This is a genomic window from Micromonospora rosaria (assembly GCF_001567585.1).
GTDB lineage: Bacteria > Actinomycetota > Actinomycetes > Mycobacteriales > Micromonosporaceae > Micromonospora > Micromonospora rosaria.
The window spans coordinates 1-45,640 of sequence record NZ_LRQV01000049.1; the positions used below are offsets into that span (position 1 = coordinate 1).

Consider the following 45,640-nt stretch of genomic DNA (forward strand, 5'->3'; position numbering starts at 1 on the left):
CGCCGGCTGGGCTGGGTGGACACCTTCCGGCGGAGCCGGGAACTGCTCCCCCTGCTCGCCGAGCTGCGGGCCGAACTGGCCGACCTGGACCACGTGGTGCTCGCCGGGACGGGCGGCGCGACGCTGGCCGCCGAGGTGATCACCCGGACCCTGGGCCGGCCGCTGACCGTGCTGGACAGCACCGACCCCGGTCGGGTACGCGCCGCGCTGGCGGACCGGCTGGAGCGGACCGTCGTCGTGGCGGTCGGCACGTCCGGCGGCACGGTCGAGACCGACAGCCTCCTGCGGGCGTACCGGGAGGCGTTCCTGGCCGCCGGGCTGACCGAGGAGGAGGCCGGGCGGCACGTCGTCGTGGTCACCGACCCGGACTCCCCGCTGGGGCGGACCGCCGTCGACCTCGGCGCGGTGGTCGTGCCCGCCGACCTGCGGGTGGCCGGCCGGTACGCCGCGCTGAGCGCGTTCGGGCTGGTCCCGGCCGCGCTGGCCGGGGTCGAGGTGGTGGAGCTGCTCGACCAGGCCGAGGCGCTGGCCGACGCGCTGGGCCGGGACCGGGACAACCCCGGCCTGGCCCTGGGCGCGGCGCTCGGCGCGGCGGCCATCGGAGGCCGGGACACCGTCGTCCTGGTCTCCGACGGCACCGGCCTCGACGGCCTGGGCGACTGGATCGAGCAGTTGCTCGCCGAGTCGACGGGCAAGGCCGGGCGGGGTCTGCTGCCGGTGGTCCTGGCGGCCCCGGACGACCCCGGCCCGACCGGCCCGGACGTGCTGACCGTGAGCTACGGCGGCGCGCTCGCCGCCGGGGCCGTGCCGGGCGGCGGCGTCGCCCCGGACCTCGCGGTCACCGGCCCGCTCGGCGCCCAGTTCCTGGCCTGGGAGTACGCCACCGCGCTCGCCGGGGTGGCGCTCGGCGTCGACCCGTTCGACGAGCCCGACGGGGCCGGGAGCACGGAGCACACCAGCCGGATCCTCGCCTGCGGTCCGCCGGCCGAACGGCCGTCGTTCACCGTGGGCGCGGTCGAGGCGTACGCCCCGGCGGGGGCCCCGGCCGACCTGGTCGGGGCGCTGCGCTGGCTGGTGGAGGGGCTCGGGTCGGACGGCTACCTGGCGGTGCTGGCGTACCTCGACCGGTACGCCGACGCCGACGCGGCCCGGCTGCGGGCCCGGCTGGCCGGGGCCACCGCACGCCCGGTCACCTTCGGGTGGGGACCCCGGTACCTGCACTCGACCGGGCAGTACCACCAGGGCGGCCCGCAGGTGGGCAGCTACCTGCAGGTGACCGGCACGATCGACGCTGATCTGCCGGTGCCCGACCGACCGTACTCCTTCGGAGAACTACAGGCGGCCCAGGCCGCCGGTGACCGGCAGGCCCTGGCCGGCCGGGGCCGCCCGGTGCTGCGGTTGCACCTGACCGACCGGGCGGAGGGCGTCGCCCAGCTTCTCGATGCGGCTGGGCGGCTGACGACGTGACGATGGACGACGTGGACGGACCGGAGCGAGGAGGCGGCGTGAACCCCCTGCGCGACGCACAGGACCGGCGGCTGCCCAGGATCCCGGAGCCGTGCGCTCTGGTGATCTTCGGTGTCACCGGCGACCTGGCTCGCAAGAAGTTGTTACCCGCGGTGTACGACCTGGCCAACCGGGGGCTGCTGCCCCCGGGCTTCGTGGTGCTGGGCTTCGCCCGGCGCGACTGGGCCGACGGCGACTTCGAGTCGCTGGCCCACGAGGCGGCCAAGGAACACTGCCGTACCCCGTGGCGGGAGGAGGTGTGGGCCCGGCTCGCCGGCAACATCAAGTTCGTCGGCGGCTCGTTCGACGACGACGCGGCCTTCGACCGGCTCGCCCAGACCCTGAACGACCTGCGTGACAGCCATGGCATCCATGGCAACGCCGCGTTCTACTTCTCCATCCCCCCGGCGGCGTTCCCGGTCGTGCTCAAGCAGCTCGCCCGGACCGGCATGGCCGACAACGAGAAGTGCGGCGGCTGGCGACGGGTCGTGGTGGAGAAGCCGTTCGGGCACGACCTGCCCTCGGCCAAGGAGCTCAACGACCTGGTCGACGACGTCTTCACCTCGCAGGACGTCTTCCGGATCGACCACTACCTGGGCAAGGAGACGGTCCAGAACATCCTCGCCCTGCGCTTCGCCAACAACCTGTTCGAGCCGCTGTGGAACTCCCACTACGTGGACTCGGTGCAGATCACCATGGCCGAGGACGTCGGGATCGGCAGCCGGGCCGGGTTCTACGACTCGGTCGGCACCGCCCGGGACGTGTTGCAGAACCACCTGCTGCAACTGCTCGCCCTGGTGGCGATGGAGGAGCCGACGAGCTTCGACGCCGACGAGATCCGCGCCGAGAAGCTCAAGGTGCTGCGGGCCATCACCGTCCCCACCGACGTGGCCGCCGACACCGTTCGGGGCCAGTACCTGCCCGGCTGGGTGGGCGGCCAGCGGGCGGCCGGCTACCTGGAGGAGGACGGCGTCCCGCCGGACTCGACCACCGAGACGTACGTGGCGGTCAAGCTCGGCATCCAGAACCGCCGCTGGGCGGAGGTGCCGTTCTACATCCGGGCCGCCAAGCGGCTGCCGCGCCGGGTGACCGAGGTCGCCATCATGTTCAAGAAGGCGCCGCACCTGCCGTTCAACCCCGCCGACATGGAGATGCTCGGCAACAACCAGCTCGTCATCCGGGTCCAGCCGGACGAGGGCGTGGTGCTCAAGTTCGGCTCCAAGGTGCCGGGCACCACGATGGAGGTCCGCGACATCGCGATGGACTTCCAGTACGGCGAGGCGTTCACCGAGTCCAGCCCCGAGGCGTACGAGCGGCTGGTGCTGGACGTGCTGATCGGCGACCGGACCCTCTTCCCGGACGCCGCCGAGGTCGAGCAGAGCTGGGCCGTGGTGGACCCGTTGGTGAAGGCCTGGGAGGGCACCCGGCCGGAGCCGTACCGGGCCGGCGAGTGGGGCCCCCGGGCGGCCGACGAGATGCTGGCCCGCGAGGGCCGTGCCTGGCGGCGGGCGTGATGCGGCACAGCGAGCGAAGCGGGAGGCTCCAGTGATCGGGCTGTGGGACACCACCGGCAACGAGGTGGTCAAGGCGCTCGCCGCCGAACGGCGCAGCGCCGGCGGCGTGGCCAGCGGCATGGCGCTGACGCTGATCGTGGTGGTGGACGAGAAGCGGGTCCGCGAGGCGGAGGCGGCGGCCACGGTGGCCGCCGCCGCCCACCCGTGCCGGCTGCTGGTGGTGGTCCGCTCCGACGTGGAGCGCGACCGCGACCGGCTGGACGCGGAGATCGTGGTCGGCGGCCGGCTCGGCCCCTGCGAGGCGGTGGTCACCCGGATGTACGGGCGGCTGGCCCTGCACGCCGAGTCGGTGGTGATGCCGCTGCTGGTGCCGGACGTGCCGGTGGTGACCTGGTGGCACGGCGAGCCGCCGGAGGAGATCGCCACCGACTTCCTCGGGGTGGTCGCCGACCGGCGGATCACCGACTGCGCGCAGTCCCCCGACCCGATCGAGGCGCTGCGCCAGCGGGCCCGCGACTACGCCCCGGGCGACACCGACCTGGCGTGGACCCGGATCACCCCGTGGCGCACCCTGGTCGCCGGGGCGTTCGACACCACCCAGGCCCGGGTCACCGAGGCGACCGTGGTCGCCCCGCCGAAGGACCCGACCGCCGCGCTGATGTGCGGCTGGCTGGGCAGCCGGCTGGGGATCAGCCCTCGGTGGGAGCCGACCGACGAGTCCCCCCGGATGCGCCAGGTGCAGTTGCGCTGCGCCAACGGCGACGAGCTGACCCTGACCCGGGACGACAGCCAGGCCACCTTCCGCCGGACCGGGCAGGAGGACCGGACGCTGCCGCTGGTCCGCCGGCCGCTCGGCGACGAGCTGGCCGAGGAGCTACGCCGGCTCGACGCCGACCAGGTGTACGCGGAGGCGCTGGGCGCCGCGGCGGGGGTGGCCCTGGACCGGCGGCCCGGCCAGCGGGTGCACGTCTGGAAGGACCCGGCCACCGCCCAGCGGGCCGAGGCCGGGATCACCGCGCACGCCGGCCCGGCGCTGGACCACTGAGCGGCGACGATGAGCCCGACACGACCGCAGGGCGGTCCGGAGACGAAGGCGGAACATGAGTGAGGCGAGTGTGGCCGTCCACGCCGACGCCGAGGTGCTGGCGCAGGCGGTGGCGGCCCGGTTCGTGGTGAAGCTGCTCGACGCGCAGGCCGACCGGGGCACGGCGTCGGTGGTGCTGACCGGCGGGCGGATCGCCGCCGCGGTGTACCGGGCGGTGGCCACGCTGCCGGCCCGGGAGGCGGTCGACTGGTCCCGGGTGGACGTGTGGTGGGGCGACGAGCGGTTCCTGCCGGCCGGCGACCCGGAGCGCAACGAGACCCAGGCGCGGGCGGCGCTGCTGGACGCGGTGCCGCTGGACCCGGCGCGGGTACACCCGATGCCGGCCGCCGACGGCCCGGACGGGGACGACCCGGAGGCCGCCGCCGCCCGGTACGCGACGGAGCTGGCGGCGGCGGCCGGACCCGGCGTGGGCGGCGCGCTGCCCCACTTCGACGTGCTGATGCTGGGCGTCGGGGAGGACGGGCACGTCGCGTCGGTCTTCCCGGAGCACCCGGTGGTGCACGAGGAGCGGTCGGTCAGCGCGGTCCGGGACAGCCCGAAGCCGCCCCCGGTGCGGACCACGCTGACCCTGCCCACCATCAACACGGCGCAGGAGGTGTGGCTGGTGGCCGGCGGGTCGGACAAGGCGAAGGCGGTCGCCGCCGCGCTGGCCGGCTCCGGTCCGGTACCGCTGCCGGCCGGTCAGGTACGCGGCCTCGCCCGTACCCTCTGGCTGCTCGACCGCGCCGCCGCCGCCGAACTCTGAGCAGTAAGGAAGGGCCCCCTGTTAACGCATTGCGTATAGCAGGGGGCCCTTCTTCACGCCCGGCCACCGGGAGCACGCCGCCGGTGCGCCCCGACGGGTCCACCCGGACATGCGACCGCGCGCGGCCCGTCGGGGGACGGACCGCGCGCGGTCGGACAGGTACGCCGCTCAGGTGTTCATCGCGAGGCGGAGCCAGAGGCCCAGCCCGACGATGCAGGCGAACCAGACGATGCCCACCAGAACGGTGTAACGGTCGAGGTTCTTCTCCGCGACCGAGGAGCCGGCCAGGCTGGAGCTGACGCCGCCGCCGAACATGCTGGACAACCCACCGCCCTTACCTCGGTGCAGCAGGATCAGCATGGTGAGCAGCACACTGGTGATGACCAGCAACACGATCAACGTGTATGCGAACCAGATCGGCATGGCGGGGGTCAGTCCTCTCGTTGCGATCCTCGCCCGGACAGATCGGGCACGGGGGCACCGGCCGGCGGACGGGCGGGATCAAGGATAGCGAGCCTTCAGCGGGCGATGTGCTCCGGGAACCGACAGATCTTGGAGAACTCGTCCGCGTCCAGGCTCGCCCCACCGACGAGCGCCCCGTCCACGTCCGGCTGGGCCATGATCGCGGCGACGTTCGACGACTTGACCGACCCGCCGTAGAGGACCCGGACCTGGTCCGCGGTGCCCTGGTCGTACGTCTCGGCCAGCCGCAGCCGGACCGCCCCGCACACCTCCTGGGCGTCCTCCGGGGTCGCGGTCTTGCCGGTGCCGATCGCCCAGACCGGCTCGTACGCGACGACGACCTTGGTGACCTGCTCGGCGGTGAGCCCCTTCAGGGCGCCGTCGAGCTGGTCGCAGCAGTGCGGCACGTGCCGCAGCTGCTCGCGGACGTCCAGCCCCTCCCCCACGCAGAGGATCGGCGTCAGCCCGTTCTCCAGCGCCGCGACGACCTTGGCGTTGACCAGCGCGTCGTCCTCGTGGTGGTACGCCCGCCGCTCGGAGTGCCCGACCACCACGTACTGGCAGCCCAGCTTGGCCAGCATCGCCCCGGAGATCTCCCCGGTGTACGCGCCGGCCGGGTGCGGCGACAGGTCCTGCGCGCCGTAGCCGATGAGCAGCTTGTCCCCGTCGACCAGCGTCTGCACGCTGCGCAGGTCGACGTAGGGCGGCAGCACCACCGTCTCCACGGCGGTGAGCTGGTCGGCGTTCAGGCTGAACGCCAGCTTCTGCACCAGCGCGATGGCTTCCAGGTGGTTGAGGTTCATCTTCCAGTTGCCGGCCATCAACGGCCGGCGGGTGGTGGCCGCCATCAGTCCTCCAGCGCCGCGATGCCGGGGAGGGTCTTGCCCTCCAGGTACTCCAGCGAGGCGCCCCCGCCGGTGGAGATGTGCCCGAACGACGACTCGTCCAGCCCGAGGGCCCGGACGGCGGCGGCAGAGTCGCCACCACCGACCACGGTGAACGCGTCGGCCTTGGTGATGGCCTCGGCCACCCCCCGGGTACCGGCGGCGAACGCCGGCATCTCGAACACGCCCATCGGGCCGTTCCAGAAGACCGTCCGCGCGGTGCCGATCACCTCGGCGAACGCGGCCACCGTCGCCGGCCCGACGTCCAGGCCGAGCCGCTTGCTCGGGATGGCGTCGGCACGCACGGTGTCGTGCGCGGCGTCCGGGGCGAACGCGTCGGCGGCCACCACGTCGACCGGGAGCAGGATCTTGCCGTCGGCCCGCGCGAGCAGGTCGCGGCAGGTCCCGACCATCTCCTCCTCCAGCAGCGAGGTGCCCACCTCGTGGCCCTGGGCCTTGAGGAAGGTGAAGCACATCCCGCCGCCGATGAGCAGCTTGTCGACCTTCGGCAGCAGCGCCTCGATCACGGCGAGCTTGTCGGAGACCTTCGAGCCGCCGAGGACGACCACGTACGGCCGCTCCGGCTCACCGGTCAGCCGGGACAGCACCTCGACCTCGCGCAGGACCAGCCGGCCGGCCACGTGCGGCAGCCGCGCCGGCACGTCGTGGACGCTGGCGTGCTTGCGGTGCACGGCGCCGAACGCGTCGTCCACGTACGCCTCGCCGAGGGCGGCGAGCTGGTCGGCGAACGCGCCCCGCTCGGCGTCGTCCTTGCTGGTCTCGCCCTTGTTGAAGCGCAGGTTCTCCAGCAGGGCCACCTGGCCGTCGGCGAGCGCGTCCACGGTGGACCGGGCCGACTCGCCCACGGTGTCCTCCGCGAAGGACACCGGCACCCCGAGCAGCTCACCGAGCCGCCCGGCGACCGGGCGGAGGCTGTACTGCGGGTCCGGGGCGCCCTTCGGGCGACCCAGGTGCGAGAAGACCACGACCTTCGCGCCGGCCTCGGTGAGGGCGCTCAGCGTCGGCAGGACCGCCCGGATCCGCCCGTCGTCGGTGATCGCGCCGGTCTGCTTGTCGAGCGGGACGTTCAGGTCGGCGCGCACCAGCACGCGCCGACCCGACACCCCCTCGGCGAGCAGGTCGTCGAGGGTACGGATACTCACCGAGCTAGCCCTCCGTTCGTGACTGCGGGGCTCGCAGGCTCACTCCTCGCACTCACAGCGAGCTACCGACCAGCTTGACCAGGTCGACCAGGCGGTTCGAGTAGCCCCACTCGTTGTCGTACCAGCCGACGACCTTGACCTGGTTGCCGATGACCTTGGTCAGCGGCGCGTCGTAGATGCACGACGCCGGGTCGGTGACGATGTCGGCCGACACGATCGGGTCCTCGTTGTAGGTCAGGATGCCCTGGAGCGGGCCCTCGGCGGCGGCCTTCAGCGCGGCGTTGACCTCGTCGACCGTGGTCTCCCGGCCGACGGTCACGGTCAGGTCGGTGGCGGAGCCGGTGGGGATCGGCACCCGCAGCGCGTACCCGTCGAGCTTGCCCTTCAGCTCCGGCAGGACCAGGCCGATCGCCTTGGCCGCACCGGTCGAGGTCGGCACGATGTTCAGCGCGGCGGCGCGGGCCCGGCGCAGGTCGCTGTGCGGCGCGTCCTGCAGGTTCTGGTCCTGCGTGTACGCGTGGATCGTGGTCATCAGACCCTTCTCGATGCCGAAGGTGTCGTGCAGCACCTTCGCCATCGGGGCCAGGCAGTTGGTGGTGCAGGAGGCGTTCGAGATGATGGTGTGCTTCGCCGGGTCGTACTGGCCGTCGTTGACGCCCATGACGACCGTGACGTCCTCGTTCTTCGCCGGGGCGGAGATGATGACCTTCTTGGCCCCGCCGTCGACGTGCGCCTTGGCCTTGGTGGCGTCGGTGAAGAACCCGGTCGACTCGATGACCACGTCCACGCCGGCCTCGCCCCACGGCAGCTTCGACGGGTCCCGCTCGGCGAACGCCTTGATGGTCTTGCCGCCCACGGTGATCTCGTCGGCGGTGGCCTTCACCTCGTGCGGGAGGCGGCCCAGGATGCTGTCGTACTTGAGCAGGTGGGCGAGCGTCGCGTTGTCGGTCAGGTCGTTGACCGCGACGACCTCGATGTCGGCGCCGGACGCCAGCACGGCCCGGAAGAAGTTACGGCCGATGCGGCCGAAGCCGTTGATGCCAACCCGGATGGTCACAGGTCCCATCTCCTCGCGTTGTGTTCCGCCGGCATCGGTTGTGGACCGGCGGGATGATGTGCGCCGGCCATGAAGCCGGCCGCTGACGGTTCATCTCGGCCGCCCCGCCGCGGTCTCGGAGAAGACCTGACCGCCCAGGGCGGTGGGTACGGCGGAACGGGCCGGTTGCCGGCCCCCTTGCCGTACGCTGCGACCCTATCCGAGCGCGCGGCGCGGCGCTGCGCCGGGGCGCAAACCCGACCTCGCGCCGCGACCGGCGTTCACCGGCCCAGCCCCACCGTCCCATCAGACCACGAGCATGTCCGGTGTGACGGCCGCTTCGGTATCGGGGATGCCCAGGTCACGGGCGCGCTTGTCGGCCAGCGCGAGCAGTCGCCTTATCCGCCCGGCGATCGCGTCCTTGGTCAACGGCGGGTTCGCCAGCGCCCCCAACTCCTCCAGGGAGGCCTGCCGGTGCTCCAGGCGCAGCCGGCCGGCGTCGGTGAGGTGGTTCGGCGCGTCGTCGGCGAGGATCTCCAGCGCCCGGGTGACCCGGGCGGCGGCGGCCACCGCCGCCCGCGCCGAGCGGCGCAGGTTCGCGTCGTCGAAGTTGGCCAGCCGGTTCGCGGTGGCCCGGACCTCCCGGCGGACCCGGCGCTCCTCCCAGGCCAGCACGCTGGAATGGGCGCCGATGCGGGTGAGCAGCGCGGCGATCGCGTCGCCGTCCTTGACCACCACCCGGTCGACCCCGCGCACCTCCCGGTTCTTGGCGGTGATGCCGATCCGGCGGGCCGCGCCGACCAGCGCCAGCGCCGACTCCGGCCCGGGGCAGGTGATCTCCAGCGCACTGGAGCGCCCCGGCTCGGTGAGCGAGCCGTGCGCCATGAACGCGCCCCGCCACGCCGACACCGCGCAGCAGACGTTCGCCGCCACCACGTGCGGCGGCAGCCCGCGTACCGGCCGGCCGCGCACGTCCAGCAGGCCGGTCTGCCGGGCCAGCATCTCGCCGTCCTTGACCACCCGGACGATGAAGTGGCTGCCCTTGCGCAGCCCGCCGGAGGCCAGGACGTGGATCTCGCTGGGGTAGCCGTACACCTCGGCGATCTCCCGCCGCAGCCGGCGGGCCACCGCGCCGGTGTCCAGTTCCGCCTCGACCACCACCCGGCCGGAGACGATGTGCAACCCGCCGGCGAACCGCAGCAGGGCGGCCATCTCCGCCCGCCGGCAGCAGGGCTTGGGCACGTCGACCCGACTCAGCTCGTCCTTGACCGCAGCCGTCATCGCCATTGTGCGTCCCCTCACGGACCGGTTCCGGCGTGTCGCCGGTGATTACGTACGTGTCTAACGATCGGCGCCCAGGACCGGCACCAGGGCGGCACCCAGGGCGTCCGGATCGTGGCGAGGTGTGCCGTCCGCGACGGCGACCGGGGCGAGCACCAGCCGGGCCCCCAGGGATTCTGCCGCACGCGCGACCGGCTCCGGATCGCCGACCGCCTTGGCGTCGGCCAGCACCTGGTCCACCACCAGAGCCGGCAGGTACCAGCGCAGGGCGGCGAGGTGGTCGGCCACGGAGAGCCCCAGCGTCTCCTTCTCCGCCGCCAGGTTGAGCGTCACCAGCCGCCGCGCCGGGCTGGCCACGATCGCCTCGGCCAGCCCCGGCACGAGCAGGTGCGGCAGCACGCTGGTGTACCAGCTTCCCGGCCCGAAGATCAGCCAGTCCGCCGCGCCGATCGCCGTCACCGCCTCGGCGCAGGCCACCGGGGCCTGCGGGGTGAGCCGCAGCGCCTCCACCCGGCCGCTGGTCACCGCGACCTGGTGCTGGCCCCGGACCGTGCGGACCTCGCCCGGACGGGCCGGGTCGGCACCCCGTACCCGGGCCTCGATGTCGACCGGCTGGCAGGACATCGGCAGCACCCGGCCGACCGCGCCGAGCATCGAGCCGGCGTGCTCCAGCGCGGCGACCGGATCGCCGAGCAACTCGATCAGGCCGCTGATGACCAGGTTGCCCACCGCGTGGCCGGCCAGCCCGGTCCGCGAGTCGCCGAGGAAGCGGTGCTGGAACAGCCCGGCGCTGCGCCGGGTGGCCGGCTCGTCGGCGGCCAACGCCACCAGGGCCTGCCGCAGGTCGCCCGGGGGCAGGCCACCCCGTTCGGCGCGCAGCCGGCCACTGGAGCCGCCGTCGTCACCGACGGTGACCACGGCCGTGATGTCCAGCCGCAGGTCGGGGGCGCAGCGGCGCAGGGCCCGCAGCGAGGCCGCCAGGCCGTGCCCGCCGCCGAAGGCGACGACCCGGACCGGACCGCCCCGCCCGGTGGCCGGCGGCCCCTGCGGCGCCGTCATTCTCGCCCCAGGTCCCGGTGCTGGGCGTTGGCGGCCAGCCCCGAGCGGCGCAGCCGGGCGGCCAGTTCCTCGGCGATGGCCACGCTGCGGTGTTTGCCCCCGGTGCAGCCCACCGCCACGGTCAGGTACCGCTTGCCCTCCCGCTCGAAGCCGGCGGTGGTGGCGCCGACCAGGTCCGCGTACGCCGAGACGAAGGCGTCCGCCCCCTCCTGGCCCAGCACGTACGCGCTGACCGCCTCCTCCCGCCCGGTGTGCTCCCGCAGTTCGGGCACCCAGTACGGGTTGGGCAGGAACCGGGCGTCGAGCACGAAGTCGGCGTCCGGCGGCAGGCCGTACTTGAAGCCGAAGGAGATCACGGTGACCCGCAGCCGCCGGGTCTCCTCGCCGCCGAACAGCTCCTCGATGCGCCGCCGGAGCTGGTTGACGTTGAGGTGGCTGGTGTCGATGATCACGTCGGCCTGGTCGCGGGCCTCCTCCAGCAGTCCCCGCTCGACGGCGATCCCGTCGGCGAGCCGCCCGTCGCCCTGCAACGGGTGCGAGCGCCGGACGCTCTCGAAGCGCCGGATCAGCACCTCGTCGTCGGCGTCGACGAAGACCACCCGGGGCGAGAAACCCCGCTCCTTCAGCTCCCGGATCGCGCCGACCAGGTCGGTGGAGAAGGCACGCGAGCGCACGTCCAGCACCATCGCCGTGCGCCGGGCCGCACCGCCGGCCTTGACGGCCAGCTCGGCCATGTCCAGCAGCAGCGCCTGGGGCAGGTTGTCGACCACGTAGAAGCCGACGTTCTCCAGGGCCCGGGCGACCGTGCTGCGGCCCCCGCCGGAGAGACCGGTCACCACCACCAGCGTGGTGTCCGCCTCGGCCGGATGCCCGGTGCCCTCCCCTGTGCCGGCTGTCCGCGCCTCGCTCAACCCACTACCCCCGCCCTGGTGCCGCGTCGCGGCCCGAACCGCCGACGACAAACTGCGACTCTAACCCGCCGGACGACGTCGATCCGTGCACGGCCACGGGGCGGCGCGGGCCTGTCGGCGCAGCGCGACGGGCCTGCGGGACGGCGCGACCGGACGACCCTCCTGCGGGCCGCCCGGTCGTGCCGTCCCGTCCGGATGCCGGCGGTCGAGGCGTCAGGAGTCGGCGTACCGGCGGGCGGCGGCCAGGGCGGCGCGCAGCGTCGCCGCGTCGACCCGGGTCGGGCCGGACTCGAAGAAGTTCGCCGGGTCGGCGGCGTAGAGACCCGCGTACGCGGCGGTGTCCCGCTGGAACCGCCAGCCCTCCGCCAGCGGCCCGGCGTCCACGGTGTCGTACCCGATGCTGTCGAAGAAGGCGGTGACGGCGGCCTTCGCCGCCGGGTCGTCGCCGGCGATCGACAGGGCGCTCCGGTCGGCCGCGCCGGCCGGCCGGGCCAGGGCGAGCAGGTGCGTGAAGAAGATGTTGTTGAAGCCCTTGACCACGCGGGACTCCGGCAGGTGCGCCTGGAGCAGCTCACTGGTGGTCGTGGACTCGTCGTCCAGCTCCGCGATGTGCCCGTCGCGCTCCGGGTAGTAGTTGTTCGTGTCGATCACGGTCTTGCCGGCCAGTTCCTTCACCGGCACCTGCCGGTAGGCGTGCAGCGGAACGGTGACCACGACCAGGTCGCCGGCCTGCGCGGCCTCGGCCGGGGTGCCCGCCCGCGCCAGCGGCCCCAGCTCCGCCACCAGGTCCTGGAGGGTCTCCGGCCCCCGCGAGTTGCTCAGCACCACCTGGTGACCGGCGGCGACCGCCAGCCGTGCCACCGTGCCGCCGATGTTGCCACTACCGATGAGTCCCACAGTCGTCATGCCCCTGCCAACCCGACCCGGCCCGACCGAATTCCCCACCGCCCCACCCGCCATCGCCCCACCACCCCGCCGCCCCATGGCGCGGGGCGGGGCAGGGCGGCGCGGCGCGGCGCGGGGTGACCGGTGGCGGAATTCCGACGCGACACGCCGACAGGCGCGTCGTTTCCCGCGCGACGCTCCGTCGATCCGCGCTCCGCCGCGAAGACGGCGCTTGCAGGCCGGGAACGCCGGCACGGCATCGTGGGAGTCGTCGGCTCCGGCGACGGCGGGCGGGGTGGGTGTCGGGCGGCGCTCGTAGAATCCCCGGGTGGTTTCTCCCCGTGACGTGAGCGTCCCCGGCCCGAGCGACCCGACGGCGGCGTTGGAGACCCTGCGTCGGGTGTTCGGGTACGACGCGTTCCGGGGGTTCCAGGCCGAGGTCATCGAGCACGTGGTGGCCGGCGGCGACGCCCTGGTGCTGATGCCGACCGGGGGCGGCAAGTCGCTGTGCTACCAGATCCCGGCGCTGGTCCGCGACGGCGTCGCGGTGGTGATCTCCCCGCTGATCGCGCTCATGCAGGACCAGGTGGACGCGCTGCGGGCGGTCGGCGTGCGGGCCGGCTTCCTCAACTCGACCCTCGACCCGGACACCCGCCGGCTGGTCGAGGCGGAGTTCGTCGCCGGGGAGATCGACCTGCTCTACCTCGCGCCGGAGGCGCTGGCCAGCCGGGGCACCCTGAGCCTGCTCGACCGGGGTCGGATCGCGCTGTTCGCCATCGACGAGGCGCACTGCGTGTCGCAGTGGGGGCACGACTTCCGCCCCGACTACCTGACCCTGTCGATGCTGCCGGAGCGCTGGCCGGACGTGCCCCGGATCGCGTTGACCGCCACCGCGACCAGCGCCACCCGCACCGAGATCGCCACCCGGCTCCAGCTCACCGGGGCCCGGCACTTCGTGGCCAGCTTCGACCGGCCCAACATCCAGTACCGGATCGTGCCGAAACGGGAGCCGCGCAAGCAGTTGCTGAGCCTGCTGCGCGACGAGCACCCCGGCGACGCCGGGATCGTGTACTGCCTGTCCCGGGCCTCGGTGGACAAGACCGCCGAGTTCCTGGTCGCCAACGGCATCGCCGCGCTGCCGTACCACGCGGGGTTGGACGCGGCGACCAGGGCGCGCAACCAGCAGCGTTTCCTGCGCGAGGACGGCCTGGTGATGGTGGCGACGATCGCCTTCGGGATGGGCATCGACAAGCCGGACGTCCGCTTCGTCGCCCACCTCGACCTGCCCAAGTCGGTCGAGGGCTACTACCAGGAGACCGGCCGGGCCGGCCGGGACGGCCTGCCGTCGACCGCCTGGCTCGCCTACGGCCTCCAGGACGTCGTCCAGCAGCGCAAGATGATCGACTCCTCCGAGGGCGACCTCGCCCACCGGCGGAACCTGGCCGCGCACCTCGACGCGATGCTCGCCCTCTGCGAGACGGTCCGCTGCCGCCGGGCGCAACTGCTGGAGTACTTCGGCGAGCCGGCCACCGGCGGCTGCGGCAACTGCGACACCTGCCTGGAGCCGCCGGAGTCGTGGGACGGCACCGTCCCCGCGCAGAAGCTGCTCTCCACGGTGTACCGGCTCGACCGCGAGCGCAACCAGCGGTTCGGCGCCGGGCACTGCATCGACATCCTGCTCGGCAAGCAGAACGACAAGGTCTCCCAGTTCCGGCACGACCAGCTCACCGTCTTCGGCATCGGCACCGACCTGCGCGAGGCCGAGTGGCGCGGGGTGGTCCGGCAACTGCTCGCCGAGGGGCTGCTCACGGTCGAGGGCGACTACGGCACCCTGGCGCTCACCGACGCCAGCGCCGAGGTGCTGGGCCGCCGCCGTACCGTCATGCTGCGCCGGGAGCCGGAGCGCCCGGCGCGGTCGGCGGCGAAGCCCCGGGGGGCGGCCACCGTGGTCGCGGAGTTGCCGGCCGAGGCCGCGCCGCTGTTCGAGCGGCTGCGGGCCTGGCGGGCCGCGACCGCCAAGGAGCAGGGGGTACCGGCGTACGTGATCTTCCACGACGCGACCCTGCGGCAGATCGCCGCGGACGCCCCGGCCTCACTCGCCGAGCTGTCCCGGATCAGCGGGGTCGGCGAGAACAAGCTGGCCAAGTACGGCGAGCCGATCCTCGCCGTGCTGGCCAACCCCGACACCCCCGCCTGACCACCGCCCCGCCCGGCCTGACCAGCGTGCCGGCTGGCCGAGTCGCCGTGCCGGCGGGCCCGCCCACCACGCCACCCGGCCGGGCCGCCGTGCCGGCTGGCCGGGGCGCAGCGCCGACCCGCCGGGGGCGGCGACGCTGGCCGGGTGCGACGCGGTTGGCCGGGGTGCGACGGCGGCCGGCGGGACTTGTCAGGTGCCGGCGCGCAGGGCGTCCGGGCGGGCCCAGAGCAGGGCCGCGACGGTGAGCACCACGGTCGCGGCGACGACGAACGCCGCGCCGGGGCCGGCCCACTCGATGGTGAACCCGGCCAGCGTCCCGCCGAGGCCGAAGCCGGCGGTGTTCGCGGCGCCGAGCCAGGTGAACGACTCCGCCGCGCGCCCGGCGGTGGCGATCGCGTCGCAGGCGAGGAAGGTGACGGCGAAGGCGGGCGCCATCCCGAGGCCGGCGACGAGCGCGAGCCCGGTCATGAGCGCCATGCCGTCGGCCACGGCCAGCACCGCGACCCCGGCGGCCACCACCAGCAGCAGCACCCGCAGTTGGTGCACCGCGCTCGCCCGCCACTGTCCCGCGCCGTAGGCGCTGCCGCCGAGCAGGCTGCCCACCGCGAACGCCGACAGCAGCAGGCCGGCCAGGTGGGTGGCGTCGCGGTCACCGGCGAACGCCGGCAGGGCGACCTGGAGCACGCCGAGGATGACGCTGATGCTCGCCACGGCCAGCATCAGCGTCCACATCGCCGGGGCGCGCAGGGCGCTGCGGCGGGGGCCGACGAATCCGGTGCCCCGCCAGGCGCGGGCGGCCGGTGCGGTCACGTACCACACGGTGCCGGCGAAGCCGACCACCGCCAGGACGGCCAACGCGCCGCCGGGTGGCAGCAGGGCCACCAGGACGCCGACGATCAGGGGGCCGGAGATCGCGGTCAACTCCTGGGCGTTGGCCTCCACGGCGTAGGCCGCCGGGCGGAGCCGCTCGCCGGCCAGGTCGGGCAGCAGCGCCCGCAGGGCCGCCGCCTGGGCCGGCAGCAGCAGACCGATCAGCACCGCCACCGCCACCACCGCCGGGGGCGGCGCCCCGAGGCGGACGGCGGCCACGAAGGCGAGCATCGCCGCGCTGTTGGCGGCGGCCGTGGCGAGCAGCACCCGCTGGCCCAGCCGGTCGAGCAGCCGGCCGTGCAGGGGGCGGGACAGGGCGGCGGCGAGGCCGAAGGCCCCGGTGGCGGACCCGGCCACGGCGAACGACCCCGTGCCGTGTTGCACCAGCAGCACCATCGCCAGCGGGGTGCCGCCGTCGCGCAGCCGGGCGACGAAGGCCGCCGCGATGGGCCGGGCGATGTCCGGCCGGGCGAACATCTGTCGGTAGTTCTCCAGGAATTCGATGCCCGTCATTCTGGCACGCATCGCGCATCCGCGTCGACCCGCGCCCCGGACAGAAGACGTCGACCACCGCACCGATTCGCGCCGGGAATTGCGCCAAACCTCTTTGTGACGTAGTTCACATAGGCATTCATCTATTGAAACAATTCGTTAACCATGCTTCCCTCGATTGAGTCGACACCACTCGACCCGGCACCCGGAAAACCTGTCTTCCGGTTCCACCGGAACACGTGTCACCGGATCACCGGGCCACCGGGCCACCGGGTCGCAGGGGTCACGTACACGACATCGAGCGAGGGCGCGCGGGGGCGCCATCCGCACCCGGACCGGCCGTCCGGACGACACCCGGACCACCAGGCAGAACGGCCGGCGAGCGGCACCGGACAGGCCGGCCGGACCGGCCGACGGCGAGCACGGCCGGCGTCACCCCGCGCGCCGTCGCACCGTTCGCGCACATCGGGGGAGGGTGACAGTGACCGACGAAACGGTGGACGTCTGCGTGATCGGAAGCGGGGCCAGTGGTGCCGTCGCGGCACACTTCCTCTGCCGACAGGGCCACTCCGTCCTGATCCTCGAAGAAGGCGGCCGGGTGACGCCGGGCGACTCGTTACGGGGCCTGGAAAAGACCTGGCAACCCGCGCTCACGCCGGCCCCGGACGGCGGGTTCGCGGATTCCGGACGACCCTGGACCGCGCAGGCGCTCGGCGGCGGAATGACGCTCTTCGGCGGGATCATGTTCCGATATCGCACAGTCGACTTTGACGCTGGGAAATATATGAGTACCGACGCGCTGGACCCCCGGTGGCCCCTGTCGTACCACGACCTGCGCCCGTACTACGAGGAGGTCGAACGCCTCGTCGGGGTGGCCCGGGCCGACCACGCCGACCCGCTGGACCCGGGCTCCGGGCCGGCCCCGATGCCCCCGCACCCGTACAGCCGTGCGGGCGCCCTGCTGGCCCGGGCCGGCCGCGCCCGGGGGCTGCGCCCCTTCCCCACTCCCCTCGCCATCACCTCCGTCCCCTACCGGGGTCGGCCGAGGTGTCACCGCTGCGGCCCCTGCAACGAGCACGTCTGCCCCACCGGGGCCCGGGCGGACCTCGCCACCCTGCTGCTCGACCCGCTCGTCGCCGAGGGCTCCCTGTCGGTCCGGCTGGCCGCCCGGGCGCTGCGGATCAACCTCGACCGCTGCGGCGTGGCCGGCTCGGTGGAGTGGCTCGACCTGCGTCACCGCACCCGCCGCACCACCCGGGCCCGCGCCGTGGTCGTCGCCGCCAACGCCGTGCAGTCGGCCGCCCTGCTGCTGCGCTCCACCGGGCCCGGCGCGGCCCACGGGCTCGGCAACGGACACGACATGGTGGGACGCGGCCTGTCGTTCAAGGTCAGCGGCTACCGGTGGGGGCGGGTGCCGGCCCCCGACACCGGCCGCCCCGAGAACGGGCCGTTCTCCAGCGTGGCCTTCTCCGACTACTACCTCGACCCGGAGATCCCCAGCGGGCTCGGCGGCATGCTCTACGAGGCCGACCCGGTCCGGGACCGCTACCGCGACGGACACCTGACGCTGCGCCTGCACTTCCTGGCCGGCGACCAGCCACGGGCCCGCAACCGGGTCCGGCTCGCCACCCGGCGCGACGCGTTCGGCGTGCCGCGCCTGGTCATGGACTACCGCACCCACCCGGTCGACGAGTCCCGCCGCGACCACCTGGCCGGCCACGCGGTCGACCTGCTGCGCGCCGCCGGGGTGCACGAGGTGCACGCCGAGTCGTCGAACCACCACCTGGGCAGCCGCCACCTGCACGGCGGGTGCCGGGCCGGGCACGACCCCCGCAGTTCGGTGGTCGACGGCGACGGGCGGGTGCACGAGGCGGAGAACGTCTACGTGGTGGACGGCGGCTTCTTCCCCTTCGCCGGCGGGGTCAACCCCACCCTCACCATCCAGGCCAACGCGCTGCGCATCGCCCACCGGGTCGCGGCGCAGCTCGGCACCGACGCGCCACCCCCGATCCGACCCGACGAGGAGGCCCACCAGTGACCGGACGTACGGCTCAGGCGACGCACCCGCGCACCACCCACGACGACGCCCTCGCCCGGGCGAGGGCGGTCACCGCCTCCGACACCTGGGACCTCGACCGGCGCTTCCCGATCGTCCTGGACCGGGGCTCCGGGGCGTACGTCTGGGACGTGCAGGGTCGGCGGTACCTCGACCTGACCTCGTGCAGCGGGGCCGCCCCGCTCGGCGCCGGGCATCCCGGCGTCGTCGAGGCCGCGACCCGGGCCATGGTCCGCACCGGCGGGATCCTGCCCGGGCCGTTGTCCCTGCTCCGCGTCGAACTCGCCGAACGGCTGGTCGACCTCTTCCCCTGCGCCCAGCGGGCGGTCTTCTTCCGCACCGGCTCCTGCGCGACCACCGCCGCCGTCCGGCTCGCCCGGGTGCACACCGGCGCCCGCCCGGTGCTGACCAGCGGGTACCACGGGTGGCACGATTGGCACCTGCAGTACCGGCCGCACCTCGCCCTGGCCGACCGCGACCCGGACACCACCGACTTCGGCTACGACCTCGACCGGCTCGCCGACCTGGCGTCCCGGCACGGGCGGATCGCGGCGGTCATCGTGACGCCCGAGGTCAACTTCTTCCCCAGGGAGCACCTGCGGCAGGTCGCCGAGATCGCCCGCCGGCACGGTGGCCTCGTCGTCGTCGACGAGGTGATGACCGGGTTCCGGTACGCCCCGGGCGGCTACCACGCCGCCGCCGGTGTCGACGCCGACCTGATCGCGGTCAGCAAGGGCCTGGCCAACGGGTTCGCCCTCTCCGCCGTGCTGGGCCGCGCCGAGGTGATGAAGGCCGACGAGGCGACCTACCTCGGCAACACCTACCAGCGGGAGGTGACCCCGTTCGCCGCGGCCCTGGCGACCCTCGACGCCTACGCCGACGGCACGGTGCCGGAGCGGATCCGGACGGTCGGCACCCGGTTGATGGCGGGCTTGAACGAGGTCTTCGCCGCCCACGACGTGCCGGCGGTCGCCCGGTCCTGGCCGACCATGTTCGACGTCGTCTTCGCCGACCCCGACCTCGGTACCCGGTTCTTCCAGGAGATGTGGCGGCGGGGTTTCCTGATGCAGTACGGCGGGCGGTTCATGCCCTCGGCGGCGACCAGCGACGAGGACGTCCGGGCCATGACCGAGGCCGCCCACGCCGCCCTGCGGGCCACGCTCGCCGACGCCGGCCCGGCCCCGACCGGGGACCACCGCGCCGAGGACCCGCTGCGCGCCGCGGCGGTGGAGTTCGCCGGGCAGAACTTCGCGGCGACCCCGCAGACGGTGCGGACCTGGTTCGGCCGGCCGGACTGACCGCACCACCACTCCCCTTCCCCTCGTGAGAAAGGAGCGCCGTGCCCACCCCACCCCCCTTCGCCTCGGACCCCATCCTGTTGGGCGGCGAGAACCGGTCGGGGACCACCCTGCTCAGCGTGGTCCTCGACGCCCACCCCGACCTGGTGGTCGGTCCCGAGCTGGACTTCCCCAACCCGCCCAACCTCGGCGAGCACATCCTGGCGGCGGCGGACCTGCTGACCCGCCGGGACCCCCGGGTGCTCGGGCCGGGCACCGACACCGCCGACCCGTACTGGTACGACGGGGCGCACTTCGTCAAGCAGTGCGAACGGTTCGGCGTCGGCATTGACGACCTCACCACGCTGGTCACGGCGGCGCGGGACGCGCTGGGCACCGAACTGTCCTCCTTCGAGGACCGGTGCCGGCTCATCGACGACATCGGCGAGTTCCGGCGGCGGGCGGTCGGCGCACGGCGGTGGGGGATCAAGCTCCAGCGCAAGATCCAGCGGGTGGACGACTACGCCCGGCTGTGGCCCCGGGCCCACTTCGTACACATCGTCCGCGACGGGCGGGACCTGGCGGCCAGCCACCTCAAGACGGTACCGACCTGGGGTTACCGCTCGGCGACGGAGGCGGCGCGCGGCTGGCTGGAGGTGGTCGCCCGGCCGCACACCGTCGCGCCGCAGGGCCGCTACCTGGAGATCCGGTACGAGGATCTCGTCGCGGCCCCGAAGGAGACCCTGGAACAGGTCATGCAGTTCCTCGGCCTGCGGTGGGACGACGCGCTGCTGCGGCACTCCGAGTTCGAACACTCGCTGCTGCACCGGTCGTGGGGGCACCCGGCGGCCGAGGCCGTCGCCCGGCCGCTGTACACCGGCCGCGCCGGGCGGTACCGGACCGACCTGACCGCCGAACAGGTGGCCGACTTCGAGCGGCTCGCCGGGCCCGAACTGCGCCGGCTGGGCTACGTCAGCTGAGCCCGCGACCACGCCGTCCACTCGACGGCCCGGCAGCCCCGACGGCCCAGCCGGCACGGCCGCCACCCCACGGCCCGAGCGGCACGGCGGCCCATCCGCCGGTGCTGCCGCCCCGCCGGGCGCCCCGGGGCCGGGTTCCCACCGGCCCCGGGGCGACGGGGCGGGGCACCGGGTCAGACCGCGCGGGCCACGCAGAGCCGGGCGCTGAGCCGGGCGCCGGCCTCGTAGACCATGTACGACACGCCGCCGTCGGTCCCGAAGGTGGGCGCGGCGGTCCGGCCGTTGTCGGAGGCCACCGGGGCGTGGAAGACCCCGAGGTGGACCTCCCGGTCGAAGGCGTTGCCGACCTCGGTCAGCCGCATCCGGCCGTCGTTGCCGTGGTACACGACGTAGGTGGTGTTGTTGCGGCGCAGCAGGTGCGGGCCGGAGAGGTCGGTGAGCCCGTCCCCGGCCGGGGAGACCAGCGGCTGGGGGGCGAACCGCCACTGGTCCCAGCCGTTCGGCGACCAGCCCCAGAAGATCTTCCGGGTACCGGGGCGGACGGTGTGCGCGCCCATGAAGAGCATCACGTACCGGTTGCCCAGCCCCGGCACGGCGTGCTCGAACACCCGGGCGTACGACGTCTCGGTGGTGTTCGGGACCAGCCGGGTGCTCAGGATCGGGGTCGGTGAGGTGAAGGTGATTCCGTCGCGGGAGCGGGCCACCCGGGTGGTGGTGTTCTCCCCGTGGAAGTAGAGGAAGAACTCCCGGGTCGGGGCGTTCCACACCACGTGCGGCGAGGAGACGTGGCTGACCGTGACCCCGGGCAGGTGCCGGCTGATGATCGGGTTGCCGGGGTGCTCGGTGTAGGGCCCCTCCATCCGGTCGGCGTAGGCCAGGCAGATCCCGCCCGGCGCGTCGTGCGGGGCGTAGTACAGGTAGTACCGGCCCCGGGCGCCGGAGATCTTGTCGTACACGCCCCGGACACAGGGGAAGATCGTCTCGCCGGTCGGGTTGTAGACCAGGGGCCGGTCGAACGCGTCGCGGACGTACCGGTAGGTGGGGAAGCCGGCCGGGGCGGCGAGGGCGGGGGCGTCGGCGGCCAGGACACCGAGGCCGCCGGTGGACGCGGCGGCGCCGAGCAGCGCGGTACCGCGCAGCAGGCCGCGCCGGCTGAGCGGGGACGCGGGGACGGGAAGCTGGGGCACGGGGTGTCTCCGTTCGTGGGGGACGTCCCCTGACCGCGCGGTCGCGACGCCTGGCCGGCCAGGCGATTCGTCGTCGCCGGGGACGAGTCTGGGCAGTGGTGGACCGGGCCCGGTGATCGATGAGTTTGCGCCCGCCGATGCGACGGGTCAACCCCGTAATACGGATTAACTGCGGTTGTCGGCCCGGCCCGGGTCGGGCGGCTCCGGCCCGCCGAGGGCCCGGATGATCGCCTCGGCGGTCCGCCGCCCCACCCCCGGAACCTCGGTGATCTGCTCCACCGAGGCCGAGCCGAGCCGCTTGAGCGAACCGAAGTGGCGCAGCAGGGCGGTGCGCCGGACCTCGCCCAGGCCGGGCACCTCGTCCAGCGCGGAGGCGGTCATCCGCTTGGAGCGGCGCTGCCGGTGGAAGGTGATGGCGAACCGGTGCGCCTCGTCGCGGACCCGTTGCAGCAGGTAGAGCGCCTCCGAGGTGCGGGGCAGGATCACCGGGAACTCGTCGTCGGGCAGCCAGACCTCCTCCAGCCGCTTCGCCAGCCCGCAGAGCGCGACGTCGTCGACGCCCAGCTCGGCGAGGGCCTGCGCGGCGGCGGCGACCTGCGGCGGGCCGCCGTCGACCACCACCAGCTGCGGCGGGTACGCGAACCGGCGCGGCCGGCCGGTGGTCGGGTCGATGCCGGGGCGGTCCGGGTCGGCGGCGGTCTCCTCGCCCAGCTCGCCGGTCTCGGCGCGGGTTTCCAGGTACCGGGCGAAGCGGCGGCGCAGCACCTCGGACATCGCCGACAGGTCGTCGGTGGCGCCCCGGACGATGAACCGGCGGTACTCGCCCTTGCGGGGCAACCCGTCCTCGAAGACGACCATGCTGGCCACCACGTCGGTGCCCTGGATCTGGGAGACGTCGTAGCACTCGATGCGCAGCGGGGAGGTGCGCATGCCCAGCGCCTCGCCGATCTCGTCGAGGGCCTGGCTGCGGGTGGTCAGGTCGCCGGCCCGGCGCAGCTTGTGCCGGGCCAGCGCGTCCTTCGCGTTGCGGCCGACCGTCTCCAGCAGGTCCTTCTTGTCGCCGCGCTGCGGCACCCGCAGGGTCACCCGGCTGCCCCGGCGGGCCGACAGCCAGTCGGCGAGGGCGTCGGCGTCGGCCGGCAGGGCGGGAACCAGCAGCTCGCGGGGGACGTCGGCCTCGCCCCGCTCGCCGCCGTAGACCTGGGTGCAGAAGTGGTGCACCAGGTCGCCGGGGGTCAACTCCTCGGTCTTCTCCACCACCCAGCCGCGCTGCCCCCGGACCCGCCCGTCGCGGACGTGGAAGACCTGCACGGCCGCTTCGAGGGGGTCGTCGGCGAAGGCCACCACGTCGGCGTCGGTGCCGTCGCCGAGCACCACGGTCTGCTTCTCCATCGCCCGGCGCAGCGCGGCCACGTCGTCGCGCAGCCGGGCCGCCCGCTCGAACTCCAGCGCCTCGCTGGCCTCGGTCATCTCCCGTTCGAGCCGGCGGACCATGCTGTCGGTGCGCCCGGCCATGAAGTCGCAGAACCCGTCGACGATGCGCCGGTGCTCCTCGGCGTCGACGCTGCCCACGCAGGGCGCCGAGCACTTGCCGATGTACCCGAGCAGGCAGGGGCGCCCGACCTGGCCGGCCCGCTTGAACACCCCCGCCGAGCAGGTCCGCGCCGGGAAGACCCGCAGCAGCAGGTCAAGCGTCTCCCGGATGGCCCAGGCGTGCGAGTACGGCCCGAAGTAGCGCACGCCCTTGCGCTTGGCGCCCCGCATCACCTGTAGGCGCGGGTACTCCTCGTCGAGGGTGACGGCGAGGTACGGGTACGACTTGTCGTCGCGGTAGCGGACGTTGAACCTCGGGTCGTACTGCTTGATCCAGGTGAACTCCTGCTGGAGCGCCTCGACCTCGGTGGCGACGGTGATCCAGTCGACCGACTCGGCGGTGGTGACCATCTGCCGGGTGCGCTCGTGCAGCCCGAGCAGGTCGCCGAAGTAGGAGTTGAGGCGGCTGCGCAGGTTCTTCGCCTTGCCGACGTAGATCACCCGGCCGGTGCCGTCGCGGAACCGGTAGACCCCCGGGGACTCGGGGATGGTGCCGGGGGCGGGACGGTAGGTCGACGGATCAGCCACACTCCGAGACTAGTCGCCGCCCCCGACAGTCCCCGACGGCGAGTCGCCCGCCGGGCGGGGGTGTCAGCCCAGCGTCCAGAGCACGCCGAGCTGGTCGATCTCGTCCCCGCTGCGGCCGAAGAAGCCGGCGAGCCGGCCGCCGGGCGGGGCGGTGAAGGTCACCGCCGCCGGGGTCGGGGTGCCGGCGGCGAGGGTACGGCCGTGGTTGGTGGTGAGGCGGGCGGAGAAGATCCGGGTCCGTCCGGCGCGCTGCCCCTGGGTCAGGGTGACCTCGGTGACGTGCTCGTCGGCGGCGAGGGTGAGGGCGGTGGCCGTGCCGCCGGTGCCGCCGTGGGTCAGCGTGCGGCCGTCGGCGAGGGTGACGCCGACCTGGTCGAGCCGGGAGCCGCCGCGCAGCGTCAGCCCGGTGACCCGGGGACCGACGGCGGGCAGGTCGGTGAAGGGGATGCCGTGCGGGCCGCCCCAGGTGTCGCTGGCCCGCAGCCCCGCATCGAGGGTCCAGCCGAACCAGGCGGCGTGCGGGTAGTGGTCGGACAGCGGCTCGCCGGCCGGGTCGAGGAACCGGGCGTGCTCGGTGTGGTAGCGGGTCAAATCGAGCCGGACCAGCCGGTTGCTCCGGTAGAGGATCTTGTCGACCACCTCGCAGGCGTTGGTGACGTTCGCCGGGTCGCAGGTCAGCGCCGGGCTTCCGGCGGCCGGTGGCACCCCGCCCCGCTCCTGCTGCACCCAGGCGTCGGTCAGCCCGTTGGCGGCGACCAGGTCCCGGATGGTGTCGCCGGTGCGGGTGTAGCGGACGTTGAGATCCCCCATCACCACCACCGCGTTGCCCGCCGAGTGGGTTCCGACGTACGCGGAGAGCTGGCTGAGGTTGGCCCGCCGGGCGGCCAGGTCGGCCTCGCTGCTGCCGGCGTTGGCATGCACGTTGTAGAAGTCGACGAAGACCCCCTCGGCCAGCCGGATCCGGGAGGCGGTGAAGCCCTTCGGGGTGAGGCAGTCGGTGCCGTTGCACCGGTCCCAGGTCACCCGGGCGAAGTCGGCGTACGGGTGGTTCGACATGGTGTTCAGGCCGCTGCCGAAGGGCACGCCGCCGCTGGTCGGGGTGCGGTACGGGTGCCGGTCGGTGGCGTACAGGTCGGCGTGGTAGTTGAAGTCCTCCTGGACGTGCACGATGTCGTACGCGTTGACCCGCTCGCCGATCGGCCGGGTGTTGACGGCCGGCTTGCTGCCGGAGAGCGGTTCGGGCAGGCCGGCGACGTTGTAGGTGAGCACCGAGAAGGTGCCCGAGGTGGCGGTCGGCCCGGCGGCGACCGTCGGCGCGGGGGCCGGCGCGGCGGTGGCGGGGGTCGGCAGCGCCACGGCGGCCAGCAGCGCCGCGGACGCGAGCAGGCGTACGGGGATCATCCGGGTGTCCCTTCTCGACAGCGCGACCACGCGCGGCCGGCGACCGGCGCGGGGATCGAAGGTTATCGAGCGAACGGGATGCACTCAATACTCACGGGTAACCGAACGGCGACACCTCGATTGACTTCTTCCGATATCGACCGCCGTTCGCTTACCATCCGGTAACTGAATGTTCTTCATGTAATGCTCCGCTGCCCCGCCCCGCACACCCCCGCCTGATCCCCACCCCCCGGAGGATCGCCATGACCGGCCCCACCGTCAGCGGCCGTCGCCGCCGACCCACCGCACCGCGCCGCACCACCGCACCGCGCCGCCTGCTGGCCGCCGCCACCGCCGCCGTCGGTGTCGCCGCCCTGCTCGTCGCCGTCCCCACCCCGGCCCCCGCCGCCGCGCCCACCACCGCCGCGCTGGCCGCCGCCAGCGCCTTCGCCGCCACCGACTACTGCCTCGGCGAGTGCGCGGAGATCCTGCCGCCCGGCCAGAACGGCAACGCCACCCTGGTCGAGATCCTCGGCAACCAGGCCCTCGGCACCCTGCCCCGGCACTCCGCCGACCAGCTCGGCCGGTACGCCGACCTCGTCTACGGCTACGCCGGGCTGCGCACCGACCAGATCGGCAGCTTCTTCAACGACGCCTCCTTCGGCGTCGACCCCACCCAGGTCGAACGCGAGTACTCGCCCCGCTCCGACGTGCGGATCGTGCGCGACAAGGTCGCCGGCGTCCCGCACATCACCGGCACCACCCGGGGCGGGACCATGTACGGCGCCGGGTACGCCGGAGCCGAGGACCGGCTGTTCACCATGGACCTGCTGCGTCACGTCGGACGGGGCACGCTCACCCCGTTCGCCGGCGGCGCCCCCGGCAACCGGGCCCTGGAACAGAGCGTCTGGCGCACCTCGCCGTACACCGAGGCGGACCTGCAGGCCCAGGTCACCGCGCTGCGCGCGAAGGGCCCCCGGGGCGAACAGCTCTACGCCGACGTGCAGGAGTACATCGCCGGCATCAACGCCTACATCCGCACCTGCATGGCCAACCGCAACTGCCCCGGCGAGTACGTGCTCACCGGCCACCTCGACGCGATCACCAACGCGGGCGGCCCGAAGCCGTTCGTGATGACGGACCTGATCGCCATCGCCGGGGTGGTCGGCGGCCTGTTCGGCGGCGGGGGCGGCACCGAGATGCAGTCCGCGCTGGTCCGCCTCGCCGCGCGGGCCAAGTTCGGCCCGGTCGAGGGCGACCGGGTGTGGGACGGCTTCCGGGGCCGCAACGACCCGGAGACCGTGCTGACCCTGCACGACGGGCAGAGCTTCCCCTCCGGCGACGCCGACCCGAACGCGCCCAGCGTGGTGCTCCCCGACGCCGGCTCCGCCCGGGTCGAGCCGATCTACACCGACCCCACCGGCTCGGCCACCACCACCACCGCCGCGCCCACCCGCGGCACCGACCTGGCCGCCGCCCTGTCCGGCCTGACCATCAACCCGGCGCACCGGGGCATGTCCAACGCGGCGGTGGTCTCCGCCGCGCACTCGGCCACCGGCCACCCGGTCGCCGTCTTCGGCCCGCAGACCGGCTACTTCTCCCCGCAACTGCTGATGGTGCAGGAGTTGCAGGGCCCGGGGATCAGCGCCCGGGGCGCCGCCTTCGCCGGCCTCAACCTGTACGTGCTGCTCGGCCGAGGCCAGGACTACGCCTGGAGCGCCACCTCCTCCGTGCACGACATCACCGACACCTACGCGGTGCCGCTGTGCGCCCCCGACGGCAGCGCCCCCACCCTGGCCAGCAACCACTACCGGTACCGGGGCCAGTGCCTGCCGATGGAGGAGCTGTCGCACGTCAACCGGTGGAGCCCCACGGTCGCCGACGGTACCCCGGCCGGCTCGTACAAGCTGGTCGTCCGGCGTACCACGCTCGGCCTGGTCGGCTGGCGGGCGACGGTGGCCGGCGTCCCGCACGCCTTCACCCAGCTCCGCTCCACCTACCGGCACGAGGCCGACTCCGCGATCGGCTTCCAGATGTTCAACGACCCCACCCAGATGGCCACCGCCGACGCCTTCCGCACCTCGGCGAACAACGTGGAGTACGCCTTCAACTGGTTCTACGTCAACTCCCGCGACGCGGCGTACCTCAACTCCGGGCTCAACCCGCTGCGCGCGGCCGGGTCCAACCCGAACCTGCCGATGAAGGCCGAGCCGGCGTACGAGTGGCAGGGCTTCGACCCGGCCACCAACACCGCCCGGTACGCCCCGGCGTCGGCCCACCCCCAGTCGACCAACCAGGACTACTACATCAGTTGGAACAACAAGCAGGCCAAGGACTTCGGCGCCGCCGACGGCAACTTCAGCTTCGGCGCGGTGCACCGGGGCGACCTGCTCGACAAGCCACTCAAGGCGGGCCTCGCCGCCGGCCGCAGGTACGACCGGGCCTCCCTCACCGAGCTGGTGCAGAAGGCCGGTCTGACCGACCTGCGCGGCGCGGAGGTGCTCGACGAGCTGATCCGGGTGCTGGAGCGCCAACCGGTCACCGACCCCGCCCTGGCCACCGAGGTCAGCCGGCTCAAGGCGTGGCGGGCCGACGGCGCGCTGCGGGTGGAGACCGCCAAGGGCTCGAAGGTGTACCGGCACGCCGAGGCGATCCGGACCTTCGACGCCTGGTGGCCGCTGCTGGTCCGGGGGATCTTCCGGGCCCCGCTCGGCGCGGACCTCTACCAGGCGCTGGTCAACACCCTCCAGGTCAACGAGTCCCCGTCCGGTCACCAGCAGGGTGACGTCTCCACCCTGCCGACGTCGGCCAACACCGCCCAGACGCACAAGGGCTCGGCGTTCCAGTACGGCTGGTGGGGGTACGTCGACAAGGACCTGCGCGCGGTCCTCGGCGACCCGGTCTCCGGCGGCCCCGGCCGGGCCTTCTGCGGCGACGGCGCCCTCACCGGCTGCCGGCAGATCCTGCTCGACACCCTCCGCACCGCCGCCACGACCCCGGCCACCACGACGTACCCGGGCGACGCGACCTGCGCGGCCGGCGACCAGTGGTGCGCCGACGCGATCGTCCAGTCCCCGCTGGGCGGGATCAAGCACGCCCCCATCGCCTGGCAGAACCGCCCCACCTACCAGCAGGTCGTCTCCTTCCCGGCGAAGCAGGGCGACGACCTGACCAACCTCGCCGCCGGCCGCCCGGTGACCGCCTCCAGCAGCCAGTTCGGCAACCCCGCCGCGCGGGCCGTCGACCGGAACCTGGCCACCCGGTGGGCCAGCGACTGGGCCGACGACCAGTGGCTCACCGTCGACCTGGGCGCGGCCCGACCGGTCGGGCGGGTGGTGCTGGCCTGGGAGGCGGCCTACGGCCGGTCGTACCGGATCGAGCTGTCCGGCGACGGCGCCACCTGGCGGACCGCCTGGTCGACCACGGTCGGCGACGGCGGCACCGACCTGGCCGTCTTCCCCACCGAGACGGCCCGGTACGTGCGGATGCGGGCGCTGACCCGGGGCACGTCGCACGGTGTCTCACTCTGGGAGATGTCGGTCTACTCCCACTGACCTGCCGTCCCCGGTGGGCCGGCGCGGGGCCACCCGCGTCGGCCCACCGCCCCGGTCGGCCGCCGGTCGGATATTCGGCTGCTCCGATGCGCCCGGCTCGGTAGATTCCCTCGCGGCCAGCGACGGCGGGAGGGTGACGATGTCCGGACGCGGACTCAGCCGGGGCGGTGCCGTCCTGGTCGCGGCGCTGACCGTCGACTCGATCGGCAACGGCCTGTTCCTGCCCCTGTCGCTGGTCTACTTCCGCGAGCTGACCGAGGTGCCGCTGGCCCTGCTCGGGGTGCTGCTCAGCGTGGCGAACGTGGTCACCCTGCCGGTGCCGCTGTGGGCGGGCACCCTCGCCGACCGGTTCGGCGCGCTGCCGGTGGTGGTCGGCTCGCAACTGCTCCAGGCGGTCGGCTTCCTCGCCTACGCCTGGGTGCAGGGCCCGGTGGGGGTGCTCGCCTCGGCCACCCTGGTCGCCGTCGGCGTCCGGTTCTTCTGGTCGGCGGTCTTCACCGCCGTGGCCGACTACGCCGACGGCAGCGCCGGGTCCTGGACCCGGGACACCTGGTACGCGGTGAGCAACGGCGCCCGCACCGCCGGCCTGGCGGTGGGCGGCCTGGTCACCGGGTTCGTGGTCGCCGACGGCCGGGAGGCCACCTACCGGGGCGTGGCGTACGCGGCGGCGGCCTGTTTCGCCCTGGCGGCGGCGCTGCTCGCCGGTTTCGTCCGGACCCCGGCCACCCGGCCCGCGCCCGGGGCCGACCGCCGCGCCGACGGGTACGGCGGGCTGCTCCGGGACCGCCCGTTCCTCGCGCTGATCGCCCTGAACACCACGTACGCCATGAGCAACATCATGCTCGGCCTGGCCCTGCCGACCGTGGTGCTCGACGACGTCCGGGGACCGGCCTGGCTCACCTCGGCGATCCTGGCCGGGAACGCGCTGACCGTCGCGGTGCTCTCCGCGCCGGTGGGCATCCGGGCGCAACGGCACCGCCGCACCCGCACGATCGTGCTGGCCGCCGTCCTCTACACCACCTGGGGGCTGGTCTTCGCCACCGTCGGTCCGGGCCGGCCGGTGCTGGCCGCCGCGCTCCTGGTCGCCGGCGCCCTGCTCTTCTCCGCCGCCGAGCTGCTCCACGCCCCGGCGTCGGCGGGCCTGGCCGCCGCAGCGGCCCCACCGGCGTCCCGGGGCCGCTACCTCGCGGCGTTCCAGTACTCCTTCACCATCGCCTCGATGATCGCGCCGGCCTTCTTCGCCACCCTGTACGAGGTCGGCACCGCCGTACCCTGGCTGGCCCTGGCCGGGGTGAACGCGGCCAGCATCCTCGGCATCCTGGCGCTGGAGCGGGCCCTGCCGGCCACCGCGCTGCGCGCCGGGGCCGACCCGGTCGCACCCCGGCCGACCACCACCGTCACCAGCGACGCGCACTGACCCGTCGAAGACAAGGCAGGGGTGGCCGGGCGCGGCCCGCCGGGGGCGGGCCGCGCATGCCGTCCGTTCCGGGGCCGGGGCCGGTCAGGCCAGGGAGATGTTCTCCCCGGAGATCCGCAGTTGCTTCTCGGCCAGCGGCCGGGTCGCCGGACCGGACTGGACCGAGCCGTCGGTGATCGAGAAGCTGCTGTTGTGGCAGGTGCAGTTGATCGTGCCGCCGTCGACGTTCGACACCGGGCAGCCCTGGTGGGTGCAGATCGGGTCGAAGCCCTTGAACTCCCCCGCCGTGGGCTGGGTGATCACCACGCCCTGCTGGGCGAGGATCTTCCCGCCGCCGACCGGGATCTCGCCGGTCGTCGCCAGCGCCGGAGCGCCGTTCTCACCACCGCTGGTCGGGCCGCCGTCGCCGGACCCGCCGGTCTCGGGGGCGTTGGCCACCGGCCGCTCCCGGCCACAGGCGGTCAGCACCACCGCCGCCCCGACCGCACCGGCCCCCGCGAGGAGCGTCCGGCGGGTCTGGGTACCCGGCCCGGCGGTCACCTGGTCGTCGCTCATGTGTTGCCCCTCTCTGGTCGCCGACATCCGTGGGCGGCTCCTGTCCCCGTACACGCACCACCATCCCCGCCAGTTCACCCCGAAACCCTGTGAACCCCCTGAGTCCCCCCGCCCTCCCCCACCCTCCCCGCGTCGCCCCGCGTCGCCGTCGCGTCGCCGTCGCGTCGCCCCGCGTTGATCATGGAGTTGGCGGCGGTTCCGGGCGTTGCCGGTGCCGCCAACTCCATGATCGACGCTTGGGAGAGGGGGTGGGGGTGGGGGTGGAGGGAGGGGGTGGGGGTTAGCGGCGGGGGCGGGGGGTGCGGTTGGCCTTGGCGGCGCGGGTGGTGGCGGAGGGTGCGCCGGTGGGCTCGCCGTCGAGCTTGAGCACCTGGCGCAGGAAGCGGCCGGTGTGGCTCTCGGCGACCTCGGCGACCTCCTCCGGGGTGCCGGCGGCCAGCACCGTGCCGCCCCGGTGGCCGCCCTCCGGACCCATGTCGACGATCCAGTCCGCGCTCTTGATCACGTCCAGGTTGTGCTCGATCGTGATCACCGTGTTGCCCTTGTCGACCAGCCCCTCCAGGACCATCAGCAGCTTGCGGATGTCCTCGAAGTGCAGGCCGGTGGTCGGCTCGTCGAGCACGTAGACCGTCCGGCCGGTGGAGCGCTTCTGCAACTCGGAGGCGAGCTTGACCCGCTGGGCCTCACCGCCGGAGAGGGTCGGCGCGGGCTGGCCCAGCCGGACGTACCCCAGGCCCACGTCGACCAGCGTCTTCAGGTGCCGGTGGATGGCCGGGATGGCGGAGAAGAACTCGGCCGCCTCCTCGATCGGCATGTCCAGCACGTCGGCCACGGTCCGGCCCTTGTAGTGCACCTCCAGGGTCTCCCGGTTGTACCGGGCGCCCTTGCACACCTCGCAGGGGACGTACACGTCGGGCAGGAAGTTCATCTCGATCTTCAGGGTGCCGTCGCCGGAGCACGCCTCGCAGCGTCCGCCCTTGACGTTGAACGAGAACCGGCCCGGCCCGTACCCCCGGACCTTGGCCTCGGTGGTCTCGGCGAAGAGCTTGCGGACGTGGTCCCAGACCCCGGTGTACGTGGCCGGGTTGGAGCGCGGGGTGCGCCCGATCGGGGACTGGTCCACGCCGACGACCTTGTCCACGTGCTCCAGGCCGGTGATCCGGGTGTGCCGCCCCGGCACCAGCCGGGCGCCGTTGATCTGGTTGGCGAGCACCGCGTACAGGATGTCGTTGACCAGGGTCGACTTGCCCGAGCCGCTGACCCCGGTGACCGCGACGAGCTGGCCGAGCGGGAACGGCACGGTGAGGTTGCGCAGGTTGTGCTCCCGCGCCCCGTGCACCACCAGGTCCCGCCCCGGGGTCTGCGGCCGGCGGCCGGCCGGGATCGGGATCTCCTTGCGCCCGGACAGGTACGCCCCGGTCAGCGACTCGGGGTTGTCCAGCAGCGCGGGCACCGAGCCGGAGTGCACGATCCGGCCGCCGTGCTCCCCCGCGCCCGGCCCGATGTCGACGATCCAGTCGGCGGTGCGGATGGTGTCCTCGTCGTGCTCCACCACGATCAGGGTGTTGCCCAGCCCGCGCAGCCGCACGAGGGTCTCGATCAGCCGGTGGTTGTCCCGCTGGTGCAGCCCGATGGACGGCTCGTCGAGCACGTAGAGCACGCCGACCAGGCCGGAGCCGATCTGGGTGGCCAGCCGGATGCGCTGTGCCTCACCGCCGGAGAGGGTGCCGGCCGGCCGGTCCAGGGAGAGGTAGTCCAGGCCCACGTCGAGCAGGAAGCGCAGCCGGGCGTTGATCTCCTTGAGCACCCGCTCGGCGATCAGCTTCTGCCGGTCGGTCAGCTCGATGCCGGCGAGCAGCTCGGCGCACTCCCCCACGGAGAGGTTGCAGACCTCGGCGATGCTCCGGCCGGCCAGGGTGACCGCGAGCACCTCCGGCTTGAGCCGGGCCCCGCCGCAGGCCGCGCAGGGCACGTCGCGCATGTACCCCTCGTACTTCTCCCGGGACCACTCCGACTCGGTGTCGGTGTGCCGGCGCTCGATCCACTGCACCACACCCTCGAACCCGGTGTGGTACGAGCGCTCCCGGCCGTACTTGTTGCGGTACCGCACGTGCACCTGGTCGCCGGAGCCGTGCAGGATCGTCTTCTGCACCCGCGACGGCAGCGCCCGCCACGGCGTGTCCAGGTCGAAGTGCTCACTCTCGCCGAGCGCCTCCAGCAGGCGCAGGAAGTACTCCAGGGTCTGCCCGCCGGACCAGGGCTGGATCGCCCCCTCGCGCAGGGTGCGCTCCGGGTCCGGGATGATCAGCTCCGGGTCGACCTCCTTCTTGGTGCCCAGGCCGGTGCACTCCGGGCAGGCGCCGTACGGGGCGTTGAAGGAGAAGACCCGGGGCTCCAGGTCCTCGATCGCCAACGGGTGGTCGTTGGGGCAGGCCAGGTGCTCGGAGTAGCGCCGCTCCCGCTCCGGGTCGTCCTCGGCCAGGTCGACGAAGTCGAGCAGGACCAACCCGCCGGAGAGGCCGAGCGCCGCCTCCACCGAGTCGGTGAGCCGCTGCTTGGCGCTGGGCTTGACGGTGAGCCGGTCGATCACCACCTCGATGGTGTGCTTCTCCTGCTTCTTGAGCTTCGGCGGCTCGGTCAGCGGGTGCACCACGCCGTCGACCCGGGCCCGCGCGTACCCCTTGGCCTGGAGTTCGGCGAACAGGTCGACGTACTCGCCCTTGCGGCCCCGGATCACCGGGGCGAGGACCATGAACCGGGTGCCCTCGGTCATCGCCAGCACCCGGTCGACGATCTGCTGCGGGCTCTGCCGGGAGATCCGCTCACCGCAGATCGGGCAGTGCGGCACGCCGACCCGGGCGAAGAGCAGCCGCAGGTAGTCGTAGACCTCGGTGATGGTGCCGACGGTCGAGCGCGGGTTGCGCGAGGTCGACTTCTGGTCGATCGACACCGCCGGGCTGAGCCCCTCGATGAAGTCGACGTCCGGCTTGTCCATCTGACCGAGGAACTGCCGGGCGTACGACGACAGCGACTCGACGTAGCGCCGCTGCCCCTCGGCGAAGATCGTGTCGAAGGCCAGGCTCGACTTGCCCGAGCCGGAGAGCCCGGTGAACACGATGAGGGCGTCCCGGGGCAGGTCGAGGCTGACGTCACGCAGGTTGTGCTCACGTGCGCCACGGATTGTCAAACGGTCGGCCACGGTCCGTGTACTCCCGGGTGAAGAAGGCGAGGGATCTGTCCCGCTCCGAACACCCCCGGGTCGAATCCACCTCGCCCGGGCGGGACGGCCCGGGGCGGGCGCTCGACGGAACCTGAGGCACGTTCTGAGCGGTTTGTGTGGGCGCAGGAAGACGCCTCGGCAACTCTAGCCCCGGGGTACGACACTTTCCCGCACCCACACATTCCCCCAGCTCAACCGGGTTGTCCCCGGCCGCCCCGACCGCCCGCCCGGACCGAGCCGACGGCCGGACGGGCGAGCGGGACAGGCGGGCGGGCGAGCCAGCGGACGGGCGGAGGCGGACAGGCGGGCGGGCGGACACGCGGTCGGCCGCACGGGCGGACAGGCGGCCCGGCGGGCGGATCAGAAGCCGCCGGGCGACACCGGCGGCTCGGGCCGGGTCGGGCGGCGTCGGCCGTCGCGCCGGCCGCCCCGGCGCTCGGCAGCCAGCCGCGCCTGCCGCCGCCGCGACTCGACGGTCACCTCCCGCTGCAACCGGCACCAGCTCTCCCACCGCCGGGCGGTCAGCTCCCCGCTGCGCAGCGCCGACCGCACCGCGCAGCCGGGCTCGACCGTGTGCGCGCAGTCGGCGTACCGGCACGCCGCCGCCAGCGCGGCGATGTCGGCGAACGCCCGGTCCAGGCCGCCGGCCCCGTCGAGCAGGCCCACCGCGCGGACCCCGGGGGTGTCCACCAGCGCGCCCCCACCGGGCACCGGAACCAGCGACCGCCAGGTGGTGGTGTGCCGGCCCTTGCCGTCGGACCCACGGATCGCCTGGGTGGGCATCACCACGGCCCCGGCCAGCGCGTTGACCAGGCTCGACTTGCCCGCCCCGGAGCGGCCCAACAGGCCGAGGGTGCGCCCCGGCGCCACCTCGGGGCGCAGGTCGTCGAGGCCGGTGCCGTGCTCGGCGCTGACCGCCAGCACCGGCACCCCCGGGGCGACCGCGCCCAGGTGCCGCGCCACCGCCCCGGGGTCCGGCGCCAGGTCGATCTTGGTCAGCACGACCAGCGGCCGGGCACCGGACTCGTACGCCACGGCGAGCAGCCGCTCGATCCGCGCCAGGTCGGGCGTCGGGTGCACCGGCTCGACCACCGCCACCGCGTCGAGGTTGGCGGCGAGCACCTGCCCACTGGCCTGCCGGCCCGCCGTGCGGCGGACCAGGGCGGTCCGCCGGGGCAGCACCGCCTCGACGGTGACCCGGCGGTCCGGCCAGGTGCCCAGCAGCACCCAGTCCCCCGCGCAGGGCAGCCGGGTCAGGTCCCCGGCGGCGGCGGCCAGCACCCCGCCGCCGAGGCTGGCCCGGACCGGTCCGTCCGCGGCGAGCACGGTGCAGATCCCCCGGTCGACCCGGGCCACCCGGCCCGGTCGGTGGTCGGGGCGGCGGCCCAGCGCCGCCGCCCGCCCGGCGTCCCAGCCGAGCGCGGTCAGGTCGATGGTCATCGGTCACCTCGTCGCGGGAACAGTGGGGTCGTGGCGGAACACGGGTACGACGACCGGCATGAACACCACCTCCTCGGCGCTACGGTGTCCGTTCGACGCCGACGGTAGGGCGCGCGGCGACGCACCGAAAGCGATTTCCACCGCGACGCGGCGACGTTCCACAGCGACGGGACGGCCGCCGACCGTTAGGGTCGGACCGTGACCACGGATCCCCTCCTGCTGACCGGTGAGGTGGACGAGGCCACCACCCGCCTGCTCCGCGTCGCGGAGTCCTTCACCGCCGCCGACGTCGCCGCCCCGTCGCTGCTGCCCGGCTGGACCCGGGGCCACGTCCTGGCCCACCTCGCCCGCAACGCCGACGGGTTCGTGAACCTGCTCACCGCCGCCCGCACCGGCGAGCCGATCCCGATGTACGCCAGCGTCGCCGCGCGCAACGCCGACATCGAGGCCGGCGCCGCCCGGCCACCCGCCGAGCACCTGGCCGACCTGCGCCGCTGCACCCAGCGGTTCGCCGAGGCGGTCGACGCGATGCCGGCGCAGGCGTGGGGGGCCATGGTGCAGACCCGCCGGGGTCCGTGGCCCGCCGCCCTGGTGGTCTGGGGCCGGCTCCGGGAGCTGGAGGTGCACCACGTCGACCTGGCCGCCGGCTACCGGCCGGCCGACTGGCCGGTGGCCTTCGCGCAACGGCTGCTGCACGAGGTGACGACCGGCCTCACCGACAATCCGGACGCGCCGGCCATGGTGCTGCGCTTCGACGGCAGCGCGCACGAGGTGGTGGTCGGCGACCGGGCCGACGCGCCGACGATCTGCGGCCCGGCCCACGAACTCGCCGCCTGGCTGATCGGCCGGACCGGCGGCGACCTGCTCACCGTCACTCCCGACGGGCGACTCCCGACCCCACCGGAATGGATCTGATCACGACATGACCTACCACGGCGACGTCACCCCCGGCGGGCCCCCGGCGGTCCGCGACCTCGACCGGCTCACCATCACCAAGGTGTCGGTGGGGCCGATGGACAACAACGCCTACCTGCTGCGCTGCCGGGCCACCGGCGAGCAGGCGCTGGTCGACGCGGCGAACGAGGCGCCGCGCCTGCTCGAGCTGGTCGGCGACACCGGGTTGGCCACCGTGGTCACCACGCACCGGCACATGGACCACTGGGTGGCGCTGGAGGAGGTGGTGGCCAAGACCGGGGCCCGCCCGCTGGTGCACCACGACGACGCCGAGGGCCTGCCGATCCCGGCCCAGCCGCTGGCCGACGGCGACACGGTCCGGGTCGGCGAGTGCGAGCTGGAGGTGATCCACCTGGTCGGGCACACCCCCGGGTCGATCGCCCTGCTCTACCGGGACCCGGCCGGCGGGCCGCACCTGTTCACCGGCGACTCGCTCTTTCCCGGTGGTGTCGGCAACACCGACCGGGACCCGGAACGCTTCGCGGCGTTGATCGACGACGTGGAGCACAAGCTGTTCGACCGGCTGCCGGACGAGACCTGGTTCTACCCGGGCCACGGCAAGGACAGCACGCTCGGCGTGGAGCGCCCGGCCCTGCCGCAGTGGCGGGCCCGCGGCTGGTGACCTCCGGCCGCGCCGGTCCGGACGACCCCCGGGCCGGCGCGGCAGGGCGGTCCCGGGCCGGCGCTGCGGGAGCGGCCCCGGGCCGGCCGGCGCGGCAGGTGGGGCCGGGCGCGGCGGGTCCGCGACGCCGGGATGGTTTCATGGGCAGCATGGCGAACCCGGTGATCCTCTCCCTCGACGACGACCCGGCGGTCTCGCGCGCGGTCGCCCGGGACATCCGGCGGCGCTACGGCGACCGGTTCCGGGTGGTCCGGGCCGGGTCCGGGCCCGAGGCCCTGGCGGCGCTGCGGGAGATCAAGCTGCGGGGCGAGCAGGTGGCGGTGCTGCTGGCCGACTACCGGATGCCGGAGATGACCGGCATCGAGTTCCTCGAGGAGGCGATGGACCTCTTCCCCGCCGCCCGACGGGTGCTGCTGACCGCGTACGCCGACACCGGCGCGGCGATCGACGCGATCAACCTGGTCGACCTCGACCACTACCTGCTCAAGCCCTGGCACCCGCCGGAGGAGAAGCTCTACCCGGTGGTCGACGCGCTGCTGGAGGCGTGGTCGAGCAGCCCGGAGTCGACCGCCACCGAGCTGCGCGTGGTCGGGCACCGCTGGTCCGCCCCGTCCTTCGCGGTCCGGGACTTCCTGGCCCGCAACCTGGTGCCGTACCGGTGGCTGCTGGCCGACGACCCCGAGGCCGGCCGGCTGCTCGCGGCGGCCGGGGCGAGCGCCGACGACCTCCCGCTGGTCGTCGCCGCCGACGGCACGACCCTGGTCGCGCCCTCCGAGGCGGAGCTGGCCGGGCTGGTCGGGATGACCGTCGCCCCGGCGGCGGACTTCTACGACCTGGTGGTCGTCGGCGGCGGCCCGGCCGGGCTGGGCGCCGCCGTGTACGGGGCCTCGGAGGGGCTGCGGACGGTCCTGGTGGAGCGGCTGGCCACCGGCGGGCAGGCCGGGCAGAGCAGCCGGATCGAGAACTACCTCGGGTTCCCCGACGGGGTCTCCGGGGCGCAGCTCACCGACCGGGCCCGCCGGCAGGCGCTGAAGTTCGGCGCGGAGCTGCTCAGCACCCGGGAGGTCGTCGGCCTCTCCGAGGCCGGCTCGGCGCGGCTGGTGCACTTCGGCGACGGCGGCACCATCGCCGCCCACGCGGTGGTGCTGGCGACCGGGGTGTCGTACCGGATGCTCGACGCGCCGGGCCTGACCGAGTTCACCGGTCGGGGGGTCTTCTACGGCTCGGCCGCCACCGAGGCGCCGAGCTGTGTCGGCGAGGACGTCTACATCGTCGGCGGGGCGAACTCGGCGGGTCAGGCGGCGGTCCACTTCTCCCGGTACGCGGCCCGGGTGCACCTGCTGATCCGGGGCGCGGACCTCACCGCGTCGATGTCCCGGTACCTCATCGACCAGCTCGACGGCATCGACCAGGTGACCGTGCACCCGCACACCGAGGTGGTGGCCGCTGCCGGCGACGAGCACCTGCAACGGTTGACGCTGCGGGACACCCGTACCGGCGAGCGGCGGGAGGTGGACGCCTCCTGGCTGTTCGTCTTCATCGGCGCGGAGCCGCGTACCGGCTGGCTGGACGGGGTGCTGGTCCGCGACGAGCGGGGCTTCGTGACGACCGGGCCGGACCTGGTGGCCGGCGGCCAACGACCCCCCGGCTGGTCGCTGCCCCGTGACCCGTACCACCTGGAGTCCAGCATGCCGGGGGTGTTCGCGGCCGGTGACGTCCGGACGGCGTCGGTGAAGCGGGTCGCCTCCGCCGTCGGCGAGGGCGCGATGGCGGTGTCGCTGGTGCACCGCTACCTGGAGAACCAGTGACCCCGCCCCCGGACCGGTCCACCCCGGCGGAGCCGGACCGGTCCACGCCGGCGGAGCCGGAGCGGCTGACGCCCGAGCAGCTCCGGACGCTGTTCCTGTTCGAGGCGCTCGACGCCGACCAACTGGCCTGGCTGGCCGCGCACGGCCGGGTCGAGCGGGTGGCCGCCGGCGCCGAGGTGTACGCCGAGGGCGGCCCGGCCACCTGCTTCTACGTGCTGCTCAGCGGGGCGGTACGGCTGTGCCGCACGGTGCACGGCGACGAGGTGGAGATCAACCGCACCGACCAGCGCGGCGTGTACGGCGGGGCCACCCAGGCGTACCTGGACGACCAGGAGGTGTACCGCAACAGCATGTGGGCGATCGCCGACGCCGAGTTCTTCGTGCTGCCCGCGGAGTCCTTCGCGCACGCCGTCCGCTCCTGGTTCCCGATGGCGATGCACCTGTTGGAGGGGCTGTTCATCGGCATGCGCAACACGCAGACCGTGGTCGGTGAGCGGGAACGGCTGCTCGCCCTGGGCGCGCTGTCGGCGGGGCTGACCCACGAGCTGAACAATCCGGCGAGCGCGGCGGTGCGGGCCACCGAGGCGGTCCGGGAGCGGTTCGCCGCGATGCGGCACAAGCTGGCGATGATCGCCGACGGCCGGCTCGACGGGCGGCGGCTGCACGCCCTGGTGGCGTTGCAGGAGGAGGCGGTCGAGCGGGTGGGGCGGGCCCGGCCGTTGTCGCCCCTGGCGGCCAGCGACGCCGAGGACGAGCTGACCGACTGGCTGGACGAGCGGGGCGTGGCCGGTGGCTGGGAGCTGGCCCCCACGCTGGTCTCCGGCGGGCTGGACGCCGCCTGGCTGGAGCGGGTCGGCGCGGCGGTGGGCGCGGACGACCTGGAGCCGGCGGTGCGCTGGCTGGTGTACACGGTCGACACCGAGCTGCTGCTGCGGGAGATCACCGACGCGGCGACCCGGATCTCCGGGCTGGTCGGCGCGGCCAAGCAGTACTCGCAGCTGGACCGGGCGCCGTACCAGGTGGTGGACGTGCACGAGTTGCTCGACGCCACGCTGGTCATGTTCCGGGCGAAGGTGCCCACCGGGGTGCGCGTGGTCCGGGAGTACGACCGGAGCCTGCCGCCGATCCCGGCGTACGCCGCCGAGCTGAACCAGGTGTGGACCAACCTGATCGACAACGCGCTCGGCGCGATGGGCGACGAGGGCACCCTGACCGTGCGCACCGGCCGGATCGACGACCTGCTGACCGTCGAGGTCGCCGACACCGGCGCGGGTATCCCGGCGCAGGTCCGGCCGCGCATCTTCGAGCCGTTCTTCACCACCAAGCCGGTCGGCGCGGGGACCGGGCTGGGGCTGGACATCTCGTACCGGATCGTGGTCAACAAGCACCACGGCGACATCCGGGTGACGAGCGCGCCGGGGAACACGGTGTTCCGGGTCCTGCTGCCGACCACGCCGGTCCCCGGTCCCCCACCGACCCCGGCCACCTGACCCCGCCCCGGCCAGCCCGCCCCGGTGTCGGCGGGCCGGGCGGTGTCGGTCAGTCCGGTGGGGTGACGGCGGCCAGCAGCCGCCGCCGGGTGCCGGCCAGCAGCACCCCGGCCAGGAGCAGGCCCACGGCCATGGTGACCAGCAGCGGGGCGTTCTCCCCCGGCAGCAGCCCGGCCAACGACCGGGCCACCCCGCCGAGCAGGACGTAGAGGCCGGCCCAGAGCGCGGCGCCGGTGGCCGCGCAGACCACGAACCGCCGGTACGACATCCGCAGGCCCCCGGCGGCCAGCGGAAGCAGGGTGTTGAACACCGGCAGGAACGGCCCGACCAGCACCATCCGCCCGCCGCCCCGGCGCACGAGCCGCTCGGCCGCCGCCCAGCGGGACTCGCCGACCCAGCCGCCGACCCGGCTGTGCCGCAGGCGCGTGCCGAACCGCCGGCCGGCGGCGAAGGTCAGCGACCAGCCGCTGAGGCTCCCGGCGACCACCGAGACGACGGTGGCCGGCGCGGAGTACGGCCGGCCCACCCCCACCGCCACCAGGATCGCGGCGTCCCCGGGCACCAGCACCCCCAGCAGCGGTACCGCGTCGAGCACCATGACCAGCCCGAGCGCCACCATCAGCACCAGGGTGGGCAAGTCGCCGAGCTGGGCCAGCCATTCCGTCATCCCCGTACCGTATTGCGGCCGGACCACCATGGTCATCCGGCGGTACCCCGATCCTCCCCTGATTTCGGGCCGGATCGACGGCTCACCGGCGCGGCCTGTGGCACTTCGGGCGGCAAATCGGGGTCCGGGCGGCTAGTGTCGGGGTGGAACAGGGCGATCACCGGCCGGTGGCCGGTGGTCAGCCGCAGGGAAACAGGGAGAGATGCATGGCAACCGGCACGGTCAAGTGGTTCAACTCGGAAAAGGGCTTCGGTTTCATCGAGCAGGACGGCGGGGGCCCGGACGTCTTCGTGCACTACTCGGCGATCGCGAGCAGCGGTTACCGTGAGCTGCAGGAGGCACAGAAGGTCGAGTTCGACGTGACCCAGGGGCAGAAGGGGCCGCAGGCGGACAACGTCCGTCCGCTGTAGCCCGTGTGCCGGTGGCGGCGGCGGCACTCCCGTCCGCCGCCACGGCTCGCACCACCCGCCCACCCTCCACGGTCACACTCCACCCACCGGCCGCCTCCCGTCCGCTCAGCCGGACGCGGCCGGCAGGTCACGCCCGTCCCCGCAGCGGCCCGGTCAGCAGGATCAGCGGGGTCAGGGCCCGCGCGCCGGTCGTCGCCCAGATCGCCCGGCCCGGCGACCGCCCCCACCCTTTCCGGCCAGCAGCGCCGCCAGCGGGATGATCCCGTAGTCGAGCAGGCGCACGGTCGCCGTCACCCGGCCCAGCAGCGGGTGCGGGGTGCAGGTCTGCCGGAAGCCGCCGTTGCGCACGGTGCCGACGGCCACGCCGAGGCTCACCAGCACCCCGCCGCCGAGCAGCAGGGCCACCCGGCCCCCGTTGGTCGGTGCGTTCAGGGGGTCGCGCGTCGGTTGATCTCGTCGGCGACCCGGGCGGCCAGGGTCGCGGGCAGTTCGGTGGCCAACTGCTCCACCTGCGAGCTCAGCGCGTCCAGCCGCAGCATGGTGTAGTCCAGCTTCGCCACCAGGCTGTTGCCCGCCTGGGCCGGGCCGGTGCCGTCCGGGTCGACCTTGCGACCCATGCTCGTCCCGCCGTAGAACATCCCGAGGTAGACGTTGTGGATCTCGCTCTCGGCCTGCTCGCTCATGTCATCCTCCGGGGTCAGGAGTCCGATGGTGGTCAGGTAGCGGCGGAACAGGGGGGTCTGGTCCCGGCCCGCCTTGGTGCAGTCGCGGAAGAAACTGATGTGGGTGTGCCAGAGGTGGGAGCTGTCTCCGCTGGTGCGCTTGCCGAGCCGGTCCCAGCGCTTCACCACCCTGCCGTCCGGCGAGTAGATGATCTCGCGGATGTCCCGGCTGTCGGCGGTGCCGGCGATGCACTGGGCGACGCACCAGATCGAGAAGCTCCGCAGGTCGTGGGTGCCCCCGCCGGAGCGCACCGAGAACCATCCGACGTCCAGGGCGGAGGCGTAGAGGGTGAGGCCGGCGCGGTCGCGCGGTGACTCCACCACGGAGTAGTCGTTGGGCACCACCCGGTCTTCACCACAGTGGTACCCGCCCCGGTGGGCGGGGTCGCCGACGATGCCGACCTCCGCCGGTTCCAGGTCGTTGTCGCGGACCCTGTCCGGGTCGGTGTTGAGGTGCTGCAACAGCAAGGTGCGAACAGCCAGCAGGTTTGCCGGTGCCCGGGTCATCGGGAACCCCCTCGGGTTTCGGGGCCGAGCGCGACGGTCGTACCGCCTGACGCGGACGGGGCGATCCCCGGTTCTCCGCCCGGCCGATGGGACGCACAGCGTCGGGCGATGCCCCATGCTTACCCAGGGTCACCGGGGGTCAACAAAGCTGAATGCCCGAATTGCCGGCAGGGGCATCCCGCGAGCCCGGCTCACGAGACGCACTCACGAAACCCACCTGAGCAGGTGAAACACGGCCGTACGCCGGCCCGGACGGGTCAGCCCGGCGGGCGGCGGGGCGTCTCGGGGCGGGCGGTCCGGACGTCGTCGCGGTGCTCCCGCATCGAGCCGACCATCACGGTCAGGAACCGGTGCACCACCTCCAACTCCTCGTCGGAGAAGTTGGCCATCACCGCGTCGGTGCGCTGGCCGAGCGGCCGGAAGAACTCCCTCGCCAGGGCGGCGCCCCGGTCGGCGTACCGGAGGAAGACCTTGCGCCGGTCGGCGGTGTCCCGGCCGCGGCGGACGTGGCCGCCGCGCTCCAGCCGGTCGACCAGGGCGGTGACCGACCCGGAGGAGAGGTTGAGGTGCTCGCCGAGGCGGCCCGGGGTGATCGGATCGCCGGCCAACTCGGCGTCCATCACCGCGATCAGCGCCTGCAGGTCGGTGGCGTTGAGCCCGTGCAGGTTGGCGAACGCGTGCCCGATGTGCTGCGCGTCGACGCTGTAGCGCCGCAGGTCGGCCACGATCTCGGCGACGAGGTGGCCCCGTCGGGTGTCCCGGGGCCGGTACATGCCCTGCGCTGCCACGATCCGTCGGTCCTCCCTCGCGTGTTCGGGTTGCAGCATAACTCAACTCTCGATAATCTCGGTCATCGAGATAATCGGTTATCGGGATATCTCTCGATCACCCACCTCCTACGACCACCCGTGAGGCACTCGGATGTCTGTGTTCCGCCGCGCCGGTCGCGGCCAGCTCGCTGCCTGGCTCACCGTGGCCGCCGCGATCGTCGTCGGCGCGATCTTCTTCGGGCTTCCGCAACCCGACAACCCGGCCCCGGTCTCCTCGACCGGCCTCTCCGTGCAGTGGCAGTCGACCCAGGTCGAACGCCTCCAGGAGGAACTGCCGTCCACCGACGTCCAACCCGCGCTGGTCGTCGTCAGCCGCACCGACCGCGCCGCCCTCGACGAGGCCGACCGGGCCGCCGTCACCGAGGACACCGCCGCGCTCAGCCGCTTCGCCGTCGCCGGCCGGGTGAGCCCACCCCAGATCTCCCCGGACGGCACCGTCGCCCTGGTCGCCGTGCCGCTGGCCACGACCGGCGGTCAGACGCAGGTGGCCGACACGGTCACCGAGCTCCGGGCCGCGCTCGACCTGCCCGACGGGCTCACCGTCGAGGTGACCGGGCCCCCCGCCTTCACCGCCGACCTGGCCGACGTCTTCGAGGGCGCGGACACCACCCTGCTCATCTTCACCGCCATCGTGGTCGCCGTCCTGCTGCTGATCACCTACCGCAGCCCGGTGCTGTGGATCGTGCCGCTGGCCGTGGTCGCCGCCACCGAGCAGCTCACCCTGCGCGCCATCGACGTCATCGTCCCCGCCGTCGGCATCCACCTCAACGGCGGCGCGGTCACCGGCATCGCCAGCGTCCTCGTCTTCGGCGCCGCCACCAACTACGCCCTGCTGCTCATCGCCCGCTACCGCGAGGAACTGCGCCGCGAGCCGGACCGCTTCGTCGCCATGCGCGCGGCCCGCCGCCGCACCGCCGAGCCGATCATCGCCAGCGGCTCCACCGTCGTCCTCGGCGTCCTGACCCTGCTCCTGTCCGAGCAGGAGACCAACCGGGCCCTCGCCGTGGCCTGCGCCACCGGCGTCATCCTCGCCATGCTCGCCGCGCTGCTCGTCCTGCCCGCCGCGCTGGTGATCTTCGGTCGGGGCCTGTTCTGGCCCTTCGTGCCCCACGTCGGCACCACCGGCTCGGAGGGACGGCTCTGGGGCCGGCTCGGCGCCGCCGTGGTCCGCCGCCCGGTGCCGGTGGCGCTGCTCGCCACCGTGCTGCTGGCCGCCCTCGCCCTCGGCGGGCTCGGCATCCGCACCGGGCTCTCCGAGACCGAGCAGTTCCGGGTCAAGCCGGAAGCCGTCGCGGGCGCGGAGACGCTGGCCCGCTCGTTCCCCGCCGGCACGACCCAGCCCGTCGCCGTCCTCACCACCCCCGGCGCGGCGCAGGCCGTCACCGACGCCGCCGCGGCCGTACCCGGCGTCGCCTCGGTACGCCCCGGCGGGGCGGGCGACACCGTCACCCAGATCGACGTGGTCCTCGAGGCCGAACCGGGCACCCCCGCCTCGGAACGTACCGTCGACGCGCTGCGCGACGCCGTCGCCGCCGTACCCGACTCCGCCCCACCGGCGGTCGAGGGCGCGGACCGCGCCGACGGGGCCATCGTCGGCGGCACCGTCGCCGCCACCCACGACTCCGAGGCCGCCGACCGCAAGGACCTGTGGCTGATCATGCCGATCATCCTGCTGCTGGTCGCCACCGTGCTCGTGCTGCTGCTCCGCGGGCTGCTCGCCCCGCTGCTGCTGGTGCTCACCGTAATCGCGTCGTTCTTCGCCAGCATCGGCGCCGGGTGGCTGCTCTTCGACCACCTGCTCGGCTTCCCCGGGCTGGACAGCGGGGTGCTCCTGCTCGCCTTCGTCTTCCTCGTCGCGCTCGGCGTCGACTACAACATCTTCCTCGTCACCCGGGCACGGGAGGACGCCCGCACCCTCGGCACCCGCGACGGGATGCTCTCCGCGCTCCGGGTCACCGGCGGCGTCATCACCAGCGCCGGCATCCTGCTCGCCGCTGTCTTCGCCCTGCTCGGCGTGCTGCCGCTGCTCACCCTCACCCAGATCGGGATCATCGTCTGCATCGGCGTCCTGCTCGACACCCTGCTGGTCCGCACGGTGCTGGTGCCGGCGCTGACCTTCCTGCTCGGGGACCGGTTCTGGTGGCCGGGCCGGATCGCCCGCTTATCCGGCCCCGTCACCCCGGTGGAGCCCCTGGAGCCGGTGGGCGCCCGGGACTGACCCCCCAGGGCCGGTGGGACCCGGGTCCGCGAAGGACCCGACCCACCGGCACCGCCGTGTCACCCCGGCAGGTCACCCGGCGTCGGCCGGCCGGTGGGACCGCGGCGTGCCGGGC

General features: G+C 73.9%; 34 protein-coding genes and 1 pseudogene. 16 read left to right on the forward strand and 19 right to left on the reverse strand.

Features of this window, described 5'->3' with window-relative positions; all coding sequences use genetic code 11:
• The 4 genes from AWW66_RS15130 to pgl all read left to right on the forward strand — a co-directional run.
• Window positions 1-1,467: glucose-6-phosphate isomerase (locus tag AWW66_RS15130; protein WP_067366006.1), on the forward strand; the 1,467-nt coding region annotated here is incomplete at its 5' end.
• Between the two features lie 2 nt (window positions 1,468-1,469).
• The gene (zwf, locus tag AWW66_RS15135) at window positions 1,470-3,020 is read left to right on the forward strand and encodes a glucose-6-phosphate dehydrogenase (protein WP_067366010.1); all 1,551 of its coding nucleotides are present in this window, start codon (window positions 1,470-1,472) and stop codon (window positions 3,018-3,020) included.
• Between the two features lie 31 nt (window positions 3,021-3,051).
• On the forward strand, window positions 3,052-4,065 hold the full coding sequence (locus AWW66_RS15140; protein ID WP_067366013.1) for a glucose-6-phosphate dehydrogenase assembly protein OpcA: 1,014 nt from the start codon (window positions 3,052-3,054) through the stop codon (window positions 4,063-4,065).
• Between the two features lie 55 nt (window positions 4,066-4,120).
• On the forward strand, window positions 4,121-4,870 hold the full coding sequence (gene pgl / locus AWW66_RS15145; protein WP_067366015.1) for a 6-phosphogluconolactonase: 750 nt from the start codon (window positions 4,121-4,123) through the stop codon (window positions 4,868-4,870).
• A gap of 168 nt (window positions 4,871-5,038) precedes the next feature.
• Here the strand turns inward: pgl and secG are convergent, their stop codons facing one another.
• The 8 genes from secG to AWW66_RS15185 all read right to left on the reverse strand — a co-directional run bounded on the left by secG (window position 5,039) and on the right by AWW66_RS15185 (window position 12,572).
• Entirely contained in the window at window positions 5,039-5,293 is a 255-nt protein-coding gene (gene secG, locus AWW66_RS15150; RefSeq protein ID WP_067366018.1) for a preprotein translocase subunit SecG, read from the reverse strand.
• 95 nt (window positions 5,294-5,388) lie between these two features.
• Complete coding sequence (gene tpiA, locus AWW66_RS15155) at window positions 5,389-6,180, reverse strand: triose-phosphate isomerase (protein WP_067366021.1); 792 nt, start codon at window positions 6,178-6,180, stop codon at window positions 5,389-5,391.
• Entirely contained in the window at window positions 6,180-7,379 is a 1,200-nt protein-coding gene (locus AWW66_RS15160; protein WP_067366023.1) for a phosphoglycerate kinase, read from the reverse strand. Before AWW66_RS15160 ends, tpiA begins: the two co-directional genes overlap by 1 nt.
• A gap of 52 nt (window positions 7,380-7,431) precedes the next feature.
• Window positions 7,432-8,436, reverse strand: coding sequence for a type I glyceraldehyde-3-phosphate dehydrogenase (gap, locus tag AWW66_RS15165; protein WP_067366027.1), 1,005 nt, complete (start codon window positions 8,434-8,436; stop codon window positions 7,432-7,434).
• Window positions 8,437-8,721: 285 nt separating this feature from the next.
• Complete coding sequence (gene whiA, locus AWW66_RS15170) at window positions 8,722-9,702, reverse strand: DNA-binding protein WhiA (protein ID WP_067366030.1); 981 nt, start codon at window positions 9,700-9,702, stop codon at window positions 8,722-8,724.
• 54 nt (window positions 9,703-9,756) lie between these two features.
• Window positions 9,757-10,755, reverse strand: a complete 999-nt coding sequence (locus AWW66_RS15175) for a gluconeogenesis factor YvcK family protein (protein ID WP_067366033.1) — start codon at window positions 10,753-10,755, stop codon at window positions 9,757-9,759.
• Window positions 10,752-11,666, reverse strand: coding sequence for an RNase adapter RapZ (gene rapZ / locus AWW66_RS15180; protein WP_067366036.1), 915 nt, complete (start codon window positions 11,664-11,666; stop codon window positions 10,752-10,754). Before rapZ ends, AWW66_RS15175 begins: the two co-directional genes overlap by 4 nt.
• Window positions 11,667-11,879: 213 nt before the next feature.
• Window positions 11,880-12,572, reverse strand: coding sequence for an NADPH-dependent F420 reductase (locus tag AWW66_RS15185; RefSeq protein WP_067366039.1), 693 nt, complete (start codon window positions 12,570-12,572; stop codon window positions 11,880-11,882).
• Window positions 12,573-12,897: 325 nt separating this feature from the next.
• On the opposite strand from AWW66_RS15185, the gene recQ reads away from it, so the two are divergent.
• Window positions 12,898-14,748 carry a DNA helicase RecQ gene (recQ, locus tag AWW66_RS15190; protein WP_067366041.1) on the forward strand — a complete coding sequence of 617 codons (1,851 nt, stop codon included), beginning with the start codon at window positions 12,898-12,900 and terminating at the stop codon, window positions 14,746-14,748.
• Between the two features lie 189 nt (window positions 14,749-14,937).
• Here recQ and AWW66_RS15195 read toward each other — a convergent pair whose 3' ends face one another.
• Window positions 14,938-16,131, reverse strand: coding sequence for an MFS transporter (locus tag AWW66_RS15195; RefSeq protein ID WP_067366044.1), 1,194 nt, complete (start codon window positions 16,129-16,131; stop codon window positions 14,938-14,940).
• Window positions 16,132-16,591: 460 nt separating this feature from the next.
• Between AWW66_RS15195 and AWW66_RS15200 the strand changes: the two genes are divergently transcribed.
• From AWW66_RS15200 to AWW66_RS15210, 3 genes are read left to right on the forward strand one after another with little or no spacing between them, the layout of a single operon-like run.
• Complete coding sequence (locus AWW66_RS15200; RefSeq protein ID WP_169807116.1) at window positions 16,592-18,148, forward strand: GMC oxidoreductase; 1,557 nt, start codon at window positions 16,592-16,594, stop codon at window positions 18,146-18,148.
• Window positions 18,145-19,464 (forward strand): aminotransferase class III-fold pyridoxal phosphate-dependent enzyme, encoded by a 1,320-nt coding sequence (locus tag AWW66_RS15205; protein ID WP_067366047.1) that lies wholly within the window; start codon window positions 18,145-18,147, stop codon window positions 19,462-19,464. The genes AWW66_RS15200 and AWW66_RS15205 overlap by 4 nt, the downstream gene beginning before the upstream one ends.
• Window positions 19,465-19,505: 41 nt before the next feature.
• Complete coding sequence (locus AWW66_RS15210; protein WP_067366050.1) at window positions 19,506-20,423, forward strand: sulfotransferase family protein; 918 nt, start codon at window positions 19,506-19,508, stop codon at window positions 20,421-20,423.
• A 173-nt stretch (window positions 20,424-20,596) separates the two neighbouring features.
• On the opposite strand, the gene AWW66_RS15215 is transcribed toward AWW66_RS15210, so the two are convergent.
• The 3 genes from AWW66_RS15215 to AWW66_RS15225 all read right to left on the reverse strand — a co-directional run bounded on the left by AWW66_RS15215 (window position 20,597) and on the right by AWW66_RS15225 (window position 25,132).
• Window positions 20,597-21,610 carry a glycoside hydrolase family protein gene (locus AWW66_RS15215; RefSeq protein WP_067366053.1) on the reverse strand — a complete coding sequence of 338 codons (1,014 nt, stop codon included), beginning with the start codon at window positions 21,608-21,610 and terminating at the stop codon, window positions 20,597-20,599.
• 165 nt (window positions 21,611-21,775) lie between these two features.
• Entirely contained in the window at window positions 21,776-23,731 is a 1,956-nt protein-coding gene (gene uvrC / locus AWW66_RS15220) for an excinuclease ABC subunit UvrC (protein WP_067366056.1), read from the reverse strand.
• A 63-nt stretch (window positions 23,732-23,794) separates the two neighbouring features.
• Window positions 23,795-25,132, reverse strand: a complete 1,338-nt coding sequence (locus AWW66_RS15225) for a jacalin-like lectin (protein WP_067366059.1) — start codon at window positions 25,130-25,132, stop codon at window positions 23,795-23,797.
• Window positions 25,133-25,374: 242 nt separating this feature from the next.
• Between AWW66_RS15225 and AWW66_RS15230 the strand changes: the two genes are divergently transcribed.
• Window positions 25,375-28,665 (forward strand): penicillin acylase family protein, encoded by a 3,291-nt coding sequence (locus tag AWW66_RS15230; RefSeq protein ID WP_067366062.1) that lies wholly within the window; start codon window positions 25,375-25,377, stop codon window positions 28,663-28,665.
• A 139-nt stretch (window positions 28,666-28,804) separates the two neighbouring features.
• A complete protein-coding gene (locus AWW66_RS15235) occupies window positions 28,805-30,082 on the forward strand; it encodes an MFS transporter (RefSeq protein ID WP_067366064.1) in 1,278 nt (425 codons plus the stop codon).
• Between the two features lie 84 nt (window positions 30,083-30,166).
• Here the strand turns inward: AWW66_RS15235 and AWW66_RS15240 are convergent, their stop codons facing one another.
• The 3 genes and pseudogenes from AWW66_RS15240 to rsgA all read right to left on the reverse strand — a co-directional run bounded on the left by AWW66_RS15240 (window position 30,167) and on the right by rsgA (window position 35,297).
• On the reverse strand, window positions 30,167-30,637 hold the full coding sequence (locus AWW66_RS15240; protein WP_067366067.1) for a Rieske (2Fe-2S) protein: 471 nt from the start codon (window positions 30,635-30,637) through the stop codon (window positions 30,167-30,169).
• Between the two features lie 304 nt (window positions 30,638-30,941).
• Window positions 30,942-33,836: pseudogene (gene uvrA, locus AWW66_RS15245) on the reverse strand (excinuclease ABC subunit UvrA); the annotation flags it as partial.
• A gap of 381 nt (window positions 33,837-34,217) precedes the next feature.
• Entirely contained in the window at window positions 34,218-35,297 is a 1,080-nt protein-coding gene (gene rsgA / locus AWW66_RS15250) for a ribosome small subunit-dependent GTPase A (protein WP_067366073.1), read from the reverse strand.
• 198 nt (window positions 35,298-35,495) lie between these two features.
• Between rsgA and AWW66_RS15255 the strand changes: the two genes are divergently transcribed.
• The 4 genes from AWW66_RS15255 (at window position 35,496) to AWW66_RS35995 (ending at window position 40,171) form a co-directional block, all read left to right on the forward strand.
• Entirely contained in the window at window positions 35,496-36,212 is a 717-nt protein-coding gene (locus AWW66_RS15255) for a maleylpyruvate isomerase family mycothiol-dependent enzyme (RefSeq protein WP_067366075.1), read from the forward strand.
• A 7-nt stretch (window positions 36,213-36,219) separates the two neighbouring features.
• A complete protein-coding gene (locus AWW66_RS15260; protein ID WP_067366078.1) occupies window positions 36,220-36,873 on the forward strand; it encodes an MBL fold metallo-hydrolase in 654 nt (217 codons plus the stop codon).
• 140 nt (window positions 36,874-37,013) lie between these two features.
• A complete protein-coding gene (locus AWW66_RS15265) occupies window positions 37,014-38,681 on the forward strand; it encodes an NAD(P)/FAD-dependent oxidoreductase (RefSeq protein WP_245648326.1) in 1,668 nt (555 codons plus the stop codon).
• Window positions 38,678-40,171 (forward strand): ATP-binding protein, encoded by a 1,494-nt coding sequence (locus AWW66_RS35995; protein ID WP_211271954.1) that lies wholly within the window; start codon window positions 38,678-38,680, stop codon window positions 40,169-40,171. The genes AWW66_RS15265 and AWW66_RS35995 overlap by 4 nt, the downstream gene beginning before the upstream one ends.
• A gap of 49 nt (window positions 40,172-40,220) precedes the next feature.
• Here the strand turns inward: AWW66_RS35995 and AWW66_RS15275 are convergent, their stop codons facing one another.
• Window positions 40,221-40,838: a DedA family protein gene (locus AWW66_RS15275; protein WP_067366100.1), complete on the reverse strand. Its 618-nt coding sequence runs from the start codon at window positions 40,836-40,838 to the stop codon at window positions 40,221-40,223.
• Between the two features lie 206 nt (window positions 40,839-41,044).
• Here AWW66_RS15275 and AWW66_RS15280 point away from each other — a divergent pair, with 206 nt between their 5' ends.
• Window positions 41,045-41,248: a cold-shock protein gene (locus tag AWW66_RS15280; RefSeq protein WP_067366081.1), complete on the forward strand. Its 204-nt coding sequence runs from the start codon at window positions 41,045-41,047 to the stop codon at window positions 41,246-41,248.
• A 171-nt stretch (window positions 41,249-41,419) separates the two neighbouring features.
• On the opposite strand, the gene AWW66_RS15285 is transcribed toward AWW66_RS15280, so the two are convergent.
• The 3 genes from AWW66_RS15285 to AWW66_RS15295 form a co-directional block, all read right to left on the reverse strand.
• Window positions 41,420-41,653, reverse strand: a complete 234-nt coding sequence (locus AWW66_RS15285) for a hypothetical protein (RefSeq protein ID WP_067366083.1) — start codon at window positions 41,651-41,653, stop codon at window positions 41,420-41,422.
• 23 nt (window positions 41,654-41,676) lie between these two features.
• Entirely contained in the window at window positions 41,677-42,477 is an 801-nt protein-coding gene (locus tag AWW66_RS15290; protein ID WP_067366086.1) for a hypothetical protein, read from the reverse strand.
• Between the two features lie 257 nt (window positions 42,478-42,734).
• Window positions 42,735-43,250 carry a MarR family winged helix-turn-helix transcriptional regulator gene (locus AWW66_RS15295; protein ID WP_067366088.1) on the reverse strand — a complete coding sequence of 172 codons (516 nt, stop codon included), beginning with the start codon at window positions 43,248-43,250 and terminating at the stop codon, window positions 42,735-42,737.
• A 148-nt stretch (window positions 43,251-43,398) separates the two neighbouring features.
• Here AWW66_RS15295 and AWW66_RS15300 point away from each other — a divergent pair, with 148 nt between their 5' ends.
• The gene (locus AWW66_RS15300; protein WP_067366091.1) at window positions 43,399-45,525 is read left to right on the forward strand and encodes an MMPL family transporter; all 2,127 of its coding nucleotides are present in this window, start codon (window positions 43,399-43,401) and stop codon (window positions 45,523-45,525) included.
• The last annotated feature ends 115 nt before the right edge of the window (window positions 45,526-45,640 follow it).

Bases quoted from the DNA above. Each gene is read 5' to 3' on its own strand.
- whiA (WP_067366030.1), bottom strand. From the start codon at position 9,702: ATGGCGATGACGGCTGCGGTCAAGGACGAGCTGAGTCGGGTCGACGTG.
- AWW66_RS15185 (WP_067366039.1), bottom strand. From the start codon at position 12,572: ATGACGACTGTGGGACTCATCGGTAGTGGCAACATCGGCGGCACGGTG.
- AWW66_RS15300 (WP_067366091.1), top strand. From the start codon at position 43,399: ATGTCTGTGTTCCGCCGCGCCGGTCGCGGCCAGCTCGCTGCCTGGCTC.
- AWW66_RS15240 (WP_067366067.1), bottom strand. From the start codon at position 30,637: ATGAGCGACGACCAGGTGACCGCCGGGCCGGGTACCCAGACCCGCCGG.
- AWW66_RS15260 (WP_067366078.1), top strand. From the start codon at position 36,220: ATGACCTACCACGGCGACGTCACCCCCGGCGGGCCCCCGGCGGTCCGC.
- AWW66_RS15175 (WP_067366033.1), bottom strand. From the start codon at position 10,755: ATGACGGCGCCGCAGGGGCCGCCGGCCACCGGGCGGGGCGGTCCGGTC.
- AWW66_RS15230 (WP_067366062.1), top strand. From the start codon at position 25,375: ATGACCGGCCCCACCGTCAGCGGCCGTCGCCGCCGACCCACCGCACCG.
- tpiA (WP_067366021.1), bottom strand. From the start codon at position 6,180: ATGGCGGCCACCACCCGCCGGCCGTTGATGGCCGGCAACTGGAAGATG.
- secG (WP_067366018.1), bottom strand. From the start codon at position 5,293: ATGCCGATCTGGTTCGCATACACGTTGATCGTGTTGCTGGTCATCACC.
- AWW66_RS15275 (WP_067366100.1), bottom strand. From the start codon at position 40,838: ATGACGGAATGGCTGGCCCAGCTCGGCGACTTGCCCACCCTGGTGCTG.
- AWW66_RS15295 (WP_067366088.1), bottom strand. From the start codon at position 43,250: ATGTACCGGCCCCGGGACACCCGACGGGGCCACCTCGTCGCCGAGATC.
- AWW66_RS15265 (WP_245648326.1), top strand. From the start codon at position 37,014: ATGGGCAGCATGGCGAACCCGGTGATCCTCTCCCTCGACGACGACCCG.
- AWW66_RS15195 (WP_067366044.1), bottom strand. From the start codon at position 16,131: ATGACGGGCATCGAATTCCTGGAGAACTACCGACAGATGTTCGCCCGG.
- pgl (WP_067366015.1), top strand. From the start codon at position 4,121: ATGAGTGAGGCGAGTGTGGCCGTCCACGCCGACGCCGAGGTGCTGGCG.
- AWW66_RS15235 (WP_067366064.1), top strand. From the start codon at position 28,805: ATGTCCGGACGCGGACTCAGCCGGGGCGGTGCCGTCCTGGTCGCGGCG.
- AWW66_RS15290 (WP_067366086.1), bottom strand. From the start codon at position 42,477: ATGACCCGGGCACCGGCAAACCTGCTGGCTGTTCGCACCTTGCTGTTG.
- rsgA (WP_067366073.1), bottom strand. From the start codon at position 35,297: ATGACCATCGACCTGACCGCGCTCGGCTGGGACGCCGGGCGGGCGGCG.
- AWW66_RS15280 (WP_067366081.1), top strand. From the start codon at position 41,045: ATGGCAACCGGCACGGTCAAGTGGTTCAACTCGGAAAAGGGCTTCGGT.
- zwf (WP_067366010.1), top strand. From the start codon at position 1,470: ATGGACGACGTGGACGGACCGGAGCGAGGAGGCGGCGTGAACCCCCTG.
- AWW66_RS15225 (WP_067366059.1), bottom strand. From the start codon at position 25,132: ATGATCCCCGTACGCCTGCTCGCGTCCGCGGCGCTGCTGGCCGCCGTG.